The organism is Virgisporangium aliadipatigenens (genome assembly GCF_016863615.1).
In the GTDB taxonomy this organism is placed as follows: Bacteria; Actinomycetota; Actinomycetes; order Mycobacteriales; family Micromonosporaceae; genus Virgisporangium; species Virgisporangium aliadipatigenens.
In genome coordinates, this window is the sequence record NZ_BOPF01000019.1 from 170,045 (window position 1) to 227,128 (window position 57,084).

50 protein-coding genes (1 of these 50 running past the window's edge) are annotated in these 57,084 nt (G+C 71.8%); 25 read left to right on the forward strand and 25 right to left on the reverse strand.

Annotation, left to right across the window (positions count from 1 at the left end):
- The first annotated feature begins 96 nt into the window (after positions 1-96).
- From Val02_RS25340 to Val02_RS25355, 4 genes are all read left to right on the forward strand, one after another.
- On the forward strand, positions 97-1,095 hold the full coding sequence (locus Val02_RS25340) for a 5'-methylthioadenosine/S-adenosylhomocysteine nucleosidase family protein (protein WP_203901694.1): 999 nt from the start codon (positions 97-99) through the stop codon (positions 1,093-1,095).
- 242 nt (positions 1,096-1,337) lie between these two features.
- On the forward strand, positions 1,338-2,006 hold the full coding sequence (locus tag Val02_RS25345) for a lytic polysaccharide monooxygenase (RefSeq protein ID WP_203901695.1): 669 nt from the start codon (positions 1,338-1,340) through the stop codon (positions 2,004-2,006).
- 160 nt (positions 2,007-2,166) lie between these two features.
- Positions 2,167-2,625 carry a nuclear transport factor 2 family protein gene (locus tag Val02_RS25350; RefSeq protein ID WP_203901696.1) on the forward strand — a complete coding sequence of 153 codons (459 nt, stop codon included), beginning with the start codon at positions 2,167-2,169 and terminating at the stop codon, positions 2,623-2,625.
- A 90-nt stretch (positions 2,626-2,715) separates the two neighbouring features.
- Positions 2,716-3,990 carry a nucleotide disphospho-sugar-binding domain-containing protein gene (locus tag Val02_RS25355; protein WP_203901697.1) on the forward strand — a complete coding sequence of 425 codons (1,275 nt, stop codon included), beginning with the start codon at positions 2,716-2,718 and terminating at the stop codon, positions 3,988-3,990.
- A gap of 65 nt (positions 3,991-4,055) precedes the next feature.
- Here Val02_RS25355 and Val02_RS25360 read toward each other — a convergent pair whose 3' ends face one another.
- On the reverse strand, positions 4,056-4,652 hold the full coding sequence (locus Val02_RS25360; RefSeq protein WP_203901698.1) for a hypothetical protein: 597 nt from the start codon (positions 4,650-4,652) through the stop codon (positions 4,056-4,058).
- A 168-nt stretch (positions 4,653-4,820) separates the two neighbouring features.
- Here Val02_RS25360 and Val02_RS25365 point away from each other — a divergent pair, with 168 nt between their 5' ends.
- Entirely contained in the window at positions 4,821-5,795 is a 975-nt protein-coding gene (locus Val02_RS25365) for a GNAT family N-acetyltransferase (RefSeq protein WP_203901699.1), read from the forward strand.
- Positions 5,796-5,808: 13 nt separating this feature from the next.
- On the opposite strand, the gene Val02_RS25370 is transcribed toward Val02_RS25365, so the two are convergent.
- Entirely contained in the window at positions 5,809-7,233 is a 1,425-nt protein-coding gene (locus Val02_RS25370) for an RICIN domain-containing protein (RefSeq protein WP_203901700.1), read from the reverse strand.
- A 102-nt stretch (positions 7,234-7,335) separates the two neighbouring features.
- Between Val02_RS25370 and Val02_RS25375 the strand changes: the two genes are divergently transcribed.
- Positions 7,336-8,748, forward strand: coding sequence for an alpha/beta hydrolase (locus tag Val02_RS25375; protein ID WP_203901701.1), 1,413 nt, complete (start codon positions 7,336-7,338; stop codon positions 8,746-8,748).
- Positions 8,749-8,769: 21 nt separating this feature from the next.
- On the opposite strand, the gene Val02_RS25380 is transcribed toward Val02_RS25375, so the two are convergent.
- Positions 8,770-9,576 carry an alpha/beta hydrolase gene (locus tag Val02_RS25380; RefSeq protein WP_203901702.1) on the reverse strand — a complete coding sequence of 269 codons (807 nt, stop codon included), beginning with the start codon at positions 9,574-9,576 and terminating at the stop codon, positions 8,770-8,772.
- 10 nt (positions 9,577-9,586) lie between these two features.
- Positions 9,587-9,739 carry a hypothetical protein gene (locus Val02_RS25385; RefSeq protein WP_203901757.1) on the reverse strand — a complete coding sequence of 51 codons (153 nt, stop codon included), beginning with the start codon at positions 9,737-9,739 and terminating at the stop codon, positions 9,587-9,589.
- An 87-nt stretch (positions 9,740-9,826) separates the two neighbouring features.
- On the opposite strand from Val02_RS25385, the gene Val02_RS25390 reads away from it, so the two are divergent.
- Positions 9,827-12,091 (forward strand): catalase, encoded by a 2,265-nt coding sequence (locus tag Val02_RS25390; protein WP_203901703.1) that lies wholly within the window; start codon positions 9,827-9,829, stop codon positions 12,089-12,091.
- A 7-nt stretch (positions 12,092-12,098) separates the two neighbouring features.
- Here Val02_RS25390 and Val02_RS25395 read toward each other — a convergent pair whose 3' ends face one another.
- Complete coding sequence (locus Val02_RS25395; protein ID WP_239153322.1) at positions 12,099-14,351, reverse strand: putative bifunctional diguanylate cyclase/phosphodiesterase; 2,253 nt, start codon at positions 14,349-14,351, stop codon at positions 12,099-12,101.
- 149 nt (positions 14,352-14,500) lie between these two features.
- Positions 14,501-16,510 (reverse strand): M12 family metallopeptidase, encoded by a 2,010-nt coding sequence (locus Val02_RS25400; protein WP_203901704.1) that lies wholly within the window; start codon positions 16,508-16,510, stop codon positions 14,501-14,503.
- A gap of 166 nt (positions 16,511-16,676) precedes the next feature.
- Here Val02_RS25400 and Val02_RS25405 point away from each other — a divergent pair, with 166 nt between their 5' ends.
- Positions 16,677-17,147, forward strand: a complete 471-nt coding sequence (locus Val02_RS25405) for a DUF1877 family protein (protein ID WP_203901705.1) — start codon at positions 16,677-16,679, stop codon at positions 17,145-17,147.
- Between the two features lie 18 nt (positions 17,148-17,165).
- Here Val02_RS25405 and Val02_RS25410 read toward each other — a convergent pair whose 3' ends face one another.
- From Val02_RS25410 to Val02_RS25420, 3 genes are all read right to left on the reverse strand, one after another.
- The gene (locus tag Val02_RS25410) at positions 17,166-19,187 is read right to left on the reverse strand and encodes an AAA family ATPase (RefSeq protein WP_203901706.1); all 2,022 of its coding nucleotides are present in this window, start codon (positions 19,185-19,187) and stop codon (positions 17,166-17,168) included.
- A gap of 20 nt (positions 19,188-19,207) precedes the next feature.
- Entirely contained in the window at positions 19,208-21,166 is a 1,959-nt protein-coding gene (locus Val02_RS25415; protein WP_203901707.1) for an AAA family ATPase, read from the reverse strand.
- Positions 21,167-21,234: 68 nt separating this feature from the next.
- On the reverse strand, positions 21,235-23,178 hold the full coding sequence (locus tag Val02_RS25420) for a P-loop NTPase family protein (protein WP_203901708.1): 1,944 nt from the start codon (positions 23,176-23,178) through the stop codon (positions 21,235-21,237).
- 156 nt (positions 23,179-23,334) lie between these two features.
- On the opposite strand from Val02_RS25420, the gene Val02_RS25425 reads away from it, so the two are divergent.
- The gene (locus Val02_RS25425; protein WP_203901709.1) at positions 23,335-24,153 is read left to right on the forward strand and encodes an alpha/beta fold hydrolase; all 819 of its coding nucleotides are present in this window, start codon (positions 23,335-23,337) and stop codon (positions 24,151-24,153) included.
- Complete coding sequence (locus Val02_RS25430) at positions 24,150-25,529, forward strand: MFS transporter (RefSeq protein WP_203901710.1); 1,380 nt, start codon at positions 24,150-24,152, stop codon at positions 25,527-25,529. The genes Val02_RS25425 and Val02_RS25430 overlap by 4 nt, the downstream gene beginning before the upstream one ends.
- 63 nt (positions 25,530-25,592) lie before the next feature.
- On the opposite strand, the gene Val02_RS25435 is transcribed toward Val02_RS25430, so the two are convergent.
- The 6 genes from Val02_RS25435 to Val02_RS25460 form a co-directional block, all read right to left on the reverse strand.
- Entirely contained in the window at positions 25,593-27,353 is a 1,761-nt protein-coding gene (locus tag Val02_RS25435) for a DUF4832 domain-containing protein (protein WP_203901711.1), read from the reverse strand.
- 73 nt (positions 27,354-27,426) lie between these two features.
- Positions 27,427-29,145 carry a spherulation-specific family 4 protein gene (locus Val02_RS25440; protein WP_203901712.1) on the reverse strand — a complete coding sequence of 573 codons (1,719 nt, stop codon included), beginning with the start codon at positions 29,143-29,145 and terminating at the stop codon, positions 27,427-27,429.
- The gene (locus Val02_RS25445) at positions 29,142-29,954 is read right to left on the reverse strand and encodes a carbohydrate ABC transporter permease (RefSeq protein WP_203901713.1); all 813 of its coding nucleotides are present in this window, start codon (positions 29,952-29,954) and stop codon (positions 29,142-29,144) included. The genes Val02_RS25440 and Val02_RS25445 overlap by 4 nt, the downstream gene beginning before the upstream one ends.
- Entirely contained in the window at positions 29,947-30,921 is a 975-nt protein-coding gene (locus Val02_RS25450) for a carbohydrate ABC transporter permease (RefSeq protein WP_203901714.1), read from the reverse strand. The genes Val02_RS25445 and Val02_RS25450 overlap by 8 nt, the downstream gene beginning before the upstream one ends.
- Before the next feature lie 5 nt (positions 30,922-30,926).
- Positions 30,927-32,189 (reverse strand): ABC transporter substrate-binding protein, encoded by a 1,263-nt coding sequence (locus tag Val02_RS25455; RefSeq protein WP_203901715.1) that lies wholly within the window; start codon positions 32,187-32,189, stop codon positions 30,927-30,929.
- A 97-nt stretch (positions 32,190-32,286) separates the two neighbouring features.
- The gene (locus Val02_RS25460; RefSeq protein WP_203901716.1) at positions 32,287-33,453 is read right to left on the reverse strand and encodes an ROK family transcriptional regulator; all 1,167 of its coding nucleotides are present in this window, start codon (positions 33,451-33,453) and stop codon (positions 32,287-32,289) included.
- A 98-nt stretch (positions 33,454-33,551) separates the two neighbouring features.
- On the opposite strand from Val02_RS25460, the gene Val02_RS25465 reads away from it, so the two are divergent.
- Positions 33,552-34,802: a Gfo/Idh/MocA family protein gene (locus tag Val02_RS25465; RefSeq protein ID WP_203901717.1), complete on the forward strand. Its 1,251-nt coding sequence runs from the start codon at positions 33,552-33,554 to the stop codon at positions 34,800-34,802.
- Positions 34,803-34,926: 124 nt separating this feature from the next.
- Here the strand turns inward: Val02_RS25465 and Val02_RS25470 are convergent, their stop codons facing one another.
- Together Val02_RS25470 and Val02_RS25475 are read right to left on the reverse strand one after the other, a co-directional pair.
- Positions 34,927-36,027: an alpha/beta hydrolase family protein gene (locus Val02_RS25470; RefSeq protein ID WP_203901718.1), complete on the reverse strand. Its 1,101-nt coding sequence runs from the start codon at positions 36,025-36,027 to the stop codon at positions 34,927-34,929.
- Positions 36,028-36,107: 80 nt separating this feature from the next.
- A complete protein-coding gene (locus Val02_RS25475) occupies positions 36,108-36,755 on the reverse strand; it encodes a cupin domain-containing protein (RefSeq protein WP_203901719.1) in 648 nt (215 codons plus the stop codon).
- 124 nt (positions 36,756-36,879) lie between these two features.
- Here Val02_RS25475 and Val02_RS25480 point away from each other — a divergent pair, with 124 nt between their 5' ends.
- The 7 genes from Val02_RS25480 to Val02_RS25510 are packed head-to-tail and all read left to right on the forward strand — an operon-like array spanning position 36,880 to position 43,915.
- Positions 36,880-38,184 (forward strand): M24 family metallopeptidase, encoded by a 1,305-nt coding sequence (locus Val02_RS25480; RefSeq protein WP_203901720.1) that lies wholly within the window; start codon positions 36,880-36,882, stop codon positions 38,182-38,184.
- Positions 38,181-39,152 carry a thiamine pyrophosphate-dependent dehydrogenase E1 component subunit alpha gene (locus tag Val02_RS25485; protein ID WP_203901721.1) on the forward strand — a complete coding sequence of 324 codons (972 nt, stop codon included), beginning with the start codon at positions 38,181-38,183 and terminating at the stop codon, positions 39,150-39,152. Before Val02_RS25480 ends, Val02_RS25485 begins: the two co-directional genes overlap by 4 nt.
- A complete protein-coding gene (locus Val02_RS25490; RefSeq protein ID WP_203901722.1) occupies positions 39,140-40,120 on the forward strand; it encodes an alpha-ketoacid dehydrogenase subunit beta in 981 nt (326 codons plus the stop codon). Before Val02_RS25485 ends, Val02_RS25490 begins: the two co-directional genes overlap by 13 nt.
- A 39-nt stretch (positions 40,121-40,159) precedes the next feature.
- Entirely contained in the window at positions 40,160-41,506 is a 1,347-nt protein-coding gene (locus Val02_RS25495) for an amidohydrolase family protein (protein WP_203901723.1), read from the forward strand.
- Complete coding sequence (locus Val02_RS25500) at positions 41,503-42,381, forward strand: cupin domain-containing protein (protein ID WP_203901724.1); 879 nt, start codon at positions 41,503-41,505, stop codon at positions 42,379-42,381. The genes Val02_RS25495 and Val02_RS25500 overlap by 4 nt, the downstream gene beginning before the upstream one ends.
- Positions 42,378-43,064: an SDR family oxidoreductase gene (locus Val02_RS25505; RefSeq protein WP_203901725.1), complete on the forward strand. Its 687-nt coding sequence runs from the start codon at positions 42,378-42,380 to the stop codon at positions 43,062-43,064. The genes Val02_RS25500 and Val02_RS25505 overlap by 4 nt, the downstream gene beginning before the upstream one ends.
- Positions 43,061-43,915: an NAD(P)-dependent oxidoreductase gene (locus Val02_RS25510; RefSeq protein WP_203901726.1), complete on the forward strand. Its 855-nt coding sequence runs from the start codon at positions 43,061-43,063 to the stop codon at positions 43,913-43,915. Before Val02_RS25505 ends, Val02_RS25510 begins: the two co-directional genes overlap by 4 nt.
- Before the next feature lie 61 nt (positions 43,916-43,976).
- On the opposite strand, the gene Val02_RS25515 is transcribed toward Val02_RS25510, so the two are convergent.
- Together Val02_RS25515 and Val02_RS25520 are read right to left on the reverse strand one after the other, a co-directional pair.
- Positions 43,977-45,125 carry an RNA ligase RtcB family protein gene (locus tag Val02_RS25515; protein ID WP_203901756.1) on the reverse strand — a complete coding sequence of 383 codons (1,149 nt, stop codon included), beginning with the start codon at positions 45,123-45,125 and terminating at the stop codon, positions 43,977-43,979.
- A 10-nt stretch (positions 45,126-45,135) separates the two neighbouring features.
- Positions 45,136-45,765 (reverse strand): hypothetical protein, encoded by a 630-nt coding sequence (locus Val02_RS25520; protein ID WP_203901727.1) that lies wholly within the window; start codon positions 45,763-45,765, stop codon positions 45,136-45,138.
- Positions 45,766-45,823: 58 nt separating this feature from the next.
- Here Val02_RS25520 and Val02_RS25525 point away from each other — a divergent pair, with 58 nt between their 5' ends.
- On the forward strand, positions 45,824-46,540 hold the full coding sequence (locus tag Val02_RS25525) for a MerR family transcriptional regulator (protein WP_203901728.1): 717 nt from the start codon (positions 45,824-45,826) through the stop codon (positions 46,538-46,540).
- Positions 46,537-47,028, forward strand: coding sequence for a YfbM family protein (locus Val02_RS25530; RefSeq protein ID WP_203901729.1), 492 nt, complete (start codon positions 46,537-46,539; stop codon positions 47,026-47,028). Before Val02_RS25525 ends, Val02_RS25530 begins: the two co-directional genes overlap by 4 nt.
- Positions 47,029-47,037: 9 nt before the next feature.
- Here Val02_RS25530 and Val02_RS25535 read toward each other — a convergent pair whose 3' ends face one another.
- The gene (locus tag Val02_RS25535) at positions 47,038-48,687 is read right to left on the reverse strand and encodes a glycosyltransferase family protein (protein ID WP_203901730.1); all 1,650 of its coding nucleotides are present in this window, start codon (positions 48,685-48,687) and stop codon (positions 47,038-47,040) included.
- A 55-nt stretch (positions 48,688-48,742) separates the two neighbouring features.
- Positions 48,743-49,516 (reverse strand): hypothetical protein, encoded by a 774-nt coding sequence (locus tag Val02_RS25540; RefSeq protein WP_203901731.1) that lies wholly within the window; start codon positions 49,514-49,516, stop codon positions 48,743-48,745.
- Between the two features lie 37 nt (positions 49,517-49,553).
- Between Val02_RS25540 and Val02_RS25545 the strand changes: the two genes are divergently transcribed.
- Positions 49,554-50,381 carry a hypothetical protein gene (locus Val02_RS25545; protein WP_203901732.1) on the forward strand — a complete coding sequence of 276 codons (828 nt, stop codon included), beginning with the start codon at positions 49,554-49,556 and terminating at the stop codon, positions 50,379-50,381.
- On the opposite strand, the gene Val02_RS25550 is transcribed toward Val02_RS25545, so the two are convergent.
- Complete coding sequence (locus Val02_RS25550) at positions 50,378-50,962, reverse strand: TetR/AcrR family transcriptional regulator (RefSeq protein WP_203901733.1); 585 nt, start codon at positions 50,960-50,962, stop codon at positions 50,378-50,380. The genes Val02_RS25545 and Val02_RS25550 overlap by 4 nt on opposite strands.
- A gap of 111 nt (positions 50,963-51,073) precedes the next feature.
- On the opposite strand from Val02_RS25550, the gene Val02_RS25555 reads away from it, so the two are divergent.
- Entirely contained in the window at positions 51,074-51,808 is a 735-nt protein-coding gene (locus tag Val02_RS25555) for an SDR family NAD(P)-dependent oxidoreductase (RefSeq protein WP_203901734.1), read from the forward strand.
- 32 nt (positions 51,809-51,840) lie between these two features.
- Here the strand turns inward: Val02_RS25555 and Val02_RS25560 are convergent, their stop codons facing one another.
- On the reverse strand, positions 51,841-52,533 hold the full coding sequence (locus tag Val02_RS25560; RefSeq protein ID WP_203901735.1) for a type 1 glutamine amidotransferase domain-containing protein: 693 nt from the start codon (positions 52,531-52,533) through the stop codon (positions 51,841-51,843).
- Positions 52,534-52,589: 56 nt separating this feature from the next.
- Between Val02_RS25560 and Val02_RS25565 the strand changes: the two genes are divergently transcribed.
- On the forward strand, positions 52,590-53,492 hold the full coding sequence (locus Val02_RS25565; protein WP_203901736.1) for a LysR family transcriptional regulator: 903 nt from the start codon (positions 52,590-52,592) through the stop codon (positions 53,490-53,492).
- A 66-nt stretch (positions 53,493-53,558) separates the two neighbouring features.
- A complete protein-coding gene (locus Val02_RS25570; RefSeq protein WP_239153325.1) occupies positions 53,559-54,776 on the forward strand; it encodes an MFS transporter in 1,218 nt (405 codons plus the stop codon).
- A 16-nt stretch (positions 54,777-54,792) separates the two neighbouring features.
- On the opposite strand, the gene Val02_RS25575 is transcribed toward Val02_RS25570, so the two are convergent.
- Together Val02_RS25575 and Val02_RS25580 are read right to left on the reverse strand one after the other, a co-directional pair.
- Positions 54,793-55,575, reverse strand: a complete 783-nt coding sequence (locus Val02_RS25575; RefSeq protein ID WP_203901738.1) for an aldo/keto reductase — start codon at positions 55,573-55,575, stop codon at positions 54,793-54,795.
- Positions 55,572-56,150, reverse strand: coding sequence for a TetR/AcrR family transcriptional regulator (locus Val02_RS25580; protein WP_203901739.1), 579 nt, complete (start codon positions 56,148-56,150; stop codon positions 55,572-55,574). The genes Val02_RS25575 and Val02_RS25580 overlap by 4 nt, the downstream gene beginning before the upstream one ends.
- Positions 56,151-56,328: 178 nt before the next feature.
- Here Val02_RS25580 and Val02_RS25585 point away from each other — a divergent pair, with 178 nt between their 5' ends.
- On the forward strand, positions 56,329-57,084 hold the 5' portion of the coding sequence (locus Val02_RS25585) for a class I SAM-dependent methyltransferase (RefSeq protein WP_203901740.1). Its footprint extends 51 nt past the window's final position; only the first 756 of its 807 coding nucleotides appear in the window; its start codon is at positions 56,329-56,331; its stop codon lies beyond the right edge, outside the window.

The following is a 57,084-nucleotide window of genomic DNA, read 5'->3' on the forward strand; positions in this document are numbered from 1 at the left end:
GACCAGGCGGTTTACCAACGGATCGCAAGCCGGCGGCAAGGTTCGCCGCAACCGCGCACCGCACGCTTCGACGACAACCGATGTAAGGAGCGGGAAATGCGCGATATCGACGTGGTCGTGGTGACGGCGCTGCGACACGAGCACGAGGCGGTGATCCGGGCGGCCGGCGCCCGCGTCGACCGGTGGACCCACCACGACCGGGACCGCAGCACCCCGTACCTCGCGGGCACCTACGCGTCGGGCGGACGCGCGTTCACGGTGGCCGTGGCGCGGGCCACCCGGATGGGCCTGCCGGCGGCCGCGTCGGTGGCCGCGAGCCTGGTCGAACGCCTGCACCCGCGCTGCCTCGCCATGAGCGGCGTGTGCGCCGGCAACCCCGCGGAGGTGGCGCTGGGCGACGTGATCGTGGCGGACCTGGCGTTCTCCTACGGCGAGGGCAAGCGCACGGCCGGCGGGCTGATCCCGGACCACCGGCACCTGACGATGCCCGACTCCTGGGTGCGCGCCGCGCAGGACCTGTCGCCGCGCGGGCTGCCCAGCCACGCCGAGCCGACCGAGCGCGACTCGGCGCGCTGGCTCCTGGAGCGCCTGTCGCACACCGCGGAACCCTGGCGGCATCCCGCGTGGCACCGGTACGGCCCCTGGCATCGCGTGCTGCCCGCGCTGGAGTCCGGCGGCCTGCTCACGTGGAGCGCCGACGGCGCCGCGCTCACGCCGGACGGTCGGGTGCTCGTGCAGCGCGAACGCCATCACACGGCGGTGCGACGCATGCCGTTCGCCGTCGCCGTGGGGCCGATCGCGAGCGGGTCGGCGGTGGTCGACGACGGGCGGGTGTGGCGGCGGCTGCGCACCTCCGGCGTGCGACCCGTCCTCGGGGTGGAACTCGAGGCGGCCGGCATCGCGACCGTCGCACATCGGCTGGACGTGCCGTTCTGGGCGGTGGTGAAGGGCGTGGCCGATCACGCCGACACGCGCAAGGACGACCGGTACGTGCCGTTCGCCGCGACGGCCGCGGCCGAGGTGCTGTGGCGGCTGCTCGCCGACCGGCTGCTCAGCGGGCGGGCGCTCGATCGGGCGGCGGCGCAGACGCGTTGAACGCGCCGGGCAGGTGGAGGCCCGTGATAGGTGGCACGCGTACGAGGGCGCTTCTCGACCATTGCCCGAATTCTGGCAGGCCCCGGGTCGACGTCCGCGCGGAGCTGAAAATTTCAGCGAATCTGAATATTTCACAAGTACTCGCACTTACTAGATCAATATGGACATCCACCCAAGCGAATGCAAGACTGACGAAACCCCCAAGCAATGATCTTCGATATCGAAGAAACGGAGGATCCAACGTGCCCTCTCACACCCCCGGACACGTCGGTAAGAGATTCCGCAGGCCGCTCCAGGCGCTTCTCCTGGCGCTCGGCCTGGTAGCCGCACTTGCACCCTGGTCCGGCTCGGCCCAGGCCCACGGCACGATCATCAACCCCGCCACCCGCGCGTACCAGTGCTGGCAGAAGTGGGGCAGCAACCACATGAGCCCGAACATGCCGTCCGAGGACCCCATGTGTTACCAGGCCTTCCAGGCCAACCCGGACACCATGTGGAACTGGATGAGCGCGCTGCGGGACGGCCTCGGCGCGCAGTTCCAGGCCAGGACCCCGGACGGGACGCTCTGCAGCAACAACCTGTCCCGCAACAACAGCCTGAACACCCCGGGGCAGTGGAAGGTGACCAACGTCAGTCGCACCTTCACGGCGCAGCTGTACGACCAGGCCAGCCACGGTGCCGACTACTTCAAGGTCTACATCAGCAAGAACGGTTTCGACCCGACCACCCAGCGCCTCGGGTGGGGCAACCTCGATCTGATCCTGACGACCGGCCGGTACGCGCCGTCGCAGAACATCTCGTTCAGCGTCAACGCCTCCAACTACACCGGGCGTCGCGTGCTGTTCTTCATCTGGCAGGCCTCGCACCTCGACCAGGCCTACATGTGGTGCAGCGACGTCAACGTCACCTGATCGACCGCTGATCGGACGCCGGCCCGGGACCCGCTCCCGGGCCGGCGTTTCCGCGTCGTTCGGGAGTGGGACAGGTTGTACCAGGCAGGCCCGTGGCCACCCCCGCAACAATCGGAGCGTGGTCCCGCTCCCGGGATCCCGGGAGAAGGGTTGACGACGGATGGATCGACGGAGTTTGTTGGCCGGCGGCGGAGCGGCCACAGCCACGTTCGCGGCCGCGCTGACCTCGGGCGCTTCGGAGCGGTTCCGGCCCGGGCGGGGCAAGCCCGAGGTGGTGGAACGCCTCGAGCGGGCCATGAGCAGCGGGGACGCCGACAAGGTGGCGGCCTGCTTCGCCGTCGACTTCACGGTCGTGACGCCGCTGCACCCGTCGCGTGGCTTCACCGGCAACGCGCAGGTCCGCAAGAACTGGGCCGGGATCTTCGCCCTGGTGCCTGACCACAAGGGACGGCTCCTGCGGTGGAGTCGCGGCGCGGACGGCAGCATCTGGACGGAGTGGTCGATGACCGGGACCACTGTCGCCGGCGCGCCTTACCGTGCCGGCGGACCGGCCATTCTCACCGTCGAGCACGGGGTGATCGCCGCGGCCCGGTTCTACCTGGATCAGGTCGGCGAGTGAGCGTCGCCGGTGCACCGCCTACGGATTCCACCAATCCCCGGCGGGGTCCGTCGTCGACGCCGTGCCGCACCACCTACGGTCGCTCACATCATGGCGAACATCATCGTGGCGGCACCGCCCATCACCGGCGAGGTCATGCCGCTACTGCACCTGGCCCGACAGCTCTCCGACCGGGGTCACCGGATCGCCTTCCTGACCGGCAGTCGCTTTCGCGGCCCGGTGCGCGACGCCGGCCTGGAGCACGTGGCGTTGACCGGCAGGGCCGACTACGACCTGGCGGAACTCATCGCCGCACGGGACACGGCCGGTCTGCCGTCGGGCGCGGCGCGGCGCAACTTCAACTGGATCGAGCTGTTCGTCGAACCGATGCCGGACCAGTATCGGGCGCTTCAACGGCTGCTCGAGGAGGATCCGCAGCGGTGTCTGATCGCCAACACGATGTTCCTCGGCGCGATGCCCGCCGCCGTGGGCGCACCGGGACGCCGTCCGCGGCGCTGGGTCGCGGTCAGCGCCGTCCCGCTGATTCTCAGCAGTGACGACACCACGTATTTCGGGCCGGTGAAGGTCGGCCCCGGTGCGGACCAGAGAGCCGCCAACCGTGCCGCGAACGCCGCGCACGCGGCCGATCTCGGCCCGACGCAGCAACGCCTGAACGCGCTGCTGTCCACGCTGGGCGCCACGGCCCGCAGCGCGCGCATCGGGGACGAGATCGTCACGCTCGCCGACGCGACGGCGGTGCTCAGCGTTCCGGGGTTCGAGTTCGCCCGTTCGGACCTGCCGGGCAATGTGCACCTCGTCGGTGTGGTGCCCGCTCAGGAACCCGACGGCTGGCGGCCTCCCGCGTGGTGGGCAGAGTTGGACGGCAGCCGTCCCGTCGTGGTCGTGACCCAGGGGACGGTCGCCAACCAGGATCTGTCCCAGTTGGTGGAGCCGACGCTTCGGTCCCTTTCCGGTCGGGAGCTGACCGTGGTCGCGGCGTTGGGGCAGGACCCGTCGGCACTGACCATCCCGGTGCCGGCGAACGCGCGGGTGGAGCGGTTCATCCCGTTCAGCGCGCTGCTGCCGAAGGCCGACGTGCTGATCACCAACGGTGGCGCGGGAGGCACCCATCAGGCGCTCGCCGCCGGCGTGCCGGTGATCATGGCCGGTACCAGCGAGGACAAGCCGGCCAACGCGGCACGGGTCGCTCATCACCGGCTCGGCATCGACCTGGCGACCGCCACGCCGTCGCCGGAGGCCGTCGGGAACGCCGTCACGCAGGTACTCGCCGACGCGGACATCCGGGAGAACGTGCGCCGTCTGGCGAAGGTGTACACCGAGTACGACGCGGTGGAGCGCATCGAGCGCCTGACCGTCGGCCGTTGAGCCATCGCCCGCAGGTGTGGATCCGCACGTGAGGGTTTCCTCGGCGGTGCGCGCCCACCGCCGGTTCAGCGGGGCATCGCCTCCTGGTAACGGCGTTTCAGCGCCTCGACCCGTTCCGGACCGCTGAACCCCTTGAACGCCCGCTCCTGATACTCGGCGGGCAGTTCGGCGCGCACCCGTTCGCGGAAGTCCTCGCCGCCGGTGATCGCCCGCACCGCGAACGGCGCACCGTCGACGACGATCGGCCCGACCAGCTTCGGCGCCACGTCGAACGGATAGCCGTCCTTGGTGAACGCGCAGGCGTGGTAGCCGTAGGCGCGGGTCACCTCGTCGACGCTGCCGGCCGTGGCGGGCTCGACCCCGTAGACCTCGGCGACGCACACCAGCCCACCCGAACGGCCGCCCAGGTCGTGCCCGTGGTCGGTGTGCTGCTGCGGGGTGGCCTTCTCCAGTTCGGTGACGACGCGCGCGGCGAGCTGGTCGGTCAGGCTGCCCGTGGCAAGAGGTGCGGCCGGCTCGCCGTCGGGCCGGCCGATGAGGGCGTACAGGCCGGCGAGCACCAGCACCGCGGCCGTCACCGCGGCACCGATCGCGAGCCGGCCCCGCGCGGCGGTTCGCGGCGGCGGACCCGGCGGGGCGGGGGTGTCGAGGGCGGCAGACATGTCAGCCAGTCTGCACACCATCCAGGCATATCGATAGCGATCGCGCCGCGGATCCACGGCGAACGGCGCATACGGCCGCCGCGGCGTGAAATGTTTCCGCCACGCGGAGCCGATCACCGGTCCCGGAAATGGGAGGACAGGCCTCGCCGGGCTCCATAGGGTGCGGTCGTGACCGCCGAATCGCCGGACCTCATCTGGCGTCCGCTGGCCGTGTCCGACGGCGCGGCGATGGCCGACCTGCTGAACGCGATCGACGCGGAGGACCACGTCTGGGGGCAGTACACCGCCCAGGACGCGGCCGAGGAGCTGGACTCACCGGTCGACGACCTCCCGACGTCCACGCTGGCGGTCTTCGACGGCGCGACGATGCTCGGCTTCTCGGCGGTCCACTACAAGCCCAACGCCGAGATCGTGCACCGGGTGCACGCGGCCGGCGCCGTCCGCCCGACCCATCGTCGCCGGGGACTCGGGACGAAGCTCATGCGGCACGGGCTGGCGACCGCCCGGGCGCTGCACGCCCTGCATCACCCCACCCTCCGACTGGTCGTCGAATCCGTCTACGGCGAGCATGTGCACGGGGCCGTCGCCCTGTACCGCGCGGCGGGGATGACGGCGACGACGTGGAGCCGGCACATGAGGCATCCGCTCGGCACCGCCGTTCCCGACGTCCCGGTCCCCGACGGCCTGCGGATCGAGGGCTACACGGCCGGGACCGACGAGGAGTTCCGCGCGGTCCGCAACGAGGCCGTCCGGGACATCCCGGGCAGGTCGCAGCTCAGCGCCGAGGAGTGGAAGGTCTGGGCCGTCAACGCGAACTTCCGGCCCGAGACGAGCTTCCTGCTGCGCGACGTCGAGACCGGCACCGCGGCCGGGGTCGTCCTGGTCGTCTCGTGGGAGGCCGACACCGTGGCGACCGGCATCCGTGACGCGTACTTCAGGGTCATCGCCACGCGGCCCGCGTACGAGGGGCGCGGCGTGACCGAAGCCCTGATCTCACACACGCTCAAAACCGCGCGGGACCAGGGCTACGGACGGGCCAGCCTCAGGGTCGACGCCGACGGTTCGAGCAAGGAGTTCGGCGTCTACGACAAAGCCGGGTTCGTCACCCACGACACCCAGGTCCACTACCGCATCGAACTCTGACGAGGACCCGCCGCTACGCGACGGCCCGCCGGGTGAACTGCTGGTTCGCGCCGCTGCCGCAGCTCCACTGCAAGCCGCCCGCCCCGTCGGCGGTGGAGGCGTCGGCGATGTCGAGACACTTGCCGCTGTGCCGCGCGACCAGCCGCACGTAGCCGCCGCCCGCGTCGCGGAACTGCCACTGCTGGTTGGTTCCGCCGCCGCAGGTGTACTGCAGGACGGTGGCGCCGTCGGCGGTGGAGTTGCCGCTGACGTCGAGGCACTTGCCGCTGTGCCGCGCCACCAGCCGCACGTAGCCGTTGCCGAGATCCTGCACGGTGAAGCGCTGGTTCGTGCCGGTGCCGCAGGTGTACTGCAGGGTGCGGGCGCTGTCGGCGGTGGAGCCGGAGGTGACGTCGAGGCACTTGCCGCTGTGCCGGGCGACGAGGTTCTCCGCCGGGCCGGCAGTGGACTGCACGACGCCGGTGGCGGTGTCGATGCTCACCTGCGGCGTCCAGCTCAGCGACAGGGACGTGTTCGAGGGGAACGTCAACGGCAGCCACACGTATTGCGAGTCGTTCACGGCGCCGTTCCACGCACCGGCCCAGCGGTCGCCGAGATAGAGGTACGAGGTCGTCGAGGTGCCCTGCACGGGCAGCACATAGGCGGCCTGCGAACCGTACGCGGTGTTGTCGCCGGCGTTCTGCAGCGCGCTCCAGGTGCCGGCCACCGAGGAGGCCGTCGCGTACTTCTGCTGGTTCGGGGCCCAGCCCGTGGCGCCGGAGGTGAGCAGGAAGTACACGCCATTGCGCTTGAACATCGCCGGCGCCTCGCGCCACGAACCCTGCCAGAGCCGGTGCAGCAGGGTGTGCACGCCGAGGTAGTCGTCGGTGAGGCGGTACACGTGCAGGTCGGCGTTCTCGTTCGCGGCGCTGATCATGTAAGCGGCGCCGTCGTCGTCGCGGAACAGCGTGATGTCGCGGGACATGTGCCCGAGCGGGCGGAAGCTGCCCCGGTACGTGTAGTTGCCGTCCACTGTGGACGATGTCGCCACGGCGGCCCGCGCTTCGCCGTAGTCGCGGCCGTTCTCCTTGTGCATCCACATGACGAACTGGCCCGTGGCGCTGTTGTAGATCACCTTGGGGCGTTCGATGTTGGCGACCGCGAGTTCGCTGTGCGACTGCTGGGTCAGCACGTTGTTGCGGAACTCCCACGTGCGCAGGTCCGTCGAGCGGTACACCGACACGTACCGGAACGTGCTGTCGGCGTTGCGGTTCTCGCCGAACCAGTAGTAGTACGCGCCGACCTTGATGACGCCGCCGCCGTGGGCGTGCACCACGTTGCCGGACGTGTCGCGGAACTGCCCGCCGTTCGGCACGGTGACCGTGGCCGCGTGGGCCGGGGCGACCGCGCACAGGGCTGCGACGAGAGCGACGACGACGACAAGCACGGCACGCCTCATGGCCGCGCACGGTAGCCCGACCGCGGCCGACACTTCAATACCTGTCGATGCGTGCGCCGCTCGGAACGGGTCGGTCGCTGAAATGTTCTACGCTCGGCAGCCGTGACGCACTCCGCGGCCACCGGACAGAACCGCATCCGCCGCACCGCGCGACGCGACGCCACCCTTGTCGCACTGCTGCTGATCCTGGCCGGCGCGTTCGGGCTGGCGCGCGCCGGGGACGGGCTGCGCTCGACGTCCGCCACGGTCGACGGCATCCCGCTGGAGGTGGTGCGGGCAGCGGACACCCCGGGAAAGAAACCCGCCGTCGTCGTCGCGCACGGCTATGCCGGTTCCGGGCAGCTGATGCGGCCGTTCGCGGACACGCTCGCGCGGCGCGGGTACGTGGTCGTCCTGCCGGATCTCGCCGGGCACGCCGGCAACACGAAGCGGCTGAGCGGCGTCGAGGCGTTCGACCGGGATCTGATCGACGTGGTCCGCTACACGCGCGGCCGCGCGGACGTCGACCCCGACCGGGTCGCGCTGCTCGGCCACTCCCTCGGCGCGAGCGCCGTCACCCGCGTCGGCGCCGCCGACCAGGGCATCGCCGCCACCGTGGCCATCTCGATGGGCGACGACGGCGCCGCCCGGCAGCGCCCCGGGCCGAGGAAGCTGCTGCTGCTCATGGGCGCGTTCGAGCCGGGGCTGCGGGGCGTCGCCGAGCGGGCCGACGCCGGGCGGGTGGTGCCGGTGCCGTTCACGGAGCATGTGAGTGTGCTCTACGCCGACCGGACGCACCACGAGGCGGCGCGCTGGCTCGACGACGCGCTCGGGCACACCGCGGCGAAGCCGGTGATCGAGGCGAAGCGACGGGTCGCGGCCGGCGGGACGGTGCTCGCCGGCGCGGTGCTGCTGATGCTCGTGGGCGTCTCGCTGCTGCGGCCGTCCGCGCGGCCCGCCGACGCGCTCCTGCCGCGCCGCCTGCCGTGGCTGCTGGCCGCGCCCCTGGCCGGGATCGTCGGTGGGGTGCTCTGCTCGCGCCTGTTGCCGTCCGGGGTCACCGGCTATCTGATCGGCTACACGGCGTTCGCGGGCCTCGTGCTCGCCGCGATCCGTCGTCCTCTTCTCGGTGGAACGGCTTCGGGTGCCGGCCTCGCCGTCGTGAGCGGCGCCGCCGTGGTGCTCCCGGTGCACGCGGGCCTCACGTCGATGACACCGCACGGGGCGCACGTCTGGCTGGTCGCTCTTCTCTTCCTCGCGGTGGCGTTCCTGCTGAGCGGGGTGCACGCGGTCGTTCCGCCGCCCTGGGGCGGGGCCGTGCTCGCGGCAGTGTGCCTGCCGTTGCCGGTGGCGGCCGTCGTGGGGCTGGCGCCCGGGTTCCTGCTGATCGTGACGCCGTTGATCGCGATCCTGTGCGCCGTGCACCTGGCGAGTGCCGCCGTCGCGTGGCGCACCGGGATCGGCGTGCGGCACACCGTTCTGGCGGGTGCGCTCGCCGTCGCCTGGCCGGTCGCGGCGGCCCTCCCCCTCACCTGAACCGGCACCCGCCCGCCCCGCTCAGCGGCCCTCCGCTCCCCCGGCGACCCGCAGCACCGCGTCGACGACCGCCGGCCCGGCACCGAGCACGGCGTCGTTGTGGTCCGCGCCCTCGACGGCCACCGCGTCCAGCAGATGCGGCGCCGCGCCGGCGACCGCCCGGCTCTGCGCCGGCGGCACCACGGTGTCGGCCGTCCCGTACACCACCACGGTCGGCACCCGCACCCGCCCGATCAGCTCCACCACCGGGAACCGGTCCCGCAGCAGCGCCCCCACCGGCAGGTACGGATGGTGCACCCGCCCGACCGCCGCCAACGACCGGAACGGCGAACGCAGCACCAGCCCGCGCGGCGGCGCCGCGGCACGGTCGGCGGCCAGCCGGGTGGCGACCGCCGCGCCGAGGCTCTCCCCGAAGAGCACGATGCGCTCCGGGGCGAACCCGCCCGGCCCGGTCAGGTACTCCCACGCCGCGACCGCGTCCCGGGTGAGGCCCTCCTCCGAGGGGCTGCCCGGGTTGCCGCCGTAGCCGCGGTAGTCCACCAGCAGGACGGTGTGCCCGGCGGCGGCCAGCGCCCGGCCCAGCGGCAGCCGGTCGCCCCGGTCGCCGGCGTTGCCGTGCGTCACGAGCACGGCCGTGTCGGACGTCCCCGGCACGAGCCACGCCCCCAGCCGCAGCCCGTCGGACGTGTCGAGAACGACCTCCCGCACGCCCGCCGCGACGGCCGGCGCCTGCGCGGACGGGAAGTAGACGAGCCGCCGCTGGAACGACCAGAGCAGCGCCACGGGCACGACGAGGACGACCAGCACGACGACGAGCGCGCGCAGCACCGTCGCGCCCCTACGACTCGGCCGGTGCGACCCAGTAGATCTGCTTGTGCCCACGGGCCTCCATCTCGGCGGCCAGGGCCTCGGCGGCGGCGCGGTCGTCGAAGCGGCGCACCTCGAACCGGTTGCCGTTGTCGTCCTGCCGCCACACGATCCACGCCGACATGTGCGGAAGTTTATCGGTGTTTGCCCGGTCCTCCGCCGGGTAGCCGCCACGGGTCCGTTGCACCGTCGCTCTCGGAGGAACGATCACATGAGTTCCAGCAAGCCCGCCAAGAAGATCAAGGAAGCGGTGGAGGCAGCCGCCGGGAAGGTGGCGGACGCGTTGAGCCCGGACGTTCCCGGCGCGCCCTCGAGCGTTCCCCCGAGCCTGGAGGAACCCACGACGCCCCGCGAGCCGCTGCCCCCGAAGAAGGAGCACGGCGCGCCCGACACCCGCACGCCGACCGGCGCGGAGACCGGCGCGCCGAAGGAGAGCAAGGGGCAGCAGGGCGCCTACCTGACCACCTCGCAGGGCGCGCGGCTGCGCGACACCGACCACTCGCTGAAGGCCGGCCCGCGCGGGCCGATCCTCATGCAGGACCACCACTTCCGCGAGAAGATCACCCACTTCGACCACGAACGCATCCCGGAGCGCGTGGTGCACGCCCGCGGCGCGGGGGCGCACGGCGTCTTCACCGGCTACGGCACCGCCACGAACCTGTGCCGCGCCGGCTTCCTCGCCAAGGGCAAGGAGACCGACGTCTTCGTGCGCTTCTCCACGGTGCTCGGCTCGCGCGGCTCGGCCGACACCGTGCGGGACACCCGCGGCTTCGCGACGAAGTTCTACACCGACGAGGGCACCTTCGACCTGGTCGGCAACAACATCCCGGTCTTCTTCATCCAGGACGCCATCAAGTTCCCGGACATCATCCACGCCGCGAAATGGCACCCGGACAAGGAGATCCCGCAGGCGCAGAGCGCGCACGACACGTTCTGGGACTTCGTCTCGCTGCACACCGAGGCGCAGCACCACACCATGTGGAACATGTCCGACCGGGGCATCCCGCGCTCCTACCGGACGATGGAGGGCTTCGGGGTGCACACGTTCCGGCTGGTCAACGCCGCCGGCGAGACGGTGCTGGCGAAGTTCCACTGGAAGCCGAAGCTCGGCGTGCACTCGCTGACCTGGGAGGAGGCGCAGCTGCTGGGCGGGATCGACCCGGACTTCCACCGCCGCGACCTCTACGACGCCATCGAGGCGGGCGCGTTCCCGGAGTGGGAGCTGGGGATCCAGGTCTTCCCGGACACCGACGACGAGACGTTCGCCGGGATCGACCTGTTGGACTCCACCAAGATCGTTCCGGAGGAACTGGCGGAGGTGCAGCCGATCGGCAAACTGGTGCTGAACCGGACGCCGCGCAACTTCCACGCCGAGGTGGAGCAGGTGGCGTTCCACCTGGGCAACCTGCCGCCCGGCATCGACGTGACCAACGACCCGCTGTTGCAGGGCCGGCTCTTCTCCTACCTGGACACGCAGCTCACGCGGCTCGCCGGCCCGAACTTCTCGCAGATCCCGATCAACCGGCCGCACGCGCCGGTCAACGACATGCTGCGCGACGGGTTCCACCAGCACGCGGTGCACGCCGGGGTCGCCCCGTACCGCCCGAACTCCCTCGACGGCGGCAATCCCTTCCCCGCCGGCGACAAGGAGAACGCGTTCCTGGACGTGCCGGTGCGCGTCGCCGAGGCGCCGAAGGTGCGGGCCAACCCGATCTCCTACGCCGACCACTACAGCCAGGTGCGCCTGTTCTGGCTGAGCATGTCGCCGGTGGAGAAGGAACACATCGTGCGCGCGTACACGTTCGAGCTCGGCAAGTGCTACGAGCAGGCGATCAAGGAACGCCAGCTGCGCTGCCTCGCCAACATCGACCCGCTGCTGTGCGAACAGGTCGCGACCGGCCTGGGCCTGCCGGTGCCCGAGCCGACCGAGGAGTTCGCCGACGTGACGCCGAGCCCGGCGCTGTCCCAGGTGGGCAAGAAGTGGCCGGGCGACGGCCGCATGGTGGGCATCGTCATCGACCCGGACGGCGACCTCGAGGGCATCCCGCTGGTGCGCGAGGCGATCTTCGCGGGCGGGATGGTGCCGCTGCTCATCGGCCCGCACGGCGGCATGGTGAACGGCCTGCCGGTGCAGCGCACGTTCCTGACCGCGCGCTCGGTCGAGTTCGACGCCCTGCTGCTGGCCGGTGCGCCGGCCCCGGCCCCGGACGCACTGCCGTCCCGCGACGCGAAGGCCGCGGCGGTGGCGACCGTCGTCACGGACCCGCGGGTCGCGCTGCTCGTCGAGGAGTGCTGGCGGCACTCGAAGGTGATCGGCGGCTGGGGCGTCGGCGCCAGCCTGCTGCACGACGCCGGGGTCGCCGATACGCCGGGCGTCGTCACCGGCGGCTCCGCCACGGAGGTGTTCACCCAGGTCAAGGAACTGATGTCGCTGCACCGCGTGTGGGAACGCTTCCCGAGCATCATGCCCGCGTAGGGGGCGGTCAGGCTCGGGTGAGAGCAGCACCGAAGTCCGGCTCGGCCACCGGTTTGCCGAAGTGGTACCCCTGCGCGAACCGGTAGCCGAGCCGGTGCAGTTCCGCCGCCTGGTCGGCCGTCTCCACGCCCTCGGCGACGGCCGTCAGGCCCAGCCCGTTGCTCACCTGGATCAGGGCCGTCGCGATGACCGCGTGCCGCCCCGCCTGCGTCACCCGGTCCACGAACGACTTGTCGACCTTGATGATGTCGACCGGCACCGTCTGCAGCAGCCCCAGCGACGAGTGGCCGGTGCCGAAGTCGTCGAGCGCCACCCGGACCCCCAGTTCGTGCAGCGCCTTGACGGTGCGCAGCGCCTGCCCGCCGTCGAACACGGCCGTCTCGGTCACCTCCACGATGAGGTCGCGCGCCGAGAGGCCGGTCCACGCCAGCACCTCCGCCACCACGCCGGCGAACGTCGGCTCGGCCAGCTGGCGCACGGAGACGTTCACGCTCATGCGCTCCGGAGCCGTCGCGCCGAACGCCCGCCGCCACGTCACCGCCTGGGCGCACGCCGTTCGCAGGACCCAGGCGCCCAGCTCCACGACCAGCCCGGTCTCCTCCGCCACCGGGATGAACTCCGCCGGGCTGATCGCGCCGCGCTCGGGATGGGTCCAGCGCAGCAGCGCCTCGACCGACACGACGCGGCCCTCCGGCAGCGACACGATCGGCTGGTAGGCCAGGCTCAGCTGGCCGGCCTCCAGGGCGGTGCGCAGCTCCGCGGCCAGCCGCGCCTGTTCGCCGGCCCGGGTGTCCAGGTCCGGCGTGTAGGCGCGGTGCCGCCCGCCCCTCTCCTTCGCGGCGTACATCGCCACGTCGGCGCGGCGCAGCAGTTCGTAGGCGTCGCCGACCCCCCGGCCGTCGGCCGTGCCGACGCTGGCGCCGACCAGGAGTTCGTGGCCCTGCACCCGGATCGGCTCGACGAGGGCGGCGGAGATGCGTTCGACGACGCCGAACATCACCGACGGGGAGCGCTCCTCCAGCAGGATCGCGAACTCGTCGCCGCCCATGCGGGCCACCACGTCGCCGTCGCGCAGGGCGCCCCGGAGGCGTTCGGCCACGACCGTCAGCAGGCGGTCGCCGACGGCGTGCCCGTGGCGGTCGTTGACCTCCTTGAAGCCGTTGAGGTCCAGCAGGGCGACCTGGGTGGCATCGCCGGCGACGGATGCGCTCAGGCGGCGTTCGAAGTCGCGACGGTTGGGCAGGCCGGTCAGCTCGTCGCGCATCGCCAACTCCTCGAGCTGGCCCGCCTGGCGCTGCACCTCGGTCACGAATCCGGACATGCGGGTCAGCACGAGCAGGAACAGCAGCACCGCGCCGACGCCGATGGGCAGCCAGCTGGTGGTGCCGTTCGTCGCGCCCTGCACGAACAGCAGCGCCGGCACCAGCAGCGTGCAGCCCGCCAGCACGGCCAGCCGGCGGTGGCCCAGCGGCACCTCGGCACCCGTCGCGGGACCCGCCTCGCCGGCCGAACGGTGCAGCGCCGCGGCGCCGTATCCGACGTTCGACAGGATGAAACCGATCATCACGAAGCCCTCCCACTGGGGCTCGTAAGCGATGATCGCCTGGAACGACACGTCGGCGGCGAGGGTCGCGACGACGGCGACGGTGACCCAGCGCAGGCTCGGCGTCGGACGCCCGGCCCGGGTCAGCAGCCGCGCCACGACGGCCAGCAGGAAGAGATCGCACACCGGGTAGGCCGAGCCGACCAGCCGCTCCGGCAGCGGGATGCTCGCGTCGGCGGCCAGCGGCCCGATCACGAACACCCACCACACCAGCCCCAGGCCGGAGGCGACGATCGCCGCGTCCAACATGCCGGCGAGGTCGCGGCGCAGCCACCGGCGGGCCAGCAGCAGCACGCCGCTCACCGTCAGCACGGTGCCGGTCAGGTAGAACGCGTCCGCCACCGACGGGAACGGCTCCAGCCCGAGCACCTGCCGCATCACCTCGTAGGTGATGTCGCCGAGCGTGCGGAACGACAGCCCGGCGAGCAGGACGAGCCAGCCGGTGCGCTCCGGCGGCCGGTTGCGGCGCATCCCGAGGACGATCACGCCCAGCGCGGTGAGGTCGAAGAGGCTGTAGGCCACGGCGCCCAGCGGCGTGCCGTCGCCGAGGAGCGGATAGGCGACGCAGAAGAGCAGGCCCGCCGCCGTCCAACCGGCGACCGGCCGATCGACCTGGTTGATCCGCACGCTGTCGTGATCGACCGGGGGCCGCGTCACCTAAGCGTCCGCACTCGGGCGTTACCGGACGGCACCGGGCGCCGCGAACGGGAGGACACGCGTGTCGGGCGGCCCGTTGGCGCGGGCCGCCCGACACAGTCTCTGTCCGGCACTCAGTCTCTGGCCGGTACTCAGTCTCTGTCCGGTACTCAGTTGAGGGCGTACGCGCCGACCTCTTCGGCACCGTCGCGCACGGCGCCGACGTCGGTCACGCCCTTGCCGTCCGTCACGCCCTTGCCGTCGGTGACGCCCTTGCCGTGCTGAGAGAGCGCCGCACCGGGCAGGACCGCGCCACCCACGCCGGCGCCGCCGGCCACCGGGAGTTCGCTCGCCGGGGCGGCGCCCGGGTGCAGCCCGCCGAGGCCGCCCGCTCCGTCGGTCCCGGCCGTCCCGGGCGCCGCGTCCGCCGGGGCGAAGCCGCCGAGGCCGCCGAGGCCCGCGCTGTCGGCGTCGCGGCGCGCCGTCGCGTAGGCCGCCGCGCCGGCGAGCGCCGGTGTCGCCGTGGGGGTCCCGGCCGGCTCGCCGAAGATGCCGCCCATGCCCCGCCCGTCGTCCTCCGGCGCCGCGGTCACCGTCGCCGGGGCGCCGGCCGTGTCCAGGGTGTCGGCGACCGCCGCGCCGGTGAACTCGTAGTCGACCAGGCGCAGCCCCTGCGCGCCGAGCTGTTCCCACTTCGCCCGCAGGCTCTCCCAGGGGACGTTCGCCCAGAGGTAGTGGCCGTCGGTGCCGGGCAGGAAGACCCCGGTGTAGCGGTCGGTGCCGGCCTCCTGGTGGACGTTCACGTCGGTGAGGCGCAGGCCCTGGGCGGCCCACTCCTGCCACTTGGCCTTGAAGCTGTCCCAGGAGGCGTTCGCCCAGAGGCCGTAGCCGCCGGTGCCGGGCAGCCACACGCCGGACCAGCGGGTCTGGCCGCCGACGTGCTGCGCGTTGACGTCGACCAGCCGCAGGCCCTGGGCCGCCCACTCCTGCCACTTGGCCCTGAAGCTGTCCCAGGAGGCGTTCACCCACAGGCCGTAGCCGCCGGTGCCGGGCAGCCACACGCCGGAGAAGCGGTAGTCGTTGCCGACCCGCAGCACGTGCAGGTCTGCCAGGCGCAGCCCCTGCTGGGCCCACTCCTGCCACTTGGCCTTGAAGCTGTCCCAGGAGGCGTTCACCCACAGGGCGTGGCCGCCGGTGCCCTCCTGGAAGACACCGGAGTAGCGCTGCTCGTTGCCGACCGTGCGCACGTTGATGTCGATGAGGCGCAGGTTCTGCGCGGACCACTCCTGCCACTTGGCGTGGAAGCTCTCCCAGGAGGCGTTCACCCACAGGGCGTGGCGTCCGTTGCCGGAGCGCCAGACGCCGGTGTGGCCACGCCCGGTGAAGCGGGAGTACATCTCGGCGATCGTGATCCGGTCGGTCGCGGACATGCCGTTGCGCTGACCGATGGTCACTCCCTTTTGGGTGGGAACGATGGTCGGCTGGCCGTTCTTCGAGAACGCCGTACCCGGGTAGTGCATGATCGAGCCGTAGTCGTAGTCCACGTAATCCCGGTACCCGTCGGTGAACCGGTCGAAGTTGGACTCGAAGCCCTCCTGGATGTTCGCGTAGTTGATGGTGACGAACGTGTCCCGGTCGCCGCGGCTCTGCTCGTGCAGCACTCCGAGCGCGTGCATGCACTCGTGCACGATGGTGCCCATCGGCGCCCCGTCGGAGATCCGGATCAGTTGTTCGCCGCCGCGCATGCCGATCGCCGAGGAGCTCCACGACTCGGCGTTGCGCACGAAGCGCACGTAGTTGGCGTGGTTCGTGCGCGCCACGAACCGGATGCCGGTATTGGCGTGCAGGTGTGCGATCGCCTGCGTGATGCGCTCGGCGTTGGGCAGGCCGGCGTCGACGGTGAACGGCACAATGCCGTTCGACCAGAGGAACGACGAGTCCGGCGGAAGGCCGACGCCTTTGAGCTGGAGGTCGGGACCGGCGTCCTTGGTGCCACCCGCGGCGCGGATCCGCTCGGCGCGGGCGGCGACCTCGGCGGCCGGGCCCATGTCGATGCATCCGTCGTAGATGGCGACCCCGTCCACGACGCTGTACCGCACCGGAACATCCGTGAAGCCCGGCCCCGAGAGGTAGCCGGTGCGGACGTCGGTGCTCGCCGTGAACTCGTTGTTCTCAGGCATGGTGAAGCTCCTTGCGAAAATTTTCTGGGCGGAGACCGGCAGGGCCGGCGTGAGTAGCTCCGGGTAATCATGCAGTAACAATCCGTGAGCGGAACGGTTGCGTCAAGATCCTGTCACCGCCCCTGATCGCAGGACGCACGCCGCGGCGGGCCGTACCATCCGCCGCGTGGGAACCTGGACCTGGCTCGCTCGGATCGCCGCCGACGACATGGCGCGGCTTCTCGCCGACCCGCTGCCGGCCGCCCGCACCTCCGACGCGCTCGCCGGGGTGCATCCGCACGTGCGACCCGTCGCCGGGATGGACACGCACCGCGCCTGGCACGCCTTGCACATCGCGCTGACCGGGCTCGAGGAGGGCGGCGACCCGCCCGCGTCGCACGTCGTCGGCGACGGTGCTATCCGGCTCGACGACGAGGGCCTCAACGTCCTGATGCCGGACGACGTCCGCGCGGTGGCGCAATACCTGGCGACCGTCGCGTTCGAGGAACTACGCGCCGCGCGCCACGAGCGGATGCGCGCCGACGCGTACTCCTTCGACGTGGTGGAGGAGGCGTTGCCGCGCATCTTCGCGGAGTTGGTGCGCTTCTACGCGGACGCGGCCGCGGCCGGCGACGCGGTGGTGAAGTCGCGAGCCTGAGACGACGCGCAAACCTCGTCAACCGAGGCTGGACAGTTCCTTGCGCCAGAGCAGCTCGACCACCTGCGCCGTGCCGCGACTCACCTGCCGCCGGTAGGTGACCAGCGGGGTGTCGAGCCGATCGGCGCCGGCCTCCTGGGTGAGCCCCTCGAGATACGTCGTCACCAGCGCCCGGTGCACCTTCGCCTCCCGGGGATCGCCGCCCAGCGTGTCGATGGCGTCGGTGAGCAGGCGGGCGAGCACCTCGGCCGGCGAGCGGCGCGCGTCGCAGCGGTCGAGCACCATGCGGGTCCGCAGGAGGCGCCCGCCCAGGTGGGTATGTGTACGGCGCAGCCCACGCAGCGCGGCCCGCACCTCCGCATCGAACTCGGACCGCGACAGCACGTCCACCGTCGGCGTGGCGGCGTCCTCGGCCGCGGGGCGGCCGAAGTACGTCCAGGTCGCGACCTTTCGCAGCCACTGGCGCTTAGGCATGGCCCGCCAGTCGTGGGCGTACACGTTGAAGCTTCTCGCCCCGATCCGCGGCCTGGTCGGCATTTTTCGGTGGCTCAACAATTCCATGGTCATCGCGACCGCGTCGTCCGTGGTGACGAAGAAGCTCCACGACAGACGGGGTGAGTGGAGGTACGCCTCGGTCATCCGTACGCGCATCAAATGGGTGATCTGGAACGGCAGGCGGCGGGCGGTCGGGACGAGCAGGCGGGCCACCAGAATCTGTTCCCCCGGACGGCTCGGGGCACGGCCGGCGTGCTCGAAGGCCGCCGCCACCACGGGATCGGCCGCAGCGGCCCCGGCATCGTTCTCCTCGAGCCACAGGAACAGCGAGAAGCCGCGCACGGCGCCGTCGCTCACCCGGCGATACACCTCGAAGCCGGTCGGGTCGCGCTGCATCCAGAAGTCGAGGATCGCCACCGACTCCTCGTTGTGCACCTCGGCGAGAATTCGGCGCATGGCGGGCACGTCCTCATCTCGGACCGGCCCGGCGTGGTATCCCTCGGCATCGTCGGGCACGCCGATGTCCGGCAGGATCTCCCCCTCCCGGACAAGGTGGTAGACCGCGCGGGCCGCGGACCGCAGCGCCCGGCCGCTGGCGGCCTGGATCCGCTCGAGCTGGTGGTCGATGAGCCGGTCCCGGGTGGCCAGGTAGCCATCGGGGTCACGCCAGCGCAGGTCCGCGTCGAGCACACCGCGCACCACGTCATGCGGGAACAGCCCGTCGCCCGAACTCTCGACGAACGGTTGCGCGTGCAGCCACGCGAAGGTCTCGGCGGCCGCCGACCCGACGAACACGCGCAGGAGATCCTCCGTCGTGCGCCACGCATGCGCACAGACCTCCAGCGCCCGCTGGTGCCGCGCCGAAGGCACATCGCCGATCAGCTGGCGGAGCAGTGCGGTCACGACGTCGACGGTCGAGGCGACCCCGGAACGGTGGCCGAGCGCCTCACCCGGCACCGTAGCGGCGAGGCTCAGAGCGAACGGATGCCCGCCGGCGAATCGCAGCACCGCCTCCTGGTGCTCCTCGGGCACACCGCGCCGGCGCAGCAGGTCGGTGGCGTCCGGGCGGGCCAGCTCGCCCAGGGCCGCAATGCGCAGCAACCCGACCCACGCCTCGTCCGCGGCCCACAGCGGATCGCAGGGATGCCGACCGGCGATCACCACGACGGCTCCGGCCGGCAACTGCGGCAGGAAGTGTTCCCGCAGCCAACCTTCGAGGTTCCGGCACCGCTCGAACGTGTCGACCAGAAGCACGGGCGCGTCCGCCGTCACGGCCGCGGCGGCCTCCTCCTCGAACTCCGCCACCGAGCCGGTGATCCGCCCGCAGTCGACCTCGATCACGCTCCGGCCGGCCGCCGACGCCGTTGCGGCGAACTGGCGCAGCAGCGTGGACTTGCCCACGCCGCCGACGCCGTGCAGGAACAGCACGGTGTAGGCGCCCGGTTCACCGGCCAGCGCGGCACGGAAGCCGGCGAGTTCGCGGTCCCGACCGACGAACGTGCGTCTCCCGACCGCACGGACCTGCGGTCCCCGGAACGCCTGCAAAGTGCTCTCCTCTCGACGGATCACCCGTCAGGGCCGCGGTTCCGCTGCCACAGGTAGTTGCTCACCAGGCGCGTTCCGGTTGCCAGGTGGCGCCGGTACGTGCCGAACGGAATGCCGAGCCGCTGGGCCGCGGCCTCCTGGGTGAGGTTCGGATGGAAGAAGGTGGCCGCGAGGATCCGGTGGTAGATCGCCTCGGTGGGGTTCGCCGACAGCGCGTCGACCGCTTCGACGAGCAGATCCCGAAGCGCCTCGGACGATTCTCCGGCCCGGGTCCCGCCCGCCGGGCGGTGGCGCAGGAGCGGGCTGGCGGCCAGTGCGTCGGGGCGGTGCCAGGCCCGCAGCGCAGCGCGGACCGCCGCGTCGTGCTGGGCCCGGGACAGCCCTTGCGATCCGACGGCTTCCGACGTGCCCGCGCCGGCCTCGTTCGCGCCCAGCGCCGCCAGCCACGCTCCGACGGTCGTCGTTCGCCAGTTCCGGGCGAACACCGTGTAGTGCCGAGCGGCGACCTCGACGCTCGGCTCGATCGCGTCGTGGCCGAGGTAGCTCATCAGCGCACCCCAGAAGGCCGGGTCGGCCAAAGCCAGGTAGGACCAGGCTAGTCCGGGGTATCGGCACCAGTTGACCAGCTGCCGCGACCACATCAGGTTCGTCACCGTGGACGGGCGCTGATACGCGGCCGGATCGACGAGAAAGCGCGCGATCGCCACATGTTCGCGGTCGCCGACGGGCTCGGCGAGGTTGGCATGCTCCCAGGCCAGCGACGCCACCGGGTCATCGGCGACAGCAGTCCCGTCGGCCGCGGTGATCCGCAGCCACGTCATGAAGGCGATCGGGTTGCCGAGATCTCTGCCCCGGTAGACCGTGAACGCCTCGGGCGAGCGGTCGAGCCAACACTCCATCAGCTCCGCCGATCGCGCACCCTCGGTCCGATCGGTCATGGCGAGCAGAACCGACCGGTCCTCCGGACGCACGGCGTCCTCAACGACGTCGCCCGGCCATGAGTCCAACCGGTACCGGCGGATCACCGGTGCTTCGCGCAGCAGGTAGCCGAGGGAACGCGCGTGTCCGGCAGCCGCCGATTCGTCATCCTCGTAGAGCAGCTCGACCAGGTGCTGGGTGATCCCCTGGTGCATCGACCGGTAGCCCTGCGGATCGCGCCACCGCAGGTCGGCCTCGATCGTGCGCCGGGCTATTCCGTGCGGGACCAGCCCGTGGCGCGTCCGCTCGATGAACGGAAGCCCGGCGAGCCAGGAGAACAGCTCACCGGCGGCCTGCCGGTCGACGGTGCCGCGCAGTAACGGCTCGGTGGTGACCGCCGTGTGTGCGCACACCTCGAGGGCGCGCCGATGCCGCTGCGACGGCAGGTCTCCGATCACCTGGCTGAGCAGCGTGGTGACGACGTCCCGCGGTGGGGTCCACCCGCGCGGGACTCCGTCGTGTCCGGCCAGCCCGGCAGCGACGAGGCTGAGCGCGAGCGGATGACCGCCGGCGAAGGCGAGGACCGGTTCGTCATAGGCCGGCTCGACACCGCGTGCCCGAAGGAGCCGGACCGCGTCGTCGGCATCCAGTTCGGCCAACCCGATCTCGCCGGCCGGCGCCGCACCGCCGACCGCGATGTCAGGCCGTTCACGACCGGCGACCACGGTTATCACCCGGTCCGCGGGTGCCGCCGCCAGTTCCGGCCACAGCCCTGCCCGCGCGTCGGCGAATCGTTCGAGCGAATCCACCAGGACGACCGTGCCCGGGCGGGTCCGAGCGGCGGCCAGGTCGCGCAGGGTCTCACCCACCGGCTCGACCACCCGCCCGTCGACCGACACCACCTCGCGGCCCGCCGTGTCGGCGAGTTCCGCGAAGTGACGAAGCAGCACGCTCTTACCGATTCCGCCCGGCCCGTGCAGGTACAGCAGCGGGCCGTGCCCCTCCGGGGCGGCGAGCATCGCTCGGAACAGCTGCCGCTCATGATCCCGGCCGACGAACATGCGTCGCCGCGTCGAACCCAGCCGATCCCTGATCCGGTTCGCCCCCGCCGTGCCCGCTCCCGCAACGCTCAACCGGCTTCCCGGTGCCCAACGTCCGAGCGCACGCGGAACTGCTCGCGCCACAGCCGGTCGCAAACACCGCGCACGCCGAGTGCGAGATGGCGGCGGAAGGTGCTGATCGGAACGCCCAGTCGGGCCGCGGCGGCGTCCTGGGTGGAAACACCGCTGAGATACGCCGTGCTGACCGCCCGGAACTGCTTCATCCCGTCGGGCCGGTCCTTCAGGGACTCGACCGCGTCGCGGATCGCCGACCGGAGCGCGGCGGCACCGTCCACCGCGTCGGCCACGAGCCTGGTACGCAGCAACGGACTGGTTTCCAGCCCGCGACGATCGCGCAGGTGGCGTAGGGCACGCCTGACCTCATCGTCGAAATCGCCGCGTGGCATCGTCAACGGACGGCCGTGCGACCGCGCCCCGTCGAAGATGCGTTCGTCGACCTGGTCGAGCCATCCGCCCAGCGGGCTGCGCCGCCAGTCGCGACCGAGGATCACACCATTCCCCTCACCCGTCGGGTCCGGGCCGAACGGGTACAGGTCGAAGTAGGCCGACAGGCTGTGCCACTCGGCACCCGGTGGCTGGAGAAGGAAGGTCCAGCCGGGCCAGCCGGCGCGCACGGCCCGGGACAGCAGTTGGGTCTCGGCCACCCGCTCCAGCGAACGCGAGGTGACCGACCGCACGAACAACCTGCCGACGGTAATCGCCTCGTCCGACGTGACCGGTCCGGCCGCCTCGACGTACCGCCGGATCGCGGCGACGGCCGGGTCGGCTGTCGCCTCCGCGTCCATCCGCCCCGCGAGCCGCAACCAGAGCGTGAACGCCTCGACCGCCCCGGTGCGGGCGTCCCACCGGACCCGGAATCCGGCGGGATCGCGAGCGAGCCAGAACCGCGTGACCTCCGCCAGGGCAGGGCCGTGCGCCGCACCGGCCAGCGCGACCAGCGCCTCGTGGTCGCAACGGCGTAGTTCCCCCTCGTGGCGGTCGGTGTCGATCAGCGCCTCGGCCGCGGTGACACGCCGGTGCAGATAACCGACTGCGTCCAGCCCGGACTCCAAGAATTCGCCGACGCCCCGACGAACGGCGCCGACGAAGTGCTCCCGCAGTGTTCGGTGCAGGCGTCGGTAGGCTGCCGGGTCTCGGGAGCGCAGCTCGTCGCTGATGAGTCGCCGAACGGCACCCATCGGCGCGAGGCCGCCCGGCTGCGCCCGCAGGAACGGCAGGGCGCGCATCCAGCGAAACACCGAGCCGGCCTGGTCGTTCACCACCTGTCGCAGCACCGCCTCGTTGGTCGTCAGCGCGAGCGCGCAGACCTCCAACGCCTGCTGGTGTTCCGGCGACGGCACCACGCCGACGATCCGGTCGAGGAGTTCGCGGCGACGCTCCGCCGACGGGCTCCAGTCGGCCGGTTGCGCGGGAGTGTCGAGCGCCCCGCACAGCACCGCGGGGTAGCCCTCGCTGTACGCCACTGCAGACGACCGAATTTCCCCGGGAAATCCATAGCTCTCCAGGAGGGCGTGCGCCGCTTCGGGTTCGAGGCCGTCCAGTTCGTACGCGACGATGTCGTGGTCCCAGACCGGTTCTACCCACCACTGCGGATCCGGGCGCCCGCGCCCGGCGAGCAGCACCAGCGCCCCGTCCGGAACGGCCGGTAGCAGGGCGCCACGCAGCCATCCCGCCGGATCGGTGACGGTCTCCACGCCGTCGACCACGACGACCGGGGAAGCGAGGGCGGCCAGGCCGTCCGGGCGCCCGCCCGGTGCGAGCACGGCCACCGGCCGGCCGATCCCGACGGCCTCGTCGCGGAGGCGGCTCAGCAGGGCGCTCTTGCCGATGCCCGCCGGCCCGTGCACGTAGGCCAGCGCGCTGCCGGCCCGCTCCCGCACCAGCGGGATCAGGGATTCCAACTCCGCCGCGCGTCCGACGAACGTACCCGGCTCGTCCCCTAACCTGACCACGTCCTCCCCCACAAGACTCGGCGCGCCGCGAGCGTACTCAGCCGGGCGGCGTGAGCGGTAACTGATCTGGTCGGTGAGAGCATCGCCGACCAGCCTGAGGGCATGCCGCAACACGTACTTCCCGGAACACCGACGACCGCGCGCAAAGCCGCGCCCGTGCCGATACGGGCGGCGTTCGCGGTGCTGGATCGCACCGTGCCGGCGGTCGCCGCCCGATGGGCCGAGCGGCTGTTCTTCCGGGTGCCGCGCCTACGGTCACGCCCGGTCCCGCCGGACGGGCGGAGCGTGTCGGTGGAGTTCGACGGGCTGCGGCTGGCCGGGCAGGTGTGGGGTGCGGGGCCGACGGTCTACCTCGTACCCGGGTTCGGGGGCGAGATCGGGCAGCTGGCCGGTTTCGTGCAGCCGTTCACCGCGCGCGGGTTGCGGGTCGTGGCGTTCGACTGGCCGGCCCACGGACGGACCCGGGCCGGCACCACCGGCGGGCAGTATGTGAACTCGCAGGACCTGGTGAACTCGCTGCACGCGATCGCGACGGCGTACGGTCCGGCCCGGGCGATCATCGCGCACTCCATGGGTGCCGGCGCCGCCGCGAACGCCGTCCGCGACGGTCTGCCCACCGGGCGGCTCGCGCTGATCGCTCCCGGGGCGAGCATCCAGACGGCCGCCCGGCCGTTCGCCGACGCGCTCGGCATGCGCGAGCCCGCCTACCGGCGCCTGCTCGCCGAGGTCGAACGCGCCCTGGGTCACCCCGTCCGCAGCTACGAGGTGACCGAGATCGGCCGGATCGCCCGGACGCCCCCGACGCTGGTGGTGCACGACCAGCACGACCCGCTGGTCCCGTTCACCGACGGCGAGTCCATCGCGCACGCGTGGCCCAAGGCCCGGCTCGTGACCACCACGGGTCTGGGCCACAACCGGATCCTCGGCGACCCCGGCGTCATCGAGAAGGTCGTCGACTTCGTGGCCGCCGCATGACCGCCCTGACCACGAGGACGTCCGACCCGCGGGCCGTGTTCGGCACCGTGCTGGTCGCCGTCTTCGTCTCCAACCTCGACCTGTTCGTGGTGAACGTCGCCCTGCCGGACATCGGGCGCGACTTCGACGGCGCGTCGCTCGACGCCCTCTCCTGGGTGCTGAACGCATACGCGATCGTCTTCGCCGCCCTGCTGGTGGTGTGCGGACGGCTCGCGGATCGCAGCGGCCACCGGCGCGGCTTCATGCTGGGCCTGACCGTGTTCACCGTCGGTTCGCTGCTGTGCGCCGCGGCGCCCGGCGTGGCGTTCCTCGTCGCCGCGCGGGTGATCCAGGCCCTGGGCGCCGCCGCGCTCCTGCCGACGTCGTTGGCGCTGCTGCTGGCCGCCACGCCGGTAGCACGCCGGACGGCGGTGGTCCGCGCGTGGAGCGCGGTCGGCGGGATAGCCGCGGCGCTCGGACCGGTCGTCGGCGGCCTCCTCGTCGAGGTGAACTGGCGGTGGGTCTTCGTCATCAACGTTCCGGTCGGCGTGCTGGCGCTGCTGGTGAGCCCGCGGGTCCTGCCGGACGTGCGGTCGACGGAACCCGGGCGCGCGCCGGACCTGCCGGGGGCCGTCCTGCTCACGGTCGCCGTCGGCGTGCTCTCCCTCGCCCTGGTGCGCGCCGACGACTGGGGCTGGACCTCGTGGCGGGTGATCGGCAGCGTCATCGCCACGCTCGTGCTCGTGCGCTGGTTCCTGGCGCGGTCGGCCCGCCATCCGGCCCCCGTCGTCGAGCTGCCGCTGCTGCGGATCCCGACGTTCGGGGCCGCCGTCGTCGCGGCGCTGCTGTTCACGGTGGCGTTCGCCGCTCTCCTGCTGGCGTCGGCGCTGTGGGTGCAGGACGTCTGGGGCTACTCGGCCCTGCGCACCGGCCTCGCGCTGGCACCCGGGCCGCTCATGGTGCCGGCCGTCGCGGTGGGCGCGGGCCCGCTGATCAGACGGATCGGTGCCGGGCCGGTCACCGCCGTCGGTATCGCGCTGCTCGGCGCCGGCGTGCTCTCCCTGGCGCTCCGGCTGGAGGCCACGCCGGACTACGCGGCCGACTTCCTGCCCGGGCTGATCGTCGTCGGGTTCGGCGTCGGCCTGGCGCTGCCGACCGTGGTCGCCGTCGCCACGGCGGCACTTCCGGAGGAACGGCTGGCGACGGGCTCCGGCATCGTCACGATGGGACGCCAGCTCGGCGCGGTGCTCGGCGTCGCCGTTCTGGTCAGCGTGCTCGGCTCGCCGCGCACCCCGGCCGCGGCGCTCGACGCGTTCGGGCGCGGGTGGATGTTCATCGCCGGCACGTGTGTGCTCGGGGCCGCCGCCGCACTTCTCATCCGGGGCGGCCGGCACTGACCTTATTCCCCCCGTGACCGGCGGCGCGCTTCACCCCTGGAGCGCGCCGCCGGTCCTACCCCGTCAGGAAACGGTCACCGTGTGCTGGAGGTCGTTGAAGCCGGTCGCCGGCTCCCACACCCCCGTGTTGGCCAGCCGCAGCGAGTACTCCGGCCGGGACGCCAGCGAGGACGCGCCGTCGGGCAGGTTGAGCAGGAGCCGGTAGCTACCGGCCGGCACGCCGGACAGCGACACCGTCTGGTCCACTGTGGACGTTCCGCCCGATGCCCAGCGGCGCGGGTCGGCGCTCAACTGTCGCTTGTAGACGGTGCCGGTGCTCGTGTTGCGCAGCACCAGTTCCAGGCCGCGGGGGTTGAACGGCGCCGCGTAGCCGACGTTGCGCACGGCGAATCTGACCGCCAGCGTGCCGCTCGCCGTCGTCGGGTAGGTACCCGTCGTGAGCTGGAAGCGGTGTCCGAGGTTGCGCCGCACGTCGGCGATGCAGCCGCTCCAGCTGCTGAGCACCTCCGGGCGGTAGTCGGCGTTCAGGTAGTTCCAGTGGAACTGCGCCATCTCCTGCGTGGCCGTCGCACACTCCGAACGCGGCGCGTTGGGCGCGCACGTCTCGCCGCCCATCGCCACGAACTGCGTGTCGGAGGCCAGGTACGGGTACTCGACCGACGGGTTCTCGTAGGTGCCGAAGTCGTCCGCGCTGGCCAGGAAGCAGTCGTTGTGGTGCCCCACGCGGGCGAGCGTGGAGCCGCCGTAGGCCTGCCCGGAGGAGACCGGCGTGGTGCCGTAGAGCGTGCGCTTGAACTTCGGCGTGCGCAGCTGCACCATCCGTTGCGAGGGCAGCACGCTCAGCAGCTTGTCGACGACGGCCTTGCGGTTGGCCCAGTCGGCCTGCGTCACGTTGCCCGCGTTGCCGAAGTTCTGGGTGTACCACCACTCGCCCCAGGCGCCGACGAAGCCGGCCTGCACGACGTGGATGACGTCGACGTTGTTGCGCAGGTAGGGCGCCAGCTGGTCGAGGTGTTGGAGCACCCGGCTCACCGGGGCGTCGTCGCCCGCCTCCGACGTGGTGTAGGCGAAGCGCACGATCATCTTGAGGCCGGCCGCGCGCACCGTGTCGGCCTGCCGCTGGAAGCGCGCGAGGGCGTCGGCGCTGATCGCCGAGTTCTTGAACGACGCCAGGTAGAAGATGCACATGACGAGCGAGATGTTCTCGTTCGTGCGGTAGCCGGTCAGCGTCGCCTGGTTGAAGTCGGCGGCGTCGCAGTCGGTCGTGTGGTGGTAGAAGCCGCGCTCCGGATTGGCGAAGACCGTGCCGTCCGCCTGGTACGTGACGGTGCCGGGCGTGCCGGGGCCGGTCGACGGGCTCGGTGAGGTGCCGCCGCCGCTGTAGACGTGCGTGTACTTCGCCGAGGTGTCCAGCGGGGACTCGGTCTGGAAGACGAGGTCGGCGTCGTTGGGGGTGGCCGTCTCGCCGAGGTCGGCGCGGTTCACGGTCCACGTGGCCGTGCCGCCCGAGCCGCTGTGCGTCACGGTGGCCACCTGGGTCCAGCTCCAGCCGCTGCCGTTGTGCCGGTACAGCGCGGCGTTCTCCAGCAGGAACTCGGCACCGACCCCGCCGCCGGCGTATCCGGTGGCGGCGTTGCGGTCGGTGTCGACGTAGACGCGCAGGAACGCCGGTGAGCCGGTGTAGCGGTAGGTGTAGGTGACGGTGCTCGCGGTGTTGGTGGCCGATTGTCCGGTGATCTGGGCGCTGGCGGGCAGGACGCGGAACGCGACCAGGGACAGTGCGCACGCCGCCACGAGAATCGCGGCGATGCGTTTGCGGGACATCTCACTCCTTCGGGCCGTATGAGGGGGTAGGGCGGGCCCGCGCGGGCTCTTACGGATCGCGGGCCCGTCCGGTTCAGCCGATCGGGATGGACGTGGTGCTGTAATCCGGTGAACCGCCGGCGCCGTGGAAGACGACACGGTGCGGCGCCGGTGCCATGGCGACGGGGATCCGCCACACGTAGTGACCGTCCACAGTGGAGACCAGCGGGCTCGGGCCGTCCACCGGGGTCCAGTTCCAGCCGGTGCCGGTGTGCCGGTAGAACCAGCCGTTCTCGATGAGCAGGTCGGCGCCGATGTCGCCGGTCACGAAGCCGGTCGCCGCGTCGTTGTCGGTGTCGACGAAGACGTGGTGGAAGTCGAACGGCAGCGTGTACGTGGCCTCGTAGGTGACCTCCGTGGCGCCGATCGCACCGCCGGGATTCGTGATCGGGTCACCGACCGGCGTCGTCGTGGTGACGGCCAGCGGGGCCGACGGCGCCGACGCGTTGCCGGTGCGGTCGCGGGCGACCACGGTGAACGCGTACCCGGTGGACGGTTCGAGGCCGCTCACCGGTACGCCGGGGGTCATCACGGTGAGCAGCCTCGATCCGTTGATGTAGACGTCGTAGGCCACCGCATCCGTTACGGCGTCCCACGCCAGGCGCACATGTGCGACACCCGTCTCAGCCGCGCGCACGTTCGCCGGGCTCGCCGGTGGGCGGCGGTCGGGGCGGGCCGTCGTGACGGTGAGCGCACGCGACGGCGCCGACGCGTTGCCGGCCCGGTCGACGGCCACCACGCTGATCCGGTAACGGTGCGCGGGATCCAGGTCGCGCAGGGTCGCCTTCGGCGTGGAGACACCGACGACGCGCACGCCGTCGAGCAGGACGTCGTAGCCGACCGCCTCCCGCACGGGCGGCCAGGCGAGGGCGACCTCCGTCGCGGAAACCCTTGTGGCGCGCGGTGTCCCGGGCACCCGGGGCGGCGTGTGGTCGCCGGTCGCGAGGCCCGCCAGCTCACGGTCCCAATAGGACGGTGGCGGCAGGGTGTCCCACGGGTTGGCCATGACGTCGGGCGTCACGTAGACGTAGCCGGCGTTGCGGCGCTTGCTCAGGCGCAGCGCCTCGTCGAGGCGTTCCTCGGTGGCGGTGCCGTGCACCAGGTGCCACAGCCGGCGCGGGTCGAGCGTGCGGTGCCAGGCGGGCGGCTGCCAGTCCACATAGGACTCGTACGTGCCCTCGAAGGTGAGGATGACGTCGCCGACGTCGGCGTAGCACTCCTCCGTGGTGATGCCGGGGTTGATGACGGTGAAGGCGCCGCGGTGCCACGCCTTCGTGTGCCGGTCCAACTCCCGGTATGTCGTCGCGTACGCGTCCCTGTCGCCGCAGACGTTCTGCACCTCGTCGAAGAAGACGCCGCCGAGGCCGTCGCCGCCGTAGAGCCGGTACCAGGTCTCCACGTCCTGCTGCACCTGGGCGGACCAGGCCGCCGCCGTGGTCTCGCCGAGTCGGGTCTGCCGGCCCGTCGTACCCAGATATCCGGTGGGAACGTAGCCGAGCACCCGCACCCCGTTGGCACGTGCCGCGGAGATGGCCGCCGCGTAGGCGGGATCGCGGGTCTTCCCCGGCCCGGAGAACGGGTTCGCCACGACGATGCCCGTGCCGGGTGCGGAGAAGCGTTCCCAGAGTCCCGCCGTGTCACCGCCGGGGTAGAAGTACGCGGGGACGGCGACCTGCTGCCCCACAGCCGCATCCGGCGCGGCCGGCGCCGGCAGCACGGCGACCATCGCCGCCGCAATGATTTCCCGGATCATCCCTTGTTCCCACTCAACGCGATTCCTTCGATGACCCGCCGCTGCATCACGACGAACACCACCATCACCGGCAGCGAGGCCAGCACCGAGCCGGCCATCAGCACCGGATAGTCCGTCTGGAACTGCCCCTGCAACGCGGCCAGGCCGGCCGAGAGCGTCATCCGCTCGGGGTCGGTGTTGACGACCAGCGGCCAGAAGAGGTCGTTCCACGACCAGAGAACGGCGAGTACGGCGAGCGCCAGCAGGCCCGGACGCGCCAGGGGAAGCATGACGCTCCAGTAGATCCGCCACGGCGACGCCCCGTCGAGCCGCGCCGCCTCGTCCAGCTCCTTCGGCATGGCGAGAAAGAACTGCCGCAGCAGGAACACACCGAACGCGCTGAACAGCCCCGGCACGATCAGCGCCGGCAAGGTGTTGAGCCAGCCCAGGTCCGCCATGATCTCGTACTGCGGGATGACGAACAGCGGCGGCGGCACCATCAGCACCGCGAGGAACACCCCGAACAGGAGGTTGCGTCCGGGGAAGCGCAGCCGCGCGAAGGCGTACGCGGCCATCGAGCAGAACAGCACCTGCCCGACGGTGCGCCCGGCGGCCATCAGCACCGTGTTGAGGAACTGCTGCCCGAACGGCAACTGCTCGAAAACCTTGGCGTAGTTGGACCACTGCCACTCCGGCAGCACCGTCGGCGGCACACGCGTGGCGCTGGAGAGCGTCTTGACGCTGGTGAGGAGTTGCCACCCGAACGGCACCACCATCAGCAGCGCGCTGAGCGCCAGCACCGCGTGGGTGCCCCGGTGTTTGCTACGCATAGTGCACCCACTTCTTCTGCAGCCGGAACTGCACGGCGGTCAGCGCGACGATCAGCAGCAGCAGCGCCATCACGATCGCCGCCGCGTAGCCGCGGTCGTTGGTGACGAACGCCTTCTCGTAGAAGAGCGCCACCACGGTCTGGATGCGCGGGTAGGCCGGATTCCCCCGGGCGGTCTGCCCGCTCCCCCCGATCACGTACACCAGGTCGAACAGTTGCAGCGAGCCGATGACGGAGACGACCGAGACGAAGAAGATCGACGGCGAGAGCATCGGCAACGTCACGGTCCGGAACTGCGCCACCGCGCCGGCTCCGTCGATCTCGGCCGCCTCGTACAGTTCCCGCGGGATGGCCTGCATCCCGGCGAGGAAGATGACGAGGTTGTAGCCGATCGAGCTCCAGATGCCCACCAGCGCAAGGGCGTACAGCGCGGTCGCCGGGTCGGCTATCCAATGTGGACCCTCGACGCCGACGGCCGACAGCGCCTGGTTCAGCAGCCCGTAGTCGCCGTTGTACATCCACCGCCACACCATCGCGACGGCCACCGGCATCGTGACGACCGGCAGGAAGAAGAGCGCCCGGTACACCGCAACGCCGCGCAGCCCGCGCCGGTTCAGCAGCGCGGCGAGCACCACCGCGACCGGGATGCCGAGCAACCCGACGAGCGTGTACAGCACGGTGTTGCCGAGCGCGCGCAGCACGTCCTCGTCGCCGGCGAGCGTCTCGTAGTTCTCCAGGCCGATCCACTCGTGCCCACCGAACGGCCCCCACTCGGTGAACGAGAAGTACGCCGTCTGCAGCACCGGCCACAGGTAGAACACCGCCAGCCCGAGGCCGGTCGGCGCGATGAGCAGATAGCCCCACAGCGCCTCGCCGGTGCCGCTGCGCCAGGACCGCCGCTTGCGGGGGCCCGGTGCGGGCACCACGGCGGGGTTCGCCCGCGTGGTGCCCGACTCGGTGACCGTCATCGGCCCTACTCCTTGGCCAGCAGGTCGTTCATCTCCGCGGCCAGGGCCTTGGCGGCGGTTTCGATGTCGACCTCGCCGTTGTAGGCGCGGGTCAGGTGCTTGGTCTCGGCCTCGTTCCAGGCCGCGGTGTTACGGGAGACGGGATACGGCACCGCGTAGGAGACCGCGTCGAGGAAGACCTGTCCGTTGAACGCGGCGTTCGCCTGCTTCCAGGCGGCCTGCGTGCCGTTGTAGGCGGGGATCGGGCCCTTCTTGCCCAGGATCTCGGCCGCCGGCTGGGAGCCGAGGAACTTCACGAACTCCCACGACTGGTTCTTGTACTTCGTCTTGGCCGAGACGACGTTCGCGACGCCGTGGATGATGCTGGCCTTCTTGACGCCCATCGGCAGCGGTCCCGCGTCCACGCGCGTCTTCGTGTAGTCGTTCTTGCCGAACTCGGTGACGTTCCACGAGCCGCCCCAGTACATGGCGAGCTTGCCGGCCTCGAAGAGCTGGATCGGCTGGGTGTCGGTCATCGTCTTGATGTCGGGCGACTGCTTGGCCTTGATGAGGTCGGTCCAGAAGCGCAGGCCCTCGATGCTCGCCGGCTGGTCGAAGCCGGACTTCTTGCCGTCGGGCGAGATGACCTGGCCGCCGGCCTGGTAGATGGTGTTGTAGTAGTACTCCTGCGCCGAGCCGACGCCGGCGCCGATGCCGTACACGCCCTTGGCCGGGTCGGTGAGTTTCGCAGCCGCGCTCTTGAAGTCGGCCCACGTCCAGCCGTCCTTCGGGAAGGGCACCCCGGCGGCGGTGAAGAGTTCCTTGTTGTACCAGACCCCGACGGTGTCGAAGTCCTTCGGCAGCCCGTACACCTTGCCCTCGAACGTGTACAGGTCGACCAGCGCCTTCGGGTACACGCCCAGGTCGAGCTTGGCGTCCTTGATGCGCTCGTCGAGCGGCGCGATCACCTTGTTGTCGGCGTAGAGCTGGAAGTTGGGGCCGTTCATCCAGAAGACGTCGGGCGCCTCGCCGCCGCTGACCGCCGCCCGCAGCTTGGTCCAGTAGTCGGCCCACGGGGTCATCTGCACCTTGACGGTGATGTCCGGGTGGTCCTTGGTGAACGCCGCGGCGAGTTCCTCCATGACGGGCACCTGGTTGACGTCCCACACGGCGTAGGACAGGGTCGCCGGGCCGTCCGCCGCCTCGTCGTCGTCACCGCAGCCGGCTAATGCCACGGCGAGGACGAGGGACACCATCGCGGCGAGCCCGTGCCTCATTCGACTGGTCATATGGGGTCTCCGTTGCAGGAGGAGAAGAGACGCAGGTCACTGCGCGATTACCCCACTATTAACAGTCTCCTTCATAAGTCTGTCAAGAGCACGTCTTTCAGGGGCGCTGTGGTGGCTCCGGTGCCGCCAGTCCGTTGCCCGGGTCGAAGATGTGTTGCTCCAGGTGGTCCAGCGCGTGCTTGACCGCACCCAGAGCCACCGCGTCGTCGCCGAGCGCCGACGGGAGGACCTCCGGCGTCCGTACGCACCTCTTCTCCAGTTCCCGATGGAACGGCTCCAGCAGCACGTCGGCCGAGCGGGAGAATCCGCCGCCGAGGACGACCAGCTGGGGGTCGAGCGCGAGGACCAGCGCGGAGGCACCGATCGAGAGGTCCCGCACGTAGCGGCGCACGGCCGCCAGCGCGCCGCGGTCGCCGTCCCGCGCGGCGGCGAAGACCAGGGCGACCACCTCGTCGGGGTCGGTGCCGGCGGGCGCCCCGGACCAGCCCCGCAGGTGCTCCTGGGCGCGGATCCAGCCCATCTCCGGCAGCGCGCCGATCTCCCCGGCGGCGCGCGCGAACCCCCGGTGCAGCCGCCCGTCGATCACCAGCCCCGCGCCGGTGCGCAGTCCGGCGAGCAGGTACACGACGTGCTCGGCGTACCGCGCGACGCCGCGCCACGTCTCGGCCAGCGCGGCGAGGCGGCAGTCGTTCTCCACCAGGACCGGGCCCGACACCCGGCCGCTGACGTGTTCGCCCAGGTGGACGCCGGTCCACTCGGGCAGCCCGACGCTCAGCACGACCCGCCCGTCGGCGTCGACGAACCCGGTCGTGGCGACCGTCGTGGCCCACAGGTCGGCCCCCGTCAGGCCGGCGCCGGCGAGGCACTCCGCGATCACCTTGTCGACGACGCGCAGGCGTTCGGCGCGGCCGGCGGCGACCGAGACCGAACGGCGTTCGGAGTGGCGCAGCTCCCCGTCGAGGTCGGCCACGATCGCGCGCACCGTGTGCCCGCCGATGTCGACGCCCAGCACATGACCCGCGTCCGCCCGGAACCGGTACCGCCGGGCCGGGCGGCCCATCGATCCGGCGACCGGGTCCACCTGGGCCACCCAGCCCTGGGCCTCCAGGTCGCGGAGCACCTCCTCGGTGGCCGGCCGGGAGAGGTTGGCGGCCTTCGCGACCTCGGTGAGCGTGAGCGGCGACTGCCGCCGCAGCGCGTGCACCACGGCGAGCGTGTTGAGCTGCCGCAGGCGCGACAGGTTCCCCCCGAGCGGTTCAGTCACGTGCCTACCCCTTGACGTCCGTGCCCCTGAGCGCCTACTAATGCTGGATAGTTTCAAAAGTATCCGAGAAGGGCGCGAACCATGACTGTAGTCGGGGCATGACCGTCGACGGATTGCGACTGGTCGTGGCGGGGGCCGGGCTGCGCGGGATCGGGTACGCCCGCCGGGCCGTCGCCTCGGGGCGCGCCCGCGTGGTGGCCGTCGCCGAGCCGGACCCGCAGCGACGCGCGCAGTTCGCGGCGGAGTTCGGGATCGCGGGCGAACTCGTCTTCGCACACTGGCGGGACCTCGCCGCCGCCGGGCGGGTGGGCGATGCCGTCGTGGTCGCCACCCAGGACCAGATGCACGCCGACCCGACGGTGGCGTTCGCGGAGCTGGGGTATCACATCCTGCTCGAGAAGCCGATGGCCACCACCGAGGACGACGCGCTGCGCATCGCCGCCGCGGTGGAGAAGGCGGGCGTCATCTTCGCCGTGTGCCACGTCATGCGCTACACCCCGTACACGGAGGCGCTCAAACGGCTGCTCGACGAGGGCGCCGTCGGCCGGCTCGTCAGCGTCCAGCACCTGGAACCCATCGGGTGGTGGCACTTCGCGCACTCGTTCGTGCGCGGGCACTGGAACAGCAGCCGCACCTCGGCACCGCTGCTGCTGACCAAGGCCTGCCACGACATCGACTGGCTGCTGTACCTGTTCGGGACGGCGCCGGCGCGGGTGAGCTCGTTCGGCGGCCTCAGCCACTTCCGTCCGGAGGAGAAGCCGGCCGGCGCGACGGACAACTGCCTGACCTGTCCGGTGGAGCCGTCCTGCCCGTACTCGGCGAAGCGGCTGTACCTTTCCTGCCTCGGCGATCCGGACGCGGAGTTCTGGCCGCTGTCGGCGGTCACGGCGGAGCACACCCCCGAGGGCGTGGAACGCGCGCTGCGGACCGGTCCGTACGGCCGGTGTGTCTACAGTGGACACAACGACGTCGTGGACCACCAGGTGGTGTCGATGTCCTTCGCCGACGGGGCGACGTGCGCGTTCACGCTCACGGCGTTCACCCCGATGGAAGGACGACGGACCCGGCTCTTCGGGACGCACGGCTACATCGACGGCGACAACACGCTCCTGCACGTGACGGACTTCCGCACGGGCGCGACGCGCACCATCGACACCGGCGCCCTGGAGGGAACGGGCGGCGACGGGCACCACGGCGGCGACACCGCGATCACCGACGTCTTCCTCGCGGCGGTGGAGACGGGAGACCCCACGCTCCTCCCGTCCGACGCCGCGTCCAGCCTGCTCAGCCACCGCGTCGTTTGGGCCGCCGAACGCGCCCGGGAGACCGGCACGGTCGTCCCCCTCTGACGCGGGCGCCCGCCGACCGCGCCGCGCTGGCGCTCGTCGATCTTGCAGTTGTGGCCGCGACAAAGCATGCCCGAGGGGGGCGGGTCGGGCGCCACAACTGCAAGATCGGCGGCGCGGACCCGGATCAGCCGCGGAAGAGCATCTCGGGGTAGCGGCGGGACGGGCCGTCGAGCAGCGGCGCCTCGCAGGCGCGCAGGTAGCGGTCGTAGAAGGCGCGGATGTAGGCGCGCTGCGCGGCGATCGAGCGGCGCGCGTCGATCGTGCCGATCAGCGGCTCGGCGTCGGCCGGCGGCGTGCCGGCCTGCGGCAGCAGCGTCTGCAGGTCGGTGAAGGAGAGGTGCCCGGCACCGTTGAGTTCCAGGTGGTGGCGCGGGCCGCGCAGCCCGGCCCACATCCGGGTCCAGGTCTCGTCCTCCTCGCCGTCGCTGCCGTGCGTGGAGCCCAGCATGAGGAACGGCCGGTCCAGCCCCTCGTCGAGCACCCGCCCGAGGAAGCTGCCGTCCAGGTTGAGGCCGGCCTTGATGCGCCGGTCCGCCAGCATCGCCTCGGCCGCCGTGGCGCCGCCCAGCGACGAGCCGAACATGCCCACCCGGCCCAGGTCCATGGTGAGCCCGCGGGGCAGCCGCAGCGACCCGGAACCCAACCGGTCCAGCACGAACCGCACGTCGGCCACGCGCACGTCGAGCGCCTTGCCGATGATGCGTTCGGCCTCCTCGGGGTCGGTCGGGACGGGGACCGCGTGCTCGGCGATCCGCCCGTCGGGGAACTCCACGAACTGCGCGTCGTGCGGGTGGTCGATCGTCACCACGACGTAGCCGTGGCTCGCGAGGTCCTCGACGAGTGCGGTGCTGCCGGTGCGTTCCAGCCCGAAGCCGGGCGAGTAGAGGACGACCGGCCGGCGGCCCGGGGCGGCCGGCGCGCCGGTGTGCCCGTGCGTGACCGGCAGCACGAGGCCGGAGCCCGGCGGGTTGATCCGGGCGGCGACGCCGGGGGTCACCCAGCCCGCGCGCGGGTGGCCCCGGGTCTCCTTCGCGGGGTACCAGATCTGCACCATGAGCTCGCGGACCCGTTCGGCCGGCACCCAGGGGTCCGGTCGCGAGGAGTCCACCAGGTGCAGGGAGACGGTGCCGATGCGGTCGGGGCCGGTCGGTACCGGCAGCGTCAGTTGAACCGGGGCCGGCGCCGCCACGAGCAGGGCAGCGGCGGCGGCGTATGTGCTCCACATGCCGCTGAGCCTTCGGGACGGATGGTCGCCGCGTTAGTACGCGCGGTCACCGGAACCCGGTGACGGATGTCAGCGTTCAATCACGATGAACGTTCGAGCACGAACCAGACGCCGATGGCCGGCTCGGTCGACTCGTTGCGGTAGGCGTGCGGCGTCGTCGAGTCGAACGACACCGAGTCCCCCGCGCGCAGCCGGTGCGTGTCGAAGCCGAGCGTGAGCGTCAGCTCCCCGCTCACCACGAAGCCGAACTCGGTGCCGGAGTGGCGCATCAGGTTGCCGTCGCTGGAGGAGGTGCCGCCCGGCCGGTAGGTGATGAGCAGGAAGTCGACGTGCTTGTCCGGCACCCGACCGAGCAGTTCCCACGTGACGCCGGAGTCCAGGGTGAGCACCTCGCGCTGCGCCGGCGCGACGACGGGGCCGAGCCGGGGCGCGCCCGCCTGCGCCGTGGCGAGCGCGGTGAGCAGCGCGGTGCCGCCGCCCTCCGCCACCACGGCCGCCGGCTCGACGTCCACAGTGGACGGTGCGTCCTCGCCGAACAGGTCCTCGATCGGCACCCCCAGCGCGGTGGCGACGGCGTACAGGGTGCTGACCGACGGGCTGCTCTTCTCGGTCTCGATCTGCGAGATGAGGCTGGCCGACACCCCGATCTCGCGGGCGAGCCCGCGCACGCTGACGCCGCGCCGCACGCGTGCCGCGCGCAGCCGGGCGCCGATCGGGGGTAGGGCCACGGGTGATCCTTTCCAGGATGTGGAGTGCAGGTTACCGCGTAAAGTATTGCTTGACGATGGGGCGTCGTCTTCGTAAGTTCCCGGTAACGACGATTTAACAGGTGCGGCCCAAGGGAGCGCGGCCATGACGGTTCGCACGTTCGGCACCAACTCCGTCGACTGGGAGCAGCGGCTCGACCTCGACCGCCTGCGTGAGGACCGGCTCGCCCGCCTCCGCGGCGCCCTCGAACGTTCGTCGCTGGGCGCACTTCTCACGTTCGACTTCGCCAACATCCGCTACATGACCGCCACGCACATCGGCACCTGGGCGATGGACAAGCTGATCCGCTTCGCCGTGCTGCCGCGCGGCGGGGAGCCGGTGCTGTGGGACTTCGGGTCGGCGGCCAAGCACCACCAGCTCTACAACCCGTGGCTGGACGGGACGGAGCGGGCCCGGGCCGGCATCTCCACGCTGCGCGGGGCGTTCCACCCCGACGCCGGCATCGCCGAGGAGGTCGCCCGCAAGGTCGCGAACGTCCTGCGCGAACACGGCCTCGCCGACGCGCCCCTCGGCGTGGACCTGATCGAGATGCCGATCCTCGCCGCGTTGCAACGCGAGGGCCTCGACGTCGTCGACGGGCAGCAGGTCTTCCTCGACGCGCGGCGGATCAAGACCCCGGACGAGATCGGCCTCCTGGCGCAGGCGGCCTCGATGGTCGACGCCGCCTACGAGGAGCTGTACACGTTCCTGCGCCCCGGCGTGCGCGAGAACGAGTGCGTCGGCCTCGTCAGCAAGGTGCTGTACGACCTGGGCAGCGAGTACGTCGAGGGGGTCAACGCGATCTCCGGCGAACGCTGCTCGCCGCACCCGCACGTCTACTCCGACCGGCTGATCCGCCCCGGCGATCCGGCGTTCTTCGACATCCTGCACAGCCATATGGGCTACCGCACCTGCTACTACCGCTGCTTCGCCGTCGGCAGCGCCTCCCCCGCCCAGCGCGACGCCTACGTGCGCTGCCGCGAGTACATGGACCGGGCGATCGCGCTCGTGAAGCCGGGCGCCACCACGGCCGACATCGTCTCCGTGTGGCCGACCGCGCAGGAGTTCGGCTTCCCGGACGAGGAGGCGGCGTTCGCGTTGCAGTACGGGCACGGCGTCGGGCTGTCCATCTGGGAGAAGCCCATCTTCAGCCGGCTCGTCTCGTTGGAGCATCCCGAGGTGCTCGAGGAGGGGATGGTGTTCGCGCTGGAGACGTACTGGCCGGGCTCCGACGGGTGGTCCGCCGCCCGGATCGAGGAGGAGGTCGTGGTCACCGCCGACGGGTGCGAGGTCATCACCAAGTTCCCCGCGGAGGAACTGCTCGTCGCCGGCTCGCGCTACTACACGGCCACCGGCCCGCTGCCCACGACCCGATCCGCGCAGTCGCACCTGAACCGGAGTGTCCGATGAGGACACTGCTCGACATGTACGAGCGGATGGCCGTCATCCGCCGCACCGAGAAGGCGGCGTTCGACCTGTTCATGGCGGGGCTGGTGAAGGGGACCACGCACCTCGCCTCCGGACACGAGGCGGTGGCCGTCGGGACCGCCGCGGCGCTGCGGCCCGACGACTACGTGTTCGCCACGTACCGCGGCCACCATCACGCCATGGCGATGGGCGCGTCCGCCGAGGAGTGCCTCGCCGAGCTGATGAGCAAGGCGACCGGCGTCTGCCGGGCCAAGGGCGGTTCGATGCACCTGACCAAGGCCGCCAACGGGATGCTGGGCTCCTACGCGATCGTCGGCGCGCACCTGCCGATGGCGGCGGGTGCGGCGTGGTCGGCGAAGCTGCGCGGCACGGATCAGGTGGCGGTGGCGTTCTTCGGCGACGGCGCCACCAACATCGGGGCGTTCCACGAGGCCTTGAACCTGGCCGCGGTCTGGAAGCTGCCGGTCCTTTTCATCTGCGAGAACAACTTCTACATGGAGTACACGCCGATCGGCGCGGTGACGGCCGTGCCGCACCCCGCCGCCGACCGCGCCCCCGCCTACTCGATCCCCGCCGTGGTCATCGACGGCAATGACGTCACCGTGGTCCGCGACGCCGTAGCGCAAGCGGTCGAACGGGCACGCGCCGGCGAAGGGCCCACCGTCATCGAGGCCGAGACGTACCGGCACCACGGGCACAGCCGCACCGACCCCGGCGCGTACCGGCCCAAGGAGGAGGTCGAGCGCTGGCTCAAGCACGACCCGCTCGACATCGCCCGCGCCCACCTGGAGGCGCAGGGCATCACGCCGGACGACGTCCGGCGGGTCGACGAGCGCGCCGCCGCGCACGTGGCCGCCGCCGTCGACGCGGCGAAGAACGCGCCCGACGCCGACCCGGCCGAGGCGTTCACCGACGTGTGGGCCGACGGGAGCGCGACATGGCGGAGCTGATCACCTATCGGGAGGCCGTCGCCGAGGGCATCGCGCGCGAGATGCGGCGGGACCCGGACGTGGTGTGCCTCGGCGAGGACATCGGTGCCGCCGGCGGGGTGTTCAAGACGACCGTGGGCCTCTTCGACGAGTTCGGCGCGGGCCGGGTCTGGGACACCCCCATCTCCGAACAGGCCATCGTCGGCGCGGCCATGGGCGCGGCGATGACGGGCATGCGGCCGGTCGCCGAGATCATGTTCAGCGACTTCCTCGCCTGCTGCTGGGACTACCTCGCCAACGAGATCCCGAAGGTGCGCTACATGACGGGCGGCCAGGTGACGGTCCCGTTGGTGGTGCGCACCGCCAACGGCGGCGGGCTCGGCTTCGGCGCCCAGCACTCGCAGTCCGTGGAGAACTGGGCGCTGACCGTGCCGGGCCTCAAAATCGTCGCGCCGTCCACCCCGGCCGACGTCGTGGGCCTGATGGCCTCGGCCATCCGCAGCGACGACCCCGTCGTGTTCTTCGAGCACAAGGGCCTCTTCGCGAGCAAGGGCGCACCGGCGCCGCCGGACCACGTGATCCCGCTGGGGAAGGCCGCCGTCAGAAGGAGCGGAGCCGACGTGACGGTCGTGGCGCTGGCCGCCACCGTGCCGCTGGCGCTGACCGCCGCGGAGGAACTCGCCCGCGACGGGATCGACGTCGAGGTGATCGACCTGCGCTGCCTCATCCCGCTCGACATGTCCACCGTCCTGGAGTCCGTCGCGAAGACGTCGCGACTCGTCGTCGTGGAGGAGAACCCGTATCAGGGCGGCTGGGGCGGCACCGTCGTCTCCGTCGTCGCCGAGGAGGGCTTCGAGTCCCTCGACGCCCCGATCAAACGGGTCGCCGCCGCCAACGTGCCGCTTCCGTTCGCGGATGCGTTGGAGGAGAAGGTGATCCCCACCGTCGACAAGCTCGTGGCGGCCGTCCGCACCACGGTCGCCTACTGAACCCCCACCCCACCAGCGATCGCAAGGGAGTGATCGTCCGTGAGCAACCGCATCCTCTTACGTGGCGGCCGGATCATCAGCATGGACCCCGCAGTCGGGGACCTCGACAGCGGCGACATCCTCATCGAGGACGGAAAGATCGTCGCCGTGCAACCGCACATCGAGGCCGACGCGGAGGTGGTCGACGCCACCGGCCGCATCGTCATCCCCGGCTTCGTCGACACCCACCGGCACACCTGGGAGGCCGCCATCCGCGGCTGCGCCCCGAACGCCACCCTGGACGATTACTTCGTCGAGGTGCTCGACACGTTCGCGCCGAAGTACCGGCCGGAGGACGTGTACGCCAGCAACCTCGCCGGCTCCCTCGAATGCCTCAACGCCGGCATCACCACGCTCGTCGACTGGTCGCACATCAACAACACCCCCGAACATCCCGACGCGGCCGTGCAGGCGTTGCAGGAGACCGGAATCCGCGCGCAGTACGCCTACGGCAGCGCGAACACCTCGCTCGCCGACTACTGGTTCGAGAGCAAGCTCAGCATCCCCGGCGACGACGTGCGTCGGGTGCGCAGCGCCTACTTCTCCTCCGACGACCAGCTGCTGACGATGGGCCTCGCCACGCGCGGGACGGGGTTCTGCGTCAACGACGTCGTGACCGCGGAGTGGCGCCTCGCCCGCGAGCTGAACATCCCGGTCACCGTGCACGTCGCGATGGGCCGGCTGGCCGGCCGGTTCGGCATGATCAAGGCACTGTCCGAACTGAACCTGCTCGGCCCCGACGTCACCTACATCCACTGCTGCTACTTCAGCGACGAGGAATGGCAGCTCGTCGCCGACTCCGGCGGGACCGTCTCCATCGCGCCTCAGGTCGAGGTGCAGATGGGCCACGGCTGGCCGCCCGTCGTGAAGGCCACCGAGTACGGGCTGCGGCCCAGCCTCTCCATCGACGTCGTGACGACCGTGCCGGGTGACATGTTCACGCAGATGCGGGCGGCGTTCGGGGCGGACCGGGCGCGCATCAACGCCGTCTGGTGGGAGCGCAACGAACCGGCGCAGGGGCTGCCCACCGCCCGCCAGATGCTGGAGGCGGCCACCATCAACGGGGCACACGTCGCCGGGCTGGAGTCGCGCACCGGTTCGCTGACGCCGGGCAAGCGCGCCGACATCGTGCTGCTCGACGCGACGGCCATCAACATGACGCCGATCCACGACCCCGTCGCGGCCGTGGTGCTGATGGCCGACGTGTCCAATGTGGAGGCCGTGCTGGTCGACGGCGAGTTCCGCAAGCGGGACTTCAAACTGCTCGGTGACGTGTCCCGCGCACGCACCCTCGTCGAGAACTCCGCCGAACACCTCGTCGCGGCGACGAAACCGGTAGCCGCGTGAGCCTTCACATCGTGGCCCGGGCCGCCGATGCCGAGTACACCGACCTCGGTGACGGATATCGACGCTGGGCCGTCGTCACCGAGGCCGCCGGCAGTGTCCACACGGGATTCAACGTCTGCGTGCTGGACCCCGGCGGCGCGGTGCGAAGCCACGTGCACTCGTTCGAGGAGAGCGTGTACGTGCTCGACGGCAGCGGTGTGCTGGAGACGGCCGACGGCGCCGTGCGGCTCGGCCCCGGGGACTACGCGCTGCTGCCCGTCGGCGTCGGGCACGCCTGGCGCAACGACTCCGACGCACCGGTGCGCTGGGCCGAGATGCAGGGGCCGGTGCCCCGCGCGCGCTTCGACGGCGACACGATCGCGGTGCCGGCGTGGGAGCCGCACGAGCCCGTGCCGGTCGACGTGCGGGACCCGCGGGTGCGCCGGTTCGGCAACATCACGCCGGCCCACATGGACGCCACGAAGCAGCAGCAGGGCATGCTCGCCGTCTCGGCCAGCATGCGCACCGCCCTGCTGGTGTACAGCGGCATCACCGTGAAGATGATGGTGGACTCGGACCTCGGTGCGCGGCTCACCACGATGTTCATGGTGCAGTACGAGCCGGACGGGACGGCCGGGCCGCACGACCACCCGTTCGAGGAGACGTATCTGTTCCTCGAGGGCACGAGTGTGGCGACGTTCGACGGGATCGAGTACACGCTCGGGCCGGGCGATGTGGCCTGGGCGGGCGTCGGTTGCGTGCACGGGTTCCGCAACGCCGGCGGCGGCGTGCTGCGCTGGTTGGAGACGCAGTCGCCGCAGCCGCCGGGGCGGTACTCCTATAGGTTCGTGCGCGACTGGGACTATCTGCGCGAGGCGTTGGGGGAATCGACGTGAGCACGATCGTTGTCATCGGTGGCACGGCGGGGATCGGGAAGGCGATCGCCGCCAAGGCGGCGGCACGAGGCGACGAGGTGGTCATCACCGGCCGCGATCCCGAGCGGACCGCCGGTGTCGCCAAGGAGATCGGGGGGAACGTCACCGCGATCGCACTCGACCTCGCCGAGCCCACGACGATCGCCGAGGCCCTGGCCGGTGTGTCCACTGTGGACCATCTGGTGATCGCCGCCATCGAACGCGACCAGAACACCGCCGTCGACTACGACGTCGCCAAGGCGCTGCGGCTGGTGACGTTGAAGCTCGTCGGCTACACGGAGGTGGTGCACGCGCTGCTGCCGCGGATGGGCCCGTCGGCGTCGGTGGTGCTTTTCGGGGGACTCGCCAAGGAGCGCCCCTACCCCGGTTCGACCACTGTCACCACGGTGAACGGCGGCGTGAGCGGCCTGGTGCGCACCCTCGCCGTCGAGTTGGCGCCCATCCGCGTCAACGGCGTGCACCCGGGCATCATCGGCGACACGCCGACCTGGGAGGGCAAGTCGCTGGACCATGTCGTGGTGCGCACTCCCCTGCGCCGGCTGGCCACCACGGACGAGGTCGTCGACGCGGTGGAGTTCCTGCTGCGCAACGGTGCCGTCAACGGTGTCGAACTGGCCGTCGACGGCGGGTGGCTGCTGACGTGAGAGTGGCGGTCGTCGGCGCGGGACGCATGGGCGCGGCCATGGTACGGCGGCTGCGCGCCGGCGGCGTTCCCGTGAAGGTGTGGAACCGGACCGCGGAGAAGGCCGCCGCGGTCGCGGGCTCGACCGGGGCGGACGTCGCGCCCACCGCGCGTGAGGCCGCGGTGGGCGCCGACGTCGTGCTGGTGTCGCTGGCGGACGACGCGGCCGTCGAGGCGGCCTACGGCGGTCCGGACGGATTGGCGGCGGGTGTCCACAGTGGAACGGTCGTCGCCGACACCAGCACCGTCGACCCGCGCACCGCGCGCACCATGGCCGCCCTGGTCGCCCGCCACCTCGACACACCGGTCTCCGGCAGCGTGTCCACAGTGGAGGCCGGCGGGTTGACCGTGCTCGCCGGCGGCGACGCGGCCGACCTGGAGGCGGCGCGTCCCGCGCTGGCGCACCTGGCGGCCAGGATCGTCCACATCGGACCGTCGGGCGCCGGCGCCACGGTCAAGCTCGCCGTCAACGGCATCGTCCACGCGCTCAACCAGGCCGTGGCCGAGGCCCTGGTGGTGGCCGAGGCCGCCGGTGTACCGCGGGAGACCGCGTACGACGTCTTCGCGGCGAGCGTCGCCGGAGGGCCCTTCGTCCAGTACAAACGCGACGCCTTCGTGAACCCCGCCGAGACGGCACCCGCGTTCACGCTCGACCTGGTCGGCAAGGACCTGGACCTGCTGCTCGCCCTCGCCGACCGGGTGGCCGTACCGACCCCCCAGGCGCGGGCCAACCGCGCGGCGGTGGCGGCAGCGGTGGCCGCCGGCCTGGGCGCCCGCGACATGGCCGCGATCGCCGAGCACCTGCGCCCCTAGATCAATGTGAATTCTGTTGCGGCTGTGCCGGCGTGTCGCGCAACAGGATTCACATTGATCTTCAGCGGCGGCGGCGGGGAGTCGTTTCTGCGGTCTTGTAGGTGACCAGCGGGACCGTCGACAGCACGGGGGTTGCGAGACCGTGCGACGACAGGTCCGCGATGACCTGCTCGATGCGTTTGTAGGCCGTCGGCGCCTCTTCGAACAGCAGCTGCCGGTCCCCGCACACCACGTACGACCCGACCGGGGTCCGGCGCAACTCCTCGACGGTGTGCTTGGCCTTGCCCCGCTTGAGCGCGTCGGCGCGCGACATCTTGCGCCCCGCGCCGTGCGCGACCGAGAAACCCGCCGCCGCGCCCGCGTGGCCGTGCACGAGGTACGACGGGGTCCCCCGCGTCCCCGCGACCAGCACGTCGCGGCCGTCACCCGGCGCCGCCCCCTTGCGGTGCAGGTAGACCTTTCCGTCGAACGTGTCCAGTGCCACTACCTCGGCGGAATTGTGGCACTCGTCGACGACGGGCGGCGACGGCGTGGCCCCCAGGGCGAGGGCGACGCGGGTCGCGAGCAGGCGCCGGTTGAGCGCACCCCAGCGCACCGCGTCGTCGTGGGCCGCCAGGTAGGCGGCCGGATCCACGGCCGGCCCGGCGCCGTGCACCTCGGTGTGGGTGCGCAGGATGCGTTCGCCGAAGCCCCGCGATCCACTGTGGACGATCAGGACCAGGTCACCGGCCGCCAGGCCGAGGCGCGCGGCATGCGCGGCGTCGAGCACCTGGCCGACCTTCGCCAGCTCGACGAAGTGGTTGCCCCGCCCGACGGTGCCGAGGCTCTCGGTGAAGCCGCCCGGGATGTCATCGTCCACATAGGACCAGACCTCGTCGTCCGGGTCGACCGGCACGTCGAGATCGGGGAACTTGCCGGCGAGCTTCTCCGGCACCGCCCGCTTGAGCGCGAACGGGAACACCGCGATGCCGCACCCGATGTCGGAGCCGACGAGGTGCGGGTAGAGCACGGTCGAGGACATGGCGGCACCGATCGGCGCGCCCTTGCCGGGGTGCAGGTCGGGCATGCCCGCGACGTGCAGCATCCCGTCGAGGGCGGCGACCTGGTCGCACTGGCGCAGGGCGTCGGACTCGATCCAACTGCCGGGCGCGGCGAACACCTTCACGGTGGCGGAGGTCTGGGGAAACAACGACGCTCTTCTTTCGCGCAGAGAAAGGGAATCAGCCGAGGGGACCCGTCAGAACGTCATGCCGACCACCATCCCCGACATCCGACCGCCCGGCAAGCGCTTTAACCCCGTACCCGCCCCACCAGATCATGATCGGCAGATGGAGGGCGTACCCGAGCTGTTCCACGGCGGGGCCCGGCCCGGCGAGCCCGCTCGTCCACGGCAGCACCACGGCGGCCGCGCCGGAGACGCACGCCGCCAAGCCGCCCCACCCCGGACGCGCGAACGCCGTCGCGGCGACCCACAACAGCCCGGCGAGGTTCACGGTCCACTTGGCCAGCAGCAGCACCGCCAGCGCGGCGGCGGGCTCCCCGGTCAGCTGGGTCACCGCGAGATTGCCCGCGTCGTGCAGCAACCCCGCGAGCCCGGCCGCCGCCAACAGCCCACCCGCCGGCCGTCCCGTCACAAGAAGCCCGGCCGCCGTCAGGGCCAGCCAACCGAGCACGTCCAACGCCAGTTCGACCAGATGGAGCGCGACCCGGTCGTGCACGGCGCCCAGCGTGGCGCCGAGGTCCGACGGATTCAGGGTCAATCCCGATGGCACGGCGACGGCCGCGCCCGCGATCATGGCGGTCAACGAGGTCAGCAGCAGCACACCCACACCGCGATTCACAGTGGTCATGGCGCGGACGCTAAAACCCTGACGCGGCGCGAGGGTCAAGAGACAGGCGGTGCGGCGGATGTGGCGGATCGGACGGTTGGCACACATGGCCGGCGTATCCGAACGCACACTGCGCCACTACGACCGCATCGGCCTCCTGCGCCCCGCCGCCGTCGACGGCGCCACCGGCTACCGCTGGTACGGCGTCGCGGAGCTGACCCGCCTCGAACGCATCCGCGGGCTGCAACGCCTCGGCCTGCCCCTGCGCCGCATCGCCGACCTGCTCGACGCGCCCGAGCACCAGGTCCGCGACGCCCTGGCCGAGACGGTCGAGGAGCTGCGGCGCGAGATCGCCACGAGGTCCGCCGCGCTCGCCGCCGCGCGGGAGCACCTGGCCGCCGCCCCGCCGATCCTCCCCCAGGAGACCACCGTCGGGCCGCGCCACCTCCGCGTCCGCCACTTCCTTGTAGAGCATCCGGGGGAACTGGCGTGTGCGCGCCCGAGCGTCCTGCTGACCTGGTTGGAGGGCCGCCCGACGGAGGGGTTCGCGGCGGCGGTGGAGACCGCCCGGGGCGGGGAACGCCTCACCCTCCCCGCGCGCCGCGTGGTCCGCGTGGTGGTGCCGCCGGGCCGCGGGGTGGTACGCGCCGGCCACGACCTGTTCGACTGGCTGCACCGCCGGCCCGTCCGCATCAGCGGCCCCACCCTGGAGGAACATCTCGTCGACGGCGACGGCGCGATGGCGACGGTTCTGGAGGTACCGGTGTCTTTCGGACACGTACTATCTTCCTCATGAGCATGATGGGCGTGTTCTTCGCCTTGTCGCCCGATCAGGAACACGCCCTGTTGGACGCCGACGAGTCCGGCAGCGACGATTCGGTGCGCGACCTCATCGAGGAGTTCGAGGAAAACTGGGCGGACGGCCGCTACTCCGCCGACACCGACCAGGCGTGGGACGCCATCCACCGCTGCCTCACCGACGGCACGCTCGACCCGGACGGCGGCGCCTACCCGCTCTCGCACGCCGTGCTCGGCGGCCGTCACCTCAGCGACGACTGGTACGTCGTGTACGTCAGCGCGACGGAGGTGAAGGACGTGGCCGCCGCGCTGCGCGAGGTCGCGCGCGACTGGCTGCGCACCCGCCTGGAGGGCCTGGGCGCCGGATACACGGGCGCGCGCGACGACGCCGACTTCGAGTACACGTGGAGCAACTTCGAGGACGTGCGGGAGTTCTACGGACGGGCCGCCGAGGCGGGTCGCGCCGTCGTCTTCACCGCGACCTGACGGGACCGTTCAGGAGTAGGACATCCGCCGGCCGACGTTGCACAGCGGCAGGCCGTCGACCTCGACGGTGTGGATGACCTCGTAGCCCGGCGGCAGCGGCCAGGGTTCGTAGTCGATGCTGTAGTCGCCCTCCGCGGCGTACACCGGGCTCCAGCCCGGCGGGATGCTGGGGCTGCCGTACGGGAAACCGCCGATCGAGGGCGGCTCGTTCGGCACCGGGTAGCGGAAACGGTTCGCCAGCAACCAGTCCATCGCCGAACGCTGGCAACTGCCCCAGTAATCGCCCTCCCACTTGCCCCGGGCGTCGGCGTAGCCGCCGACGATCGGGCTGAAGTACACGTACTCGTACGGGTAGAGGCGCACCGTGGCGACGACCGAGTGCGCGTAGCCGCCGACGAGGTCGACCACGAGCAGGGCGGCGACGACGTACCGGGCCCGTTCCGACGCGGCACGGGTGGTGGCCAGGGCCCCGGCGGTGCGCTGCACGGCATACGCACCGAGCAGGATCAGTCCGGGAACGATGAACAGGAAGTGCCGCGGCCCGTTGTACAGCACCGGCCGGGTCACCAGCAGCAGCACGAACGGCACGAAGAACAGCGCCGCGCCGGCCAGCACCCGCAGGTCCGTCAGGCGGCGGCGCACCAGGTCGGCGACGATCAGCCCGGTGCCGAGCAGGGCGAGCAGCACGGTCGGCAGCGGCGAGGCGACCAGGAGCCAGCGCGGCACGTAGTCGCGCGGCCGGGTCGAGGCGTGCACCAGTTCGCCGTTGAAGAGGATGTTGCCGTCCCACGGATACGCCGACATGTTCTTGAGCACGTCCGGCAGTCCGCTTACCGGGTTGAGCGCGATGTAGGGCCAGGTGACGATGATCGTCAGGTACGTGGCGGCGCCGATCGCCAGGCCGGCCAGCAGTTGCTTGCGCAGCTCCGGCCACCAGGCCTTTTCGCGAACGGCCGCCCGCCCGTGCCGGGCCCACCAGACCAGTGCGGCGAGCCCGACGACGCCGAGCCACAGCAGGGCGTTGATCCGGACGGAGACGCCGATCCCGATCACCACGCCGAGCAGCAGGCTGTCGAGTATCCACTCGCGTCCGGTGTTCCAGCGGCGCAGCAGCCGCAGCGTCATCCAGAGGATGAAGATCATGGCGACGGCGAGCGGGATGTCCTTGGAGTTGTTGAAGACGGCGCCGGTGTAGCGCGGGTACAGGGCCAGGCCGGCGGCCGCCAGGAACGAGCCCCACCAGCCGCCCAGTTCGTAGCCGCACAGGGCCATCCCGACGATCCCGGCGGCGCCGCCGATCCCGCAGACCAGCGCGCGCACGTACCAGTGGTCGGCGCCGCCGAAGGTGAACTGCGCGAAGGCCACCAGGAACTCGAAGACCGGCCCGTGCTCGGGCATGTGCAGCACCGGGTCGAAGTTGAGGAAGCTGGTGTCCTCGCCGAGGCTGAAATACCAGCGGTAGGTCGCCGTCCCGTACTCGTCCTGGAACGCCTCGTCGTAGGTGTGGCCGTAGCGGTCGGCCTGGGTCACCACGTAGAGGCCGGTCAGCACCAGCAACGTCGTGAGCAGCCACATCGGCACGCGGTCGTGCCACAGTCTCGCCGGCGTGGGACTCTCCGATCGCTCGGTCGTTTCTTCGGCCGGGATCGTTGTCGACATCGGCACAGGCTAGTGCAGCCATTCAGCAATTCAAATCAGTAGTGCGGCACGCCGATTACCGGTCCCGTAACAGCAGCCCGTCGTTGGCGAGCACGACGTCCGGCACGTCGCCGGCCGGTTCGTAGGGCTCGACGGTCAACGTGCGGCGGCCGTCGTCGAAGCGCAGCAGCTGCCCCGGCACGAGCAGGTGCCCGTCGGCCTGCATCCGGGCGAGGTGGTTGAGGATGGCGCCGGTCTCCTGGATCCGTTCGGCGGGCACGCCGGCGATCAGGTCCGGCCGGCCGAACTTGATCATCCCCCGGGTGTGCACCGGGTGCCCGAAGCCGGGCGACGGTTCGGTCTCGGCGATCAGGCTCACCTCGTCCTGCACGCTGAACGGCCGGTCCGGCGCGAGCGCCGCCACCTGCGCGCCGGTGTACCAGTTGAAGGCATAGCAGTCGAGGATCGCGAACGCCCCCGCCTCGGCGAGTGCCTGCGCGGCCGCCCACGCGAGCTGCAGGTGGGTCAGGTCCGGCGGGTCCGCCAGTTCCACCTTGACCGAGTAGCACATCGGTGCCCGGTCGAGCCGGTCCAGCTCGGGCAGTCCCTGCTGCGCGGCGATGTTGCGCAGGGCGCCGGTGCGCCAGTTGTCCACCCATTCGGGGCTGTCCGTGTGCCGGTGGCCCCGCAGGTCGAGCGCGTCGACGGGCACGCCCCTCGGGGTGCGCCCGCGGAGCGTGAAGTCGGGTCCGACGACGTCGCCGTCCGCGTAGGCGATCAGCGTCATCGCGGCCCGGCTTCCCGTGTCCTGGAACGACTCCCGGCTCCACGGTGCGATCGGAGTGGTCACCCGGGGCATCCTGCCACGCGCACGGTAGTTTCGCGGGATGCCCGACCTCGACGCTCTTCTCGCGCGGGCCACGTCCGCGGCCGTGCGCACGGTCGACGGCGAGCCGGTGCATCACACCACCGACGCCGCGGCCCTCGCCGGGCTGCGCGAGGCGCTGGCGGTCGAGGTCGTGCTCGACATGGTGTGCGCGTGCCTGGGCGACCTGCGGATCGAGTTCGCCGGCGTGGACGGTGTGCGCATCGCGACCGTCGGCTACCACCACGCGGCCACGATCCGCTGGGACGGCTACCCCGCCGACGCCGAACTGCGCGACGGCCCCGCCCTGCTGCGCTGGCTCGCCGCGCAGGGCGTACCCGGCCCGCTGGAGAGGCACGAGACCGGCGAGCGGGCGCGGGCGGCGCACGAGGCCGAACGGGCCATCGCGCTACGGGACTGGCGCGCGAAGGCGCCCCTGCCGGATGCGATCCTCGACCGGATCGTCGAGGGCCGGCCGCCCGCCACCGACGCCCTGCTCGCCGAGGTGCGCGCCGGCCGGGACACGGCGCCGGCCGTCGCGTTGGCGCTGCTCGCGTGGTGCGGTGCGGGCACCGGCCGCTACTCCGGCTACCCCTCGCACGAGGCCCTTCCGAGCAGGCTCCTCGCCGAGATCCCGATCGGCGTCATCGTCGAGGCGCTCGGGCTGCCCGAGGCGACCGACGCGCACCGGGCCGGGGCGGTGCGGCATCTGATCGGGTGGCGTTCGCGGGCGAAGCTGGCGCGCGACATCGGGCGGGTGCCGGCGGCGTTGCGCGCCCGCCTGGTCGAGGTGGCGCGGCGGTCTCCCGACCCGGACACCCGCGAGCGGGCCGCCGAGAAGCTCGGCTAGGTCCGCAGCACGCGAAGCGCGTCGAGGGCGACCGCGGTGAGCACGCTCCGGCCGACACCGGCGCGGCCGAGCAGCTCCATCCCCCGGGTGACGGCGACGAAGTAGACCGAAAGCGACTGGACGTTCGCGTCCGCCGGGATCTCCTTGTGCTCCCGCGCGTGTTCCAGGCATTGGGCGTAGACACCGGCGAGCTGTTCGATGCCGGCCTTCGTGGCCGTCGAGAGCGGGTCCTCCGCACCGGTCGATTCGACCAGCGCACGGGTGGCGAGCGAGATCCGCCGGTCGCTGCCGCTGAACTCGATCGCCATGGTGAGCAGGTGACCCCGGATCCGCTCCAGCGGCGAGGCGTCATCGTGTCCGAGCGCCTCCGAGACGGCGCGCGTCGCCTCCTCCCGGTCCTCGGAGAGCGCGCGCAGAAACAGTTCCCGCTTCCCGCCGAACGCGTTGTACAGGCTCTGCTTGCCGAGGCCGGTCGCCCGCACCAGGTCGTCAAGTGTCGCAGCGGCGAGGCCGTGCACGGCGAACACCTCGCTGGCGCTGCTGACGACGTCGCTCTCGACGAACTTACGCGGACGGGCCATGCGAGGAGCCTATGTTATTGACCACATAGTCAACAACCGGATCGATATTGACTACCTGGTCAATAACTTCAATTATGGACCGCGTAGTCAATAACGAGCGATGGAGTGATCATGGGAGTACTGGAAGGCAAGGTCGCGGTCGTTACCGGGGGGAACGCGGGCATCGGGCTGGCCATCGCGCGGGCCTACCACGCCGAGGGTGCGCGCGTCTTCGCCGTCGGCCGCCGCCAGGAGGAGCTCGACAAGGCCGAGGCCGAACTCGGGCCGCAGGTGACCGGGATCCGTTGCGACGTCGGCCGGCTCGACGAGCTCGACGCGCTCTATGCGACGGTGGCCGAACAGGCGGGCCGGATCGACGTCCTGGTCGCCAACGCCGGCATCGGCATCGCCGCTCCGCTGGGTGAGATCACCGAGGAGCAGTTCGACGCCATGTTCAACACCAACGTCAAGGGCTCGCTGTTCACCGTGCAGAAGGCGATGCCGCTGCTCTCCCCGGGCGCCTCGATCATCCTCACCGGATCGACCGCGGCCACGCGGCCGCAGTGGGTCCTGCCCGTGTACGGGGCGACCAAGGCCGCGATCCGCAACCTGGCCCGCGGGCTCGCGCACGGCGCCAAGGCGGGGCAGTACCGCATCAACACGCTCTCGCCGGGCGGGGTCCGCACACAGGGCCTGATCGACCTGCTGCCGCCGGAGCATCTCGCCGCCGCCGCCGCGACGATTCCCGTGGGCCGGCTGGCCGAACCCGAGGAGATCGCCACGGCGGCCGTCTTCCTCGCCTCCGATGCCTCCAGCTACGTCAACGGCACCGACTTCGCCGTCGACGGCGGTTTCGCGCAGATCTGAGCGCGCGCCCGAGAAGTTCCCGGGTTGCGGGATTATGCGTCGCGCTCGCCGGCCTGAAGCAGTTCCAGCAGGGCTTGCGCGACGGCGGCGCTGGACTGCGGGTTCTGGCCGGTGACGAGCGTGCCGTCGACGACGACGGTGCTGCTCCAGGCGGCTCCTGCCTCGACGATCGCGCCGAGCTCCCGCAGGCGGGACTCCACGAGGTACGGCACCGTGTCGCCCAGGCCGCCGGCCCGCTCCTCGGCGTCGGTGAAGACGGTGAGACGGCGGCCGGCGTAGGCGAACCCGGCGTCGGTGGTGGTCGTGCTCAGCAGCGCGGCCGGCCCGTGGCAGAGCGCGGCGACGGGCTGGTGGCGGGCGTTGGCATCGTGCAGCAGGGCGCCGAGGTCGGCGTCGGTGGCGAGGTCCTGCATGGGCCCGTGCCCGCCGGGCAGAAAGACGGCGTCGTAGTCCGCGGCCTTCATCTCGGCGAGGACGAGCGGCGCACGCAGTCCGTCGATCGCATCGAGGTAGTCCCGCAGGTGCGCGTTCTCGCCCTGGAGACTGGCGGCGTCAGGGGCCGGCACGCGGCCGCCGGGCGTGGCGATGTCGACCCGCACGCCGGCGCCGGTGAGGATGCGATGCGGCTCGGCCACCTCCTCGGCCCAGTAGCCGGTGGGGTGAGCGGTGCCGTCGGCCAGTCGCAGCTCGTGCGCGGCGGAGACGATCATCAGGATCTTGGTCATGCTCGAAGCCTATCCACGACGTTAGGACAGCGTGGTCGAGAGCTATAACAGTTCTTATGGCTGAGCTGGACCTGCTGGCGACGTTCCTCGAGATCTACCGGAGGGGGTCGCTGAGCGCTGCCGCGACGGCACGGGGCCTGAGCCAGCCGGCGGTCAGCGGCCAGCTCCTCCGCCTGGAACGCCGGCTCGGCGCACCGCTGTTCGTCCGTTCGGCGCGCGGCACGACACCCACGGCGGCGGCGCACGCACTGGCCCGGCGGGTGGGACCGCACCTCGACGGCCTGCGCGACGCGGTCGACAGCGACGGTGCGGTAGACGCCGCCGGCACCGTGCGGCTCGGCGGCCCGGCCGACCTGCTGGCGGCGCGGGTGCTGCCGGCCCTCGCGCCGTTGGCGGCGCGCGGGGTGCGGCTGCTGGTGACCTGCGGGGTCGCCGACGACCTGCTGGCGGCGCTGTCCCGCGACGACCTGGACCTGGTGGTCTCCGCGGTGCGGCCGACGGCCCGCACACTGTCGGCGGTCCCGCTGATCGACGAGGAGTTCGTGCTGGTGGGGCCGCCGGCGCTGGTGCGTGGCGTGGACCCGGCCCGGTTGGCGACCGATCCGGTGCGGGCGCTGTCCCACCTGCCGCTGGTCGCGTTCGCCCCGGAGCTGCCGATCGTGCGCCGCTACTGGCGCACCGAGTTCGGGCGGCGCCCGCCGAACGACGTGGCGGTGGTGGTGCCGGACCTGCGGGCGGTGCTGGCCGCAGTGGTCGCCGGTGCCGGGATCTCGGTGCTGCCGCGCTACCTGGCGACGGCGGCGCTGGCCTCCGGGGCGGTGGTGGAGCTGCACCGGCCGCAGGTCCAGCCGTTGAACACGCTGTACCTGGCGACCCAGCGGGCCGGCCCGGGCAGCACGGCCCTGACCGCGGTGGAGCGGGAACTGCGCGACCGGGCCGCCGCCTGGGGTTCGCTCTGACCATGATGATCAGGAGCCCGGCCGGAGCACTAGAGTAAGGAGATGCCTGCGGATAGGCCCCTTACCATGTGGGCGGGTCGCGTGGTCGCGCTGCTGGGCATCGTGCTGGTCGCGCTGACCCTGCGCCAGACGGTCGCGGTGATGTCGCCGATCCTCGACGACATCCGGGTGGACATCCCGATGTCGGACCTCGGCGTCGGGCTGCTCGGCACGTTGCCACCGATCCTGCTGGCGGTATCGGGCCTCGTCGCGCCACGCGTCGCCCGCGGCGTCGGCCTCGACGGCGGCATCGTGCTGGCGCTGCTGCTCATGACCCTCGGCCATCTCGTGCGCGCGGTCGCCCCGGGCTACGCGGTGCTGCTCGTCGGCAGCGTCGTCGCGCTCGCCGGCACCGGCATCGGCAATGTGCTGCTGCCGCCGATCGTGCGGCGCTACTTCCCCGACCGGGTAGCGCTGCTGACCGCCGTCTACGTCTGCATCGTGGGCGTGAGCACCGCCCTGCCCGCCGCGGCCGCCGCCCCGGTCGCCGAGCGGGTCGGATGGCGGTTCGCGCTCGGCATCTGGGCGGTGACCTCGGTGGTCGCGCTCGCGCCGTGGCTCGTCATCATCGGGCGGGAGCGCCGCCGACGGCTGTCGGCTGCCGACACCGGCGAGTCCCCGCCCACCACCCTCGTCACGCGACTGTGGCGCTCACGCGTGGCCCTGTCGATCACCGTCGTCTTCTCGACCAGCACGATCCTCACCTACGCGTGTTTCGCGTGGTTGCCCGAGATCCTCGGCGACGTCGCCGGTTCGACGCCGACCGAAGCCGGGGTGCTGCTCGCCGTGACCGGCATCATCAGCGCGCCCATCGCGCTCGTCGCGCCCCTGCTCGTCACGCGGCCGCGCGATGCCAGCCGGCTGATCGCCGTCGGTGTCGCCGGCTTCGTGCTCGGCTACCTCGGCCTGCTGCTCGCCCCCGCGACACTCACCCTGCTCTGGGTGCTGCTCATCGGCTCGGGGTCGATCCTGTTCCCGGTCTGCCTCGTGCTCATCACCGAACGCACCCGGACCCAGGACGGCACCGTCGCGCTGAGCGGCTTCGCCCAGGGGGTCGCGTACGCGCTCGGCGCGCTCGGTCCGCTGTTCGTCGGGCTGCTGCGCGACGTGAGCGACGGGTGGACCCTGCCGCTGCTGTTCCTGCTCGCCGTCGCCCTCACGGCGGCCGTCCCGGCGTTGACGCTGGCCAGGCACGCGTTCGTCGAGGACGAGCTCGACCGCTCGTACGCCGGGCGAGGATCGTGAGCGGCCCGTTCACCGGCTAGTCCACTGTGGACAGTGCGGCGAGCTCTTCGGCGGGGAGGCGGATGGCGCCCGCCATGACGTTCGACCGCAAATGCTCGAGGGAACCGGTGCCCGGGATGGGCAGGGTCGTCGGTGACACGGCGATCAGCCAGGCCAGAGCCACCTGCTCGACGGTGACGCCCAGGCGGGCGGCGACCGGGGCGAGCCGGTCGCGCCGAAGCGGCACGGGGCCGCCGCCGAGCGGGAAGAAGGGCACGTAGGCGATCCCGGACCGTCCACAGTGGTCGACCATCGCGCGGTCGGCGGTGTCGTGGATGTGGAACCTGTTCTGCACGGCGGCGACCGGTGCGATCGCCTGCGCCTCGGCCAGTTGCGCGGCATCCACGTTGCTGAGCCCGATCTCCCGGATCAGCCCCTCGCGTTGCAGCGCGACGAGTGCGGCGAAGCGCTCCCCCACCGGCTCGCCGCCCGGCGCACTCGTGACGGTGCCGGCGCGCAGGTACACGAGGTCGAGGGCGTCCCGCCCGAGGCGGCGCAGATCCTCCTTGACCTGCCCGGCGAAGTCCGCGGCGGGCGTCTGCAGCAGCGTCTTGGTGGTGATGACGAGGTCGTCCGGGTAGGGCGCCAGCGCGCGCCGGATCAGCTCGTGCGCACCGGGATACGCGGCGAACGTGTCGATGTGGTCGACGCCCAGGGAGACCGCCTCGCGCAGGAGCGTGACGGCCTCGTCGGGCGTGGGAACGGCGCGGCCGAGCACCAGGCGCAGCGCCCCGAGCCCGATCCGGTTGACCGTCCTCATAGGACACTCTTCAGCGCGGCGCGCAACACGGTCGCGAACGGCGGCGGCGACGTCGTGTCCAGCCAGTGCCGCCCGGCGACGCGCACGGCACCGGCGATCGCGGCGGCGCGCACCTGACAGGTCAGATCGCCCGCGGTCACACCGGTCCGCTCCGCGATCGCCTCGGCGAGCGGCTCCTCCGCCATGGTGAACGCCTTGAGCGCCTCGCCCTGCAGCTCCGGGGTTCGCATGATCATGGCCAGTCCGGCCCGGTCCGGCTCCGGCGTCGCGAACGTCTCCACGACGGCCGCGACGACAGCGTCCACAAAGGACTCACCGGCCGGCCGGGCCCGCAGGGCCTTCCCGAGCCGCCGCGCCTGTCCCGCGTGAACGGCGCAGATCGCCTCCTCGCGGCTGGAGAAGTAGTTGTTGTAGGTGCGCGGCGCCACGCCGGCCGCGGAGGCGATGTCGGCCACCCGCACCACTTTCAGCGCGCCCGGCCCCTGCTCGACGGCGAGCCGGAGCGCGGCCTCGCCGATCGCCTCGCGCACGGCGAGCTTGTTGCGGGAGCGCATGTCCCGGGGTTCCTCGTCCACGCCCCCACCATAGCGGCTAGATGCGTGTCACGCACATAGTGCGTGTCACGCATCCAAGGAGTCGCACCCGACGTGGTGCCCCGGTCTGGCGGACCGGGGCACCACGGGACGAGGGAGGGCGGGCGCCGCCGCCGTAAGGTCCCGGGGCCGGTAACGACGCCTCTTCGAAAGGAAGCACGTGGGCACGGACTTCGACTTCGACGAACTCGCCGCGAGTTTCGACCGCATCCTGCCCACCTGGCAACCGGTCACCGACCGGATCGGCGAACGGCTCGGCCCTCTCGCGCCGGGGGCGTCGGTGCTGGACATCGCCTGCGGAACCGGCGAGCCGGGACTGACCCTGCGAGAACGCGACCCGGGAATCCGGCTGCTCGGCGTGGACGCCGCCGACACGATGGTCGCGGCAGCGGCGCGCAAAGCGGTCGCGCGCGGCCTCGACGGTGCGCGGTTCGCGTCGATGGACAGCCGGAAGCTGGACGTCGAGGACGGCAGCGTCGACGCGGTGGTCTCCCGCTTCGGCGTGCTCAGCTTCGTGCCCGACCCACGGGCCGAGGCCCGCGAGGTGGCCCGCGTCCTGCGGCCCGGCGGCACCTTCGCGATCGCCGCATGGGCCGCGCCGACGGAGAACCTCATCTCCTACGCGCTCGTCACCGGCCTGCGCGAATGGCTTCCGCCGGCGATCGATGCGGCACTGCGGCGGCAGGAACAGTACGCGATGCCCGGCCGTCGTGAGGCGTGGCTGCGCGACGCCGGCCTCACGGTGAACGGTGAGACGTTCGGCTGGCCGGTCGAGTTTGCGGACCGCGACGCCCTGTGGGACTTCGCCGACGACCCGGTCTTTCTCGGGCCGGTCGCCGGGCACCTCGACGCCGAACGGCTGGCGCACGTCCGCGAGGTCCTCCTCGACCTGCTCGACGACTACCGCGGCGCGGAC

What these genes read in the sequence shown, in the direction of transcription:
- Val02_RS25530 (WP_203901729.1), top strand. Translation starts at nt 46,537, where the DNA reads ATGAGCATGATGGGCGTGTTCTTCGCCTTGTCGCCCGATCAGGAACAC.
- Val02_RS25430 (WP_203901710.1), top strand. Translation starts at nt 24,150, where the DNA reads ATGACCGCCCTGACCACGAGGACGTCCGACCCGCGGGCCGTGTTCGGC.
- Val02_RS25575 (WP_203901738.1), bottom strand. Translation starts at nt 55,575, where the DNA reads ATGAGGACGGTCAACCGGATCGGGCTCGGGGCGCTGCGCCTGGTGCTC.
- Val02_RS25560 (WP_203901735.1), bottom strand. Translation starts at nt 52,533, where the DNA reads ATGACCAAGATCCTGATGATCGTCTCCGCCGCGCACGAGCTGCGACTG.
- Val02_RS25455 (WP_203901715.1), bottom strand. Translation starts at nt 32,189, where the DNA reads ATGACCAGTCGAATGAGGCACGGGCTCGCCGCGATGGTGTCCCTCGTC.
- Val02_RS25360 (WP_203901698.1), bottom strand. Translation starts at nt 4,652, where the DNA reads ATGTCTGCCGCCCTCGACACCCCCGCCCCGCCGGGTCCGCCGCCGCGA.
- Val02_RS25400 (WP_203901704.1), bottom strand. Translation starts at nt 16,510, where the DNA reads ATGCCTGAGAACAACGAGTTCACGGCGAGCACCGACGTCCGCACCGGC.
- Val02_RS25355 (WP_203901697.1), top strand. Translation starts at nt 2,716, where the DNA reads ATGGCGAACATCATCGTGGCGGCACCGCCCATCACCGGCGAGGTCATG.
- Val02_RS25565 (WP_203901736.1), top strand. Translation starts at nt 52,590, where the DNA reads ATGGCTGAGCTGGACCTGCTGGCGACGTTCCTCGAGATCTACCGGAGG.
- Val02_RS25555 (WP_203901734.1), top strand. Translation starts at nt 51,074, where the DNA reads ATGGGAGTACTGGAAGGCAAGGTCGCGGTCGTTACCGGGGGGAACGCG.
- Val02_RS25525 (WP_203901728.1), top strand. Translation starts at nt 45,824, where the DNA reads ATGTGGCGGATCGGACGGTTGGCACACATGGCCGGCGTATCCGAACGC.
- Val02_RS25465 (WP_203901717.1), top strand. Translation starts at nt 33,552, where the DNA reads ATGACCGTCGACGGATTGCGACTGGTCGTGGCGGGGGCCGGGCTGCGC.
- Val02_RS25350 (WP_203901696.1), top strand. Translation starts at nt 2,167, where the DNA reads ATGGATCGACGGAGTTTGTTGGCCGGCGGCGGAGCGGCCACAGCCACG.
- Val02_RS25370 (WP_203901700.1), bottom strand. Translation starts at nt 7,233, where the DNA reads ATGAGGCGTGCCGTGCTTGTCGTCGTCGTCGCTCTCGTCGCAGCCCTG.
- Val02_RS25535 (WP_203901730.1), bottom strand. Translation starts at nt 48,687, where the DNA reads ATGTCGACAACGATCCCGGCCGAAGAAACGACCGAGCGATCGGAGAGT.
- Val02_RS25385 (WP_203901757.1), bottom strand. Translation starts at nt 9,739, where the DNA reads ATGTCGGCGTGGATCGTGTGGCGGCAGGACGACAACGGCAACCGGTTC.
- Val02_RS25480 (WP_203901720.1), top strand. Translation starts at nt 36,880, where the DNA reads ATGACGGTTCGCACGTTCGGCACCAACTCCGTCGACTGGGAGCAGCGG.
- Val02_RS25520 (WP_203901727.1), bottom strand. Translation starts at nt 45,765, where the DNA reads ATGACCACTGTGAATCGCGGTGTGGGTGTGCTGCTGCTGACCTCGTTG.
- Val02_RS25485 (WP_203901721.1), top strand. Translation starts at nt 38,181, where the DNA reads ATGAGGACACTGCTCGACATGTACGAGCGGATGGCCGTCATCCGCCGC.
- Val02_RS25490 (WP_203901722.1), top strand. Translation starts at nt 39,140, where the DNA reads ATGGCGGAGCTGATCACCTATCGGGAGGCCGTCGCCGAGGGCATCGCG.
- Val02_RS25440 (WP_203901712.1), bottom strand. Translation starts at nt 29,145, where the DNA reads ATGATCCGGGAAATCATTGCGGCGGCGATGGTCGCCGTGCTGCCGGCG.
- Val02_RS25340 (WP_203901694.1), top strand. Translation starts at nt 97, where the DNA reads ATGCGCGATATCGACGTGGTCGTGGTGACGGCGCTGCGACACGAGCAC.
- Val02_RS25450 (WP_203901714.1), bottom strand. Translation starts at nt 30,921, where the DNA reads ATGACGGTCACCGAGTCGGGCACCACGCGGGCGAACCCCGCCGTGGTG.
- Val02_RS25545 (WP_203901732.1), top strand. Translation starts at nt 49,554, where the DNA reads ATGCCCGACCTCGACGCTCTTCTCGCGCGGGCCACGTCCGCGGCCGTG.
- Val02_RS25570 (WP_239153325.1), top strand. Translation starts at nt 53,559, where the DNA reads ATGTGGGCGGGTCGCGTGGTCGCGCTGCTGGGCATCGTGCTGGTCGCG.
- Val02_RS25390 (WP_203901703.1), top strand. Translation starts at nt 9,827, where the DNA reads ATGAGTTCCAGCAAGCCCGCCAAGAAGATCAAGGAAGCGGTGGAGGCA.
- Val02_RS25470 (WP_203901718.1), bottom strand. Translation starts at nt 36,027, where the DNA reads ATGTGGAGCACATACGCCGCCGCCGCTGCCCTGCTCGTGGCGGCGCCG.
- Val02_RS25435 (WP_203901711.1), bottom strand. Translation starts at nt 27,353, where the DNA reads ATGTCCCGCAAACGCATCGCCGCGATTCTCGTGGCGGCGTGCGCACTG.
- Val02_RS25445 (WP_203901713.1), bottom strand. Translation starts at nt 29,954, where the DNA reads ATGCGTAGCAAACACCGGGGCACCCACGCGGTGCTGGCGCTCAGCGCG.
- Val02_RS25550 (WP_203901733.1), bottom strand. Translation starts at nt 50,962, where the DNA reads ATGGCCCGTCCGCGTAAGTTCGTCGAGAGCGACGTCGTCAGCAGCGCC.
- Val02_RS25415 (WP_203901707.1), bottom strand. Translation starts at nt 21,166, where the DNA reads ATGTTCGTCGGCCGGGATCATGAGCGGCAGCTGTTCCGAGCGATGCTC.